General features: G+C 48.8%; 50 protein-coding genes, 2 pseudogenes and 1 riboswitch (2 of these 53 cut by a window edge). Of the genes and pseudogenes, 15 read left to right on the forward strand and 37 right to left on the reverse strand.

Annotated features, from left to right (window positions below; translation table 11 throughout):
* From PVOR_RS18215 to PVOR_RS18245, 7 genes and pseudogenes are all read right to left on the reverse strand, one after another.
* Nucleotides 1-544, reverse strand: a pseudogene (locus tag PVOR_RS18215) (glycoside hydrolase family 2 protein); it reaches 1,218 nt to the left of the window's first position.
* Nucleotides 545-605: 61 nt separating this feature from the next.
* On the reverse strand, nt 606-3,053 hold the full coding sequence (locus PVOR_RS18220) for a family 43 glycosylhydrolase (RefSeq protein ID WP_052649299.1): 2,448 nt from the start codon (nt 3,051-3,053) through the stop codon (nt 606-608).
* 3 nt (nt 3,054-3,056) lie between these two features.
* Entirely contained in the window at nt 3,057-3,896 is an 840-nt protein-coding gene (locus tag PVOR_RS18225) for a carbohydrate ABC transporter permease (RefSeq protein WP_006210908.1), read from the reverse strand.
* A 34-nt stretch (nt 3,897-3,930) separates the two neighbouring features.
* Nucleotides 3,931-4,824 carry a carbohydrate ABC transporter permease gene (locus tag PVOR_RS18230; protein ID WP_040680772.1) on the reverse strand — a complete coding sequence of 298 codons (894 nt, stop codon included), beginning with the start codon at nt 4,822-4,824 and terminating at the stop codon, nt 3,931-3,933.
* Nucleotides 4,825-4,923: 99 nt separating this feature from the next.
* Nucleotides 4,924-6,291 (reverse strand): ABC transporter substrate-binding protein, encoded by a 1,368-nt coding sequence (locus tag PVOR_RS18235; protein ID WP_006210910.1) that lies wholly within the window; start codon nt 6,289-6,291, stop codon nt 4,924-4,926.
* A gap of 289 nt (nt 6,292-6,580) precedes the next feature.
* Complete coding sequence (locus tag PVOR_RS18240) at nt 6,581-7,504, reverse strand: ArsR/SmtB family transcription factor (protein WP_006210911.1); 924 nt, start codon at nt 7,502-7,504, stop codon at nt 6,581-6,583.
* 305 nt (nt 7,505-7,809) lie between these two features.
* Nucleotides 7,810-9,675 carry a beta-L-arabinofuranosidase domain-containing protein gene (locus PVOR_RS18245; RefSeq protein ID WP_006210912.1) on the reverse strand — a complete coding sequence of 622 codons (1,866 nt, stop codon included), beginning with the start codon at nt 9,673-9,675 and terminating at the stop codon, nt 7,810-7,812.
* 194 nt (nt 9,676-9,869) lie between these two features.
* Between PVOR_RS18245 and PVOR_RS18250 the strand changes: the two genes are divergently transcribed.
* Nucleotides 9,870-10,736, forward strand: coding sequence for a helix-turn-helix transcriptional regulator (locus PVOR_RS18250; protein WP_006210913.1), 867 nt, complete (start codon nt 9,870-9,872; stop codon nt 10,734-10,736).
* 23 nt (nt 10,737-10,759) lie between these two features.
* On the opposite strand, the gene PVOR_RS18255 is transcribed toward PVOR_RS18250, so the two are convergent.
* From PVOR_RS18255 to PVOR_RS18265, 3 genes are all read right to left on the reverse strand, one after another.
* Nucleotides 10,760-11,554 (reverse strand): SDR family NAD(P)-dependent oxidoreductase, encoded by a 795-nt coding sequence (locus tag PVOR_RS18255; RefSeq protein WP_006210914.1) that lies wholly within the window; start codon nt 11,552-11,554, stop codon nt 10,760-10,762.
* A 121-nt stretch (nt 11,555-11,675) separates the two neighbouring features.
* Entirely contained in the window at nt 11,676-12,521 is an 846-nt protein-coding gene (locus tag PVOR_RS18260; RefSeq protein ID WP_006210915.1) for an aldo/keto reductase, read from the reverse strand.
* A gap of 67 nt (nt 12,522-12,588) precedes the next feature.
* The gene (locus PVOR_RS18265) at nt 12,589-13,794 is read right to left on the reverse strand and encodes an MFS transporter (protein WP_006210916.1); all 1,206 of its coding nucleotides are present in this window, start codon (nt 13,792-13,794) and stop codon (nt 12,589-12,591) included.
* 190 nt (nt 13,795-13,984) lie between these two features.
* Here PVOR_RS18265 and PVOR_RS18270 point away from each other — a divergent pair, with 190 nt between their 5' ends.
* Nucleotides 13,985-14,383 (forward strand): winged helix-turn-helix transcriptional regulator, encoded by a 399-nt coding sequence (locus tag PVOR_RS18270; protein WP_006210917.1) that lies wholly within the window; start codon nt 13,985-13,987, stop codon nt 14,381-14,383.
* A gap of 270 nt (nt 14,384-14,653) precedes the next feature.
* On the opposite strand, the gene PVOR_RS18275 is transcribed toward PVOR_RS18270, so the two are convergent.
* The 7 genes from PVOR_RS18275 to PVOR_RS18305 form a co-directional block, all read right to left on the reverse strand.
* Nucleotides 14,654-15,649 carry an ABC transporter substrate-binding protein gene (locus PVOR_RS18275; RefSeq protein ID WP_006210918.1) on the reverse strand — a complete coding sequence of 332 codons (996 nt, stop codon included), beginning with the start codon at nt 15,647-15,649 and terminating at the stop codon, nt 14,654-14,656.
* A gap of 34 nt (nt 15,650-15,683) precedes the next feature.
* Entirely contained in the window at nt 15,684-17,399 is a 1,716-nt protein-coding gene (locus PVOR_RS18280; protein WP_006210919.1) for an ABC transporter ATP-binding protein, read from the reverse strand.
* Between the two features lie 89 nt (nt 17,400-17,488).
* Entirely contained in the window at nt 17,489-18,523 is a 1,035-nt protein-coding gene (locus tag PVOR_RS18285; protein WP_006210920.1) for a FecCD family ABC transporter permease, read from the reverse strand.
* A complete protein-coding gene (locus tag PVOR_RS18290) occupies nt 18,524-19,579 on the reverse strand; it encodes a FecCD family ABC transporter permease (protein WP_006210921.1) in 1,056 nt (351 codons plus the stop codon).
* A 431-nt stretch (nt 19,580-20,010) separates the two neighbouring features.
* Entirely contained in the window at nt 20,011-20,805 is a 795-nt protein-coding gene (locus PVOR_RS18295) for a carbohydrate ABC transporter permease (RefSeq protein ID WP_040680773.1), read from the reverse strand.
* A gap of 124 nt (nt 20,806-20,929) precedes the next feature.
* Nucleotides 20,930-21,820, reverse strand: coding sequence for a carbohydrate ABC transporter permease (locus PVOR_RS18300; RefSeq protein ID WP_006210923.1), 891 nt, complete (start codon nt 21,818-21,820; stop codon nt 20,930-20,932).
* Nucleotides 21,821-21,960: 140 nt separating this feature from the next.
* Nucleotides 21,961-23,319, reverse strand: a complete 1,359-nt coding sequence (locus PVOR_RS18305; protein ID WP_006210924.1) for an ABC transporter substrate-binding protein — start codon at nt 23,317-23,319, stop codon at nt 21,961-21,963.
* Nucleotides 23,320-23,476: 157 nt separating this feature from the next.
* A riboswitch (Fluoride riboswitch) is annotated at nt 23,477-23,539 on the forward strand.
* 72 nt (nt 23,540-23,611) lie between these two features.
* Between PVOR_RS18305 and PVOR_RS18310 the strand changes: the two genes are divergently transcribed.
* On the forward strand, nt 23,612-24,943 hold the full coding sequence (locus PVOR_RS18310) for a voltage-gated chloride channel family protein (RefSeq protein ID WP_006210925.1): 1,332 nt from the start codon (nt 23,612-23,614) through the stop codon (nt 24,941-24,943).
* A gap of 30 nt (nt 24,944-24,973) precedes the next feature.
* Here PVOR_RS18310 and PVOR_RS18315 read toward each other — a convergent pair whose 3' ends face one another.
* From PVOR_RS18315 to PVOR_RS18325, 3 genes are read right to left on the reverse strand one after another with little or no spacing between them, the layout of a single operon-like run.
* Nucleotides 24,974-25,657, reverse strand: coding sequence for a hypothetical protein (locus PVOR_RS18315; RefSeq protein ID WP_006210926.1), 684 nt, complete (start codon nt 25,655-25,657; stop codon nt 24,974-24,976).
* The gene (locus tag PVOR_RS18320) at nt 25,657-26,544 is read right to left on the reverse strand and encodes an ABC transporter ATP-binding protein (RefSeq protein WP_006210927.1); all 888 of its coding nucleotides are present in this window, start codon (nt 26,542-26,544) and stop codon (nt 25,657-25,659) included. The genes PVOR_RS18315 and PVOR_RS18320 overlap by 1 nt, the downstream gene beginning before the upstream one ends.
* Nucleotides 26,544-26,912: a GntR family transcriptional regulator gene (locus PVOR_RS18325; RefSeq protein ID WP_006210928.1), complete on the reverse strand. Its 369-nt coding sequence runs from the start codon at nt 26,910-26,912 to the stop codon at nt 26,544-26,546. Before PVOR_RS18325 ends, PVOR_RS18320 begins: the two co-directional genes overlap by 1 nt.
* A 239-nt stretch (nt 26,913-27,151) precedes the next feature.
* On the opposite strand from PVOR_RS18325, the gene PVOR_RS18330 reads away from it, so the two are divergent.
* The 3 genes from PVOR_RS18330 to PVOR_RS18340 all read left to right on the forward strand — a co-directional run bounded on the left by PVOR_RS18330 (nt 27,152) and on the right by PVOR_RS18340 (nt 30,992).
* Nucleotides 27,152-28,285: a phosphodiester glycosidase family protein gene (locus PVOR_RS18330; RefSeq protein ID WP_006210929.1), complete on the forward strand. Its 1,134-nt coding sequence runs from the start codon at nt 27,152-27,154 to the stop codon at nt 28,283-28,285.
* A 357-nt stretch (nt 28,286-28,642) separates the two neighbouring features.
* Nucleotides 28,643-30,571: a restriction endonuclease fold toxin gene (locus PVOR_RS18335; RefSeq protein ID WP_234973018.1), complete on the forward strand. Its 1,929-nt coding sequence runs from the start codon at nt 28,643-28,645 to the stop codon at nt 30,569-30,571.
* A 19-nt stretch (nt 30,572-30,590) separates the two neighbouring features.
* Entirely contained in the window at nt 30,591-30,992 is a 402-nt protein-coding gene (locus PVOR_RS18340; protein ID WP_006210931.1) for an immunity 7 family protein, read from the forward strand.
* Nucleotides 30,993-31,089: 97 nt separating this feature from the next.
* Here PVOR_RS18340 and PVOR_RS18345 read toward each other — a convergent pair whose 3' ends face one another.
* The 4 genes from PVOR_RS18345 to pxpB all read right to left on the reverse strand — a co-directional run bounded on the left by PVOR_RS18345 (nt 31,090) and on the right by pxpB (nt 34,289).
* Nucleotides 31,090-31,740, reverse strand: a complete 651-nt coding sequence (locus tag PVOR_RS18345) for a pyroglutamyl-peptidase I (protein ID WP_006210932.1) — start codon at nt 31,738-31,740, stop codon at nt 31,090-31,092.
* A gap of 71 nt (nt 31,741-31,811) precedes the next feature.
* Complete coding sequence (locus PVOR_RS18350; RefSeq protein ID WP_006210933.1) at nt 31,812-32,567, reverse strand: LamB/YcsF family protein; 756 nt, start codon at nt 32,565-32,567, stop codon at nt 31,812-31,814.
* Nucleotides 32,503-33,573, reverse strand: coding sequence for a biotin-dependent carboxyltransferase family protein (locus tag PVOR_RS18355; RefSeq protein ID WP_006210934.1), 1,071 nt, complete (start codon nt 33,571-33,573; stop codon nt 32,503-32,505). Before PVOR_RS18355 ends, PVOR_RS18350 begins: the two co-directional genes overlap by 65 nt.
* Entirely contained in the window at nt 33,564-34,289 is a 726-nt protein-coding gene (pxpB, locus tag PVOR_RS18360) for a 5-oxoprolinase subunit PxpB (RefSeq protein ID WP_006210935.1), read from the reverse strand. Before pxpB ends, PVOR_RS18355 begins: the two co-directional genes overlap by 10 nt.
* 42 nt (nt 34,290-34,331) lie before the next feature.
* Here pxpB and PVOR_RS32610 point away from each other — a divergent pair, with 42 nt between their 5' ends.
* Together PVOR_RS32610 and PVOR_RS31060 are read left to right on the forward strand one after the other, a co-directional pair.
* The gene (locus PVOR_RS32610) at nt 34,332-34,466 is read left to right on the forward strand and encodes a hypothetical protein (protein WP_268741800.1); all 135 of its coding nucleotides are present in this window, start codon (nt 34,332-34,334) and stop codon (nt 34,464-34,466) included.
* A gap of 56 nt (nt 34,467-34,522) precedes the next feature.
* Entirely contained in the window at nt 34,523-34,699 is a 177-nt protein-coding gene (locus PVOR_RS31060) for a hypothetical protein (RefSeq protein ID WP_006210936.1), read from the forward strand.
* A 173-nt stretch (nt 34,700-34,872) separates the two neighbouring features.
* Here the strand turns inward: PVOR_RS31060 and PVOR_RS18365 are convergent, their stop codons facing one another.
* From PVOR_RS18365 to PVOR_RS18380, 4 genes are all read right to left on the reverse strand, one after another.
* A complete protein-coding gene (locus PVOR_RS18365; RefSeq protein ID WP_006210938.1) occupies nt 34,873-35,376 on the reverse strand; it encodes a hypothetical protein in 504 nt (167 codons plus the stop codon).
* 68 nt (nt 35,377-35,444) lie between these two features.
* On the reverse strand, nt 35,445-36,176 hold the full coding sequence (locus PVOR_RS18370) for a metallophosphoesterase family protein (RefSeq protein WP_006210939.1): 732 nt from the start codon (nt 36,174-36,176) through the stop codon (nt 35,445-35,447).
* Between the two features lie 31 nt (nt 36,177-36,207).
* Nucleotides 36,208-36,828, reverse strand: coding sequence for a bis(5'-nucleosyl)-tetraphosphatase (symmetrical) YqeK (gene yqeK, locus PVOR_RS18375; RefSeq protein WP_006210940.1), 621 nt, complete (start codon nt 36,826-36,828; stop codon nt 36,208-36,210).
* Between the two features lie 277 nt (nt 36,829-37,105).
* Nucleotides 37,106-37,528 (reverse strand): CBS domain-containing protein, encoded by a 423-nt coding sequence (locus tag PVOR_RS18380; protein WP_006210941.1) that lies wholly within the window; start codon nt 37,526-37,528, stop codon nt 37,106-37,108.
* A gap of 202 nt (nt 37,529-37,730) precedes the next feature.
* Between PVOR_RS18380 and PVOR_RS32615 the strand changes: the two genes are divergently transcribed.
* The 4 genes from PVOR_RS32615 to PVOR_RS18395 all read left to right on the forward strand — a co-directional run bounded on the left by PVOR_RS32615 (nt 37,731) and on the right by PVOR_RS18395 (nt 40,871).
* Entirely contained in the window at nt 37,731-38,285 is a 555-nt protein-coding gene (locus PVOR_RS32615; RefSeq protein ID WP_268741801.1) for an ABC transporter substrate-binding protein, read from the forward strand.
* Nucleotides 38,286-38,298: 13 nt separating this feature from the next.
* A complete protein-coding gene (locus PVOR_RS32620; RefSeq protein ID WP_268741802.1) occupies nt 38,299-38,988 on the forward strand; it encodes an extracellular solute-binding protein in 690 nt (229 codons plus the stop codon).
* Between the two features lie 84 nt (nt 38,989-39,072).
* Nucleotides 39,073-40,032: a carbohydrate ABC transporter permease gene (locus tag PVOR_RS18390; protein WP_006210942.1), complete on the forward strand. Its 960-nt coding sequence runs from the start codon at nt 39,073-39,075 to the stop codon at nt 40,030-40,032.
* Nucleotides 40,033-40,049: 17 nt separating this feature from the next.
* Nucleotides 40,050-40,871, forward strand: coding sequence for a carbohydrate ABC transporter permease (locus PVOR_RS18395; protein WP_006210943.1), 822 nt, complete (start codon nt 40,050-40,052; stop codon nt 40,869-40,871).
* 78 nt (nt 40,872-40,949) lie between these two features.
* On the opposite strand, the gene PVOR_RS18400 is transcribed toward PVOR_RS18395, so the two are convergent.
* Entirely contained in the window at nt 40,950-42,530 is a 1,581-nt protein-coding gene (locus PVOR_RS18400) for an MDR family MFS transporter (protein ID WP_006210944.1), read from the reverse strand.
* 349 nt (nt 42,531-42,879) lie between these two features.
* Between PVOR_RS18400 and PVOR_RS33060 the strand changes: the two genes are divergently transcribed.
* The 3 genes from PVOR_RS33060 to PVOR_RS18410 all read left to right on the forward strand — a co-directional run bounded on the left by PVOR_RS33060 (nt 42,880) and on the right by PVOR_RS18410 (nt 45,661).
* The gene (locus PVOR_RS33060) at nt 42,880-43,038 is read left to right on the forward strand and encodes a hypothetical protein (protein WP_419144517.1); all 159 of its coding nucleotides are present in this window, start codon (nt 42,880-42,882) and stop codon (nt 43,036-43,038) included.
* 142 nt (nt 43,039-43,180) lie between these two features.
* A complete protein-coding gene (locus PVOR_RS18405; protein WP_006210946.1) occupies nt 43,181-44,410 on the forward strand; it encodes an aminopeptidase in 1,230 nt (409 codons plus the stop codon).
* Between the two features lie 300 nt (nt 44,411-44,710).
* Nucleotides 44,711-45,661: a glycoside hydrolase family 43 protein gene (locus tag PVOR_RS18410; protein WP_006210947.1), complete on the forward strand. Its 951-nt coding sequence runs from the start codon at nt 44,711-44,713 to the stop codon at nt 45,659-45,661.
* Nucleotides 45,662-45,871: 210 nt separating this feature from the next.
* On the opposite strand, the gene PVOR_RS18415 is transcribed toward PVOR_RS18410, so the two are convergent.
* The 8 genes and pseudogenes from PVOR_RS18415 to PVOR_RS32020 form a co-directional block, all read right to left on the reverse strand.
* Nucleotides 45,872-51,085 carry an S-layer homology domain-containing protein gene (locus PVOR_RS18415; protein WP_006210948.1) on the reverse strand — a complete coding sequence of 1,738 codons (5,214 nt, stop codon included), beginning with the start codon at nt 51,083-51,085 and terminating at the stop codon, nt 45,872-45,874.
* Between the two features lie 650 nt (nt 51,086-51,735).
* Entirely contained in the window at nt 51,736-52,308 is a 573-nt protein-coding gene (locus PVOR_RS18420) for a DUF1697 domain-containing protein (protein WP_006210949.1), read from the reverse strand.
* Nucleotides 52,305-53,711: a protoporphyrinogen oxidase gene (locus PVOR_RS18425; protein WP_040680738.1), complete on the reverse strand. Its 1,407-nt coding sequence runs from the start codon at nt 53,709-53,711 to the stop codon at nt 52,305-52,307. Before PVOR_RS18425 ends, PVOR_RS18420 begins: the two co-directional genes overlap by 4 nt.
* A gap of 459 nt (nt 53,712-54,170) precedes the next feature.
* Nucleotides 54,171-54,914: a GTP pyrophosphokinase gene (locus tag PVOR_RS18430; RefSeq protein ID WP_006210951.1), complete on the reverse strand. Its 744-nt coding sequence runs from the start codon at nt 54,912-54,914 to the stop codon at nt 54,171-54,173.
* 362 nt (nt 54,915-55,276) lie between these two features.
* Nucleotides 55,277-55,594, reverse strand: a complete 318-nt coding sequence (locus PVOR_RS18435) for an ArsR/SmtB family transcription factor (protein WP_006210952.1) — start codon at nt 55,592-55,594, stop codon at nt 55,277-55,279.
* A 172-nt stretch (nt 55,595-55,766) separates the two neighbouring features.
* A pseudogene (locus tag PVOR_RS18440) lies at nt 55,767-56,717 on the reverse strand (acyltransferase domain-containing protein); the annotation flags it as partial.
* Nucleotides 56,718-56,765: 48 nt separating this feature from the next.
* A complete protein-coding gene (locus PVOR_RS18445; RefSeq protein ID WP_006210954.1) occupies nt 56,766-57,440 on the reverse strand; it encodes an MBL fold metallo-hydrolase in 675 nt (224 codons plus the stop codon).
* Nucleotides 57,441-57,512: 72 nt separating this feature from the next.
* Nucleotides 57,513-57,671, reverse strand: the end of a protein-coding gene (locus tag PVOR_RS32020; RefSeq protein WP_006210955.1) for a non-ribosomal peptide synthetase. It continues 1,518 nt past the right edge of the window; the window shows 159 of its 1,677 coding nt (coding positions 1,519-1,677); its start codon lies beyond the right edge, outside the window; it ends in the stop codon at nt 57,513-57,515.

Here is a 57,671-nt window from a genome sequence, read left to right on the forward strand (position 1 = left end):
TTCTACAACTTCCAGCCAGACCGACTGCCAAATCCCGGTTGTCTGGACGTAAAAACACTCGAAATTATGCTCAACCCACCTCTGCTTGCCTCGTGGCTGGGTTGCATCCATGCTGTCCTCCGCTTTCACCGTTAATTGATTGGCAGCACCAAAGGATATGTACGGGGTAATATCAAATGAAAATGCCGAGTATCCCCCTTGATGACTGCCAACGTAGGTACCGTTAATCCAGATTTTCGCCAAGTAATCTACTCCTTGAAAATGCAGGAGAACTCGCTTGCCCTCATCCTCCTGAGGGATATCAAGCGTTCGGTTATACCATATGAATGGATGGTGCTCCTCTCTGCCGATCCCGCTGGCCTTCGTCTCATAAGTAAAGGGCACCGTGATCTTCAATTCACCGACCAAAATCATCCTGCCACCGATCACGCTCACCTGTATTGTCATCGTCAAACCCGAAACTCCACTCCCCGTTCAGATTAACCCAATGTTCTCTCACGAATTGAGGTCGCGGATAATCTTTGCTATACATTTTTGTTGTCATGTTGTCTCCTGCTCCTTTGTCGCACGTTGGCTTGTGCTATGTTTATGTTGTTGGTATGCAGTTACTGCATTTCGATCGGTTCAACCGTTAGCGGCGAGAAGGTCCATCCCTTCGAGGAGGTACGTAGACCGACACGGCCGTTCAGGAAGGCGTTGGGGTCCAGCCAGCTCACAATCGGATCTTCACCGCCGTTGGCGTACACATGTATTGCGGCTCCTTCAAGTCTTACTTTAATCTCTGCTGGCTGATGTTCCTCCAGCTCAAGGAAGCCCGAAGCCATCTCCTCATTCACTTCATAGCTGATCCGCTTTAAGATCACCCTTCCATTACGAAAAGACAGCTCATAACCCATGAAGGAGTCCCTGACCTGGTCCGGAAAATCCGATTCGTTGGATGTTCTTAACAGCACGGACGCCTCCCCTGACGCTTCTTCAGTTGCGGTTAACTGAAAGCTCACTTCGTAATTGCTCCATCGCGGGTCCCCGCCGAACAACTTGCCCTCTTGGCCTTCCGACAGAAGCTCGGCCTGACCGTTTGCAAGGTTCCAGCTGCCGTATACGTCGGTGAATTCGACGTCATGACGTGGCGCTACTGGGGAAATTAAGCTGGACTCGATATAACGTATCGAGACATCTCCCTTTTTCCTCGTTAACGATAGCCATTGAGGCCCCTTACGCAGTTGAACCGACCCCAGGGGAATCTTCGTCCATTCGGAATCTTCGGAGAACCATGAAGGATCCAGCAGGATTTCCTTTCGTTCTCCCCCGGCATCTAGGACAAGCCTTGCACCGGCCGAAGCGTTCGATACCATCGCAGATAACAGATAACTGCCGTCTTCTTTTACATATACCGGAAACGTTAGTCCCTTGTGATCTTGAAGCACGGTTACCGCATAACTTCCGTCCGGTGTTTCCTTGTCACTGATTGCGTATTCGTTACGCTCAACTGAATCTTGGACACCATGTATGGCCTCCATCGTACCAGGCACCTGCTTCAGCACATCTTGGTCGCTGCTGCCGTTCGCTTCGTTTGAAAAGGCGGTATATCGCAGTTCCGGCTTCAGCGCGGGTGACCAGCTATATCCGATCCGTCCTGCCGTACCCTTCATTTCCTTATCGCTCAACAGAAGGATCCCATCCCAATAAACTCGGGTTCCATGGTCCCCTGATTCGATGCGCAGCGCGTGATGCTTGGTCATATCCATTCCGTTAGGGAGACTGACGGATTGAGTTATAACTTCTTGTCCCCCAGCTCTTTCAAACATTGACATGGACATATCCTTGCCATCCACGCGGATGCCTCGGTAATGATCTCCATCCTCATAGGAAAACAAAGCCTCGAAATCCGCATCTTCCGAACCGGCAGGGACGTTCTCATCCGTGAGCACAGCATTGAACTCGGCCGTAAACCTGTTGTCCGTGCTTAGGCTGCTGATCCATGCTGCTGATCCATTTACAAGCTTCTGATGTTCCCAGTGCTCGCCTTGCGGCTCCGGTCCTCCGAGCACATCATGAAAGACCGGAAGTGCTGGTGCTTGCACCGGTATCCCATGCGTAGGTCCTGCAACCGACATTTTGTCTCCATTAAAAATCAATCGGTCCATGTTTAACATCCGTACCGGCGGGCCTTCCGCCGAACGCCCCGCAAGATTGTGGTACACAATGTAGTAGGAATCCATGTCAGGTCCTAATACGGTTGCGCTGTGCCCCAGCCCGTTAAACTCATCGTTAGTCGAGATGATGATGGGGTTATTCTCCGGAATTGAGTAGATTCCGTTAGGCGAATCATGGGCAACCGCATAATTGACGCGGTATCCGCGGCTGAACACATGATTGCCTGTATACGTCATGTAATACCGGTCTTGACGCTTGATGATCATGGAGCCTTCCGTCCAGTGGCCTAAAGACGTATTCAGTTTAGAGCCAACGTCGATGGAATACGGGTCCTTCATGGTGCTTGCCATGATGCCGCCTGATGCGGCATAAGTGAAATACCACTTGGCATCATCGTCTATGAACACCGAGCCATCGATGCTCAGTCCCAAATTATCGGTTTCTATTTGGAATGGACCCGTCGGATTGTCGCTTCGCAGAACATAATGTCCCTTGCCACCAGGCGAGGTGTACATGTAGAATGATCCGTTCCAGTAGACTACCTCCGGTGCATAAGCTCCCTCGGTAAGCGGCTCTTCTGTAACAAGTCCTTCGTATTGCCAGCTCACAAGATCCTCGGAGCTCCATGCCTTAATGCCGACACGCCAGTCCTTTGTACTGCAATATAGATAATATCTTCCATTGAAACGCAGTACATAAGGGTCACCTATTCCATAATCCTCCCATTCCTGATCCAGCTTCATCGGGTTCAGATAGGTATGTTCCATTGTTATCTCCCCTCCGTATGCCTGCTTACCCTTGGTCGCATCCTGTATAACTGCAAGCGTAACGGCCACAGCCGCAACCGATGCCAACGAAATCCCTAACAGCCTCCACGGTTTCCGAAATCGTGTCATCGGTTATCCCTTAATGCCCGTAATGGCCAAGGATTCAATGAAGTAGCGCTGAGCCATGAAGAATACAATAACGACTGGCAGCAATGCCACGATGGAGGCAGCCATGAGCGACGGATAATTGGAGGTCGAGATGTAATTGGACTGCATACTTGCGATTAACACCTGAATAGTCTGCCTTTCCGGTGTGTGCAGATAAATCAAGGGGCCCATAAAATCGTTCCATATCCCCATAAATCCAAGGGCGGCCTGTGCAGCAATCGCCGGTTTCACGATGGGAAGCGCGACGGTCGTAAATGTCCGGAAATATCCGCAGCCATCTATTTTCGCCGCATCGATGAGGTCCGTCGGAATAGAGCCTTGCATAAATTGACGAAAGAAGAAGATCGTCACAATATTCCCGAAGAGACCAGGCACGATGAGCGGAAGCAGCGTATCCACCCACCCAAGCTCAGAGAAACCGATATATTGGGGGATCATGACCACGGAATATGGAATCATCATCGTGCCAAGCAGGGCCATGAAGATCCCTTCTTTGAAGGGAAAATCAAACTTGGAAAAGGCATAAGCCGCCATGGCTGCCACAAACAGACCTATTGTCAGTACCGTCACCACCACGATGGCACTGTTCATAAAACCATACAGGAGCGGGGCTTTGGCCCAGACATCCTTGTAATTCAGCCATGTCAGCGGATCGGGAATCCACTGCGGCGGTATATCAAAAACATGCTGCTGGCTCTTCAATGACGTTGACAACGTCCAGACTAGCGGTCCAAGCATGATGAAAGACCCCGCAAGCAGCAGGATATAGATCATCGAATGGATCAAACGGCGTTGTTTAACCATAATATCTAATTCCTCCTATATAAATGGCATGCGTCTATTCTTGGTAAACCCACCGCTTGGAGAAGCGGAACTGGAACAGCGTGATGATAAAAATGAGAATACCCAGCACCCATGCCACCGCGCTTGCGTAACCCATATTGAAATATTTAAAGGCTTCCTGGAAGATGTAATACACGATGGTCGCTCCGCTGTATTCAGGCCCTCCATCTGCTGCCAGAATGTACATCTGGCTGAAGGATTGGAAGGTGCCTATGATGCCCATCACAACGACATAGAAGTGAATCGGCGACAGCAGCGGAAGCGTAATATGCTTGAATTGGTGCCAGCGTGAAGCCCCATCAACCTGAGCCGCTTCATAATAACTTGAGGGTATCCCTTGCAATCCTGCAAGATACAGCACCATAGTGCCGCCAACGCCGCCCCATAAACCCATCAGGATGAATGACGGTTTTACCCAGTTCGGGTCTCCGAGCCAGTTCGGACCCTGCACCCCGAATACATTCCAGATAAACTCATTGATAATGCCGTAATCGTAATTAAGAAGCCACTGCCAGAGTAATGAAACGGCAATAATAGGGGATATCACCGGAATGTAATAAATGGTACGAAAGAATGAAATACCCTTTAGCGGCCGATTCATCATGATCGCCAGGATCAGAGCTATGATCATGCCGAGCGGAATACCGAGCAGCAGATAGAACGTGTTATAAAGCGACTTGTAGAATTTCTCGTCCGCAAACATGTACTGAAAATTGTCCGTACCCGTGAACTCGGCGGGCGTGAACATATCCCATGACATGAAGCTTAATCCAAACGATGTCAGAAGCGGTGCCAAGCCGAATATCAAGAAACCCAATATCGGCGGTGTGACAAACAGCAGTGACCATATGATTTCTTTGCGCCGATATCCCGGGGTTGTATTCTTCATCAATTTTTCCTCCCTGGCTGCAGCGGGAAAAAGCAAAGACGCTGCAAGCCGGGTTCCCCCGTCGTCTTCGCCTCTCCACCGCAGCATGTGCTGCCCTGCCTACTTATTGCTTTCGTCGTAAAGCTTCTGCAGCTTCGGCTGCTCCTCTTTGACAAATTCAGCTGCGGATTTCTTGCCTGTCCACACTTGACTGGCATCCTGCCAGAACGTATCCAGCCATTTGGTGTTTTTGGAGGTAACTTCAACTGGCGGACGTCCATAATCTTCAATGATATCGAGGAATACCTGACGAGTCTGCGGGGCCTTCTCCAAGTCCAGGAATTCGCCCTTTGCCATATCCATCAAATTCGGAACCGCCTGACCCAGCATGTAATTTTCTTTTTGCGATTCCGGATCCAGGCTTAAGTACGCTGCCAGGGCAAATGAATCTTCAGGATACTCCGTTTTCTTTGATACAACGAATCCAAGCGAGCCCAGCCACGTTGCGGTTTTGCCCGTATTTGGACTTGCCGGCCATGCGGCGATATCCCACTCAAACGGCAGATCCCAGAAACCAGGCTGATCCCACGGACCCATTGGGAACATCGCCACTTTACCGGCAACGAAGCGAGCATAGGCGTTCTGGGCCTTCTCATCGTCCGGTGACGGACTGACTTTATGTACCAGGCTCAAATCGGCTACAAATTGCATCGCTTCTGCGAATTCAGGCGTATCAATTGTAATCTTGCCGGTAGCGGGATCGAGCCAGTCGGCTCCATTGGCCCACACCGCGGATTCGGTGGAATAGCCCGCAACACCGAACGTATCGATCTTTCCGCGCTCATTCACAACGGTGATGGCTTTTGCATCTGCGACCATGTCATCCCATGTGTATTCGCCAGCCTTGGCGCTAGGGTATGGAAGGCCCGCTTTATCAAACAACGCTTTATTGTAAGCAAATGCCCACGGACCTACGTCTTTAGGCAATCCGAACAAATCTCCGGAACCCACATTGCTTCCATCGTAACGATAACGATCGAGTCCCTGCTTCCACACGTTGTCGGGGTTCACGTCGCTGCTGGAGTTAAGCTGGGATTCCAGATTTAACAGAACATCACTGGAGACCAGCTTATTGAAGTGGGCTCCTCCGGCATAAAAAACATCCGGTGTCTTGTTCGCCGCAATCAATGTATCCAGCTTCTGATAATATTCCGCAGGCGGAACGACGGTATATTTCACTTTCTTGTTCGGATTCTTTTTCATATAGGAGTCAATCAGCTTCTGGAATACGGCTTTCTCGGTATCGCCTCCCCATCCCATGAATTCAATCTGGGATTTTGCGTTTTCACTCGTTTCTCCCGTCCCACCATCCGATTTCGGGTCCTCTGGTGCAGCGGTATTATTGCTGGAACCACAACCTGATAGTACAAGCATGAAACTTAACACCATTGTCAATGAAAGCTGAACCCACTTTCCTTTCCAAACCATAATGGATGCTTCCCCCTTCGATTGATTTGTTGATAAACAAACTACTGCTCAAAACAGCGCTTCCATGAGTACATCTGGAGCCATGAACTAGTTTTCTCTGCCCATGTTCCCAACTCTTCAATACTCATTCGTTTGTTTTATTACAATTAATTTGTTTATAAACAGAATAATATATGGTTATTAAATGTTTTGTCAACGCTTTCTTTCGAAATTATTGTTTTATTCAATAAAAAAAGTTTCAGAATGTTTTGTATTACAAAACATCTGAAACCTTAAGGTTTAATATGGATCAATCATACTGCAGCTTCATCACAATGCCCTGCGCGTAATCGCCAAATCCTTTTCCGAACAAATTGATACCGCCCTGATGCTTCGCATCGGGCTTGATCCCGATCCGAAACGTAATAAACGGCTTTTCCTCCAGATGAAGGTCCCGAAGGGTAACATCCGAGCATTTCTCTTTATCCACCATGCTTCGGTTCAGATCGGTAGACCAGGTTTTCAGCAGACCGTGCTGTGTGCTGTTGTCATACCACCATGAAGGATTAAGCTTGCCGCGGTAATCGCCGAAATCTCCTGGCGAAATCCATGACCCCACCTCTATGTCGTTAATCCACACCGTAATTTCCGATGGCCAATCATTATTGAAGTTTGGCGCCTCGGAGCATATCTCGAGGGAGAATTCCAGTGACTGGATCTGTGCTCCTGCTGGAAGCTTTCGGGGAAACCGATATTCGATCCAGCCTTTACGGAACCATATGATCTCTGCGGTTCTGCTCTCTGGAAGATAGAAATTAACCGGATCGTCCTCTTGAAAAACCATCCCTGTCGCATTGGCCATTCCACAGGTAGGAACGATATCAAAATTAATGAAATGACCAATGGGCATTTCGATTTCCTCAACCTTGCTTGTATTTTGGTCATAGGCCTTGGGGTTCAAAATCATGCGTACATCGTCAAAATTTCGGCTGCACACCTTCATGGCCCCTCTTGTCGCAGGCTGAAGCTCTGTGACGATTAATTCGGCTTCTTCCAATACTTTGACGTTGTTTGCCGCTGTCGATACGGGAATATCAAGCTGTTCCGCGATTTCCAAGATATTAAGATTAGCTTTGGCCAGCAGCAGCTTAATAATGCCTATTCTGGTCTGCGTGCTGAGTGCATGAGCCACTTTTACCAATCGGTCAGAATCATTAATGGACAGTTCCAGCAATGTACAGTCACCTTCTCGTCATATTTCTTTATCTTACAATAATATAAACAACATCATGCGTATTTGTCCAGTTTTTTTGTAATAAAACAATGATACCATAATACTAGAACGCAAAAAGAAGCTTTCACTCCTCACCGTTTAGATTTCCATCTAAAACAAGAGAAATATGAAAGCTCCTATACATGCCAGTAACGTTGAACAGCTTGGTATGCAGTTCTAAGAAACGAAAATTCCGTCTGACTACGATACTCCTGCCCTGCTCAGCTTGCGTTAGCTTTTCAGTCCCCGTCATCCTTAGCTTAAGATCATTTCTTTCGCTTCCCGATCAGAGGAAATTCGCCAATTCGAAGCCTGGCGCTTCCATACGGAACTAACTCTAATTCCGTAATGGGCTGTCCATCCGTATTCGGATGCAGCGGTGGAGTTCCTGCGTTGTTGCCTTCCATTTTCCAATCCCGGATTAACTGTCCCTGCGCCTTCACCCTGATCGGTGACTCTGAAGCCAAGAACGGCTGCCGAGCCATATCCTGCTCCAGCACCTCGAATGACGTATCGGCAATCAAACCATATTTCCATGGCGATGCAGGATATATCTCCCAATCGTGAAACATATCCCGCTGCTGGATCATCTGCCAGTTCTCCTTCACAGGCAGCACATAAACCAGCGGCCCCCTTTCGATGCTTGCAGCGTACATGCTCCGCGACGAGGTTCTCACTTCCATCGGCAGGTGAATGTCCAGGCGGTCACCGCTCTGCCAGTTCTGAACGAGCCTTGCATAACCGGATGTAACCTGGAACTCCAATTTGTGCCCGTTCAGCGTAATGACGGGATGATCGCACCATGCCGGGATACGCAAGGAGAGAGGAAACGATTCCGGTCGTTCCAATGACAGCTTGATCTGGACGCGATCCTTAAACGGATATTCTCCCCTTACCTCTACAACTACGGCAACCCCTTGACCTACCGTTGTTCTCACGGTGCATGGCGCGTAGGATACGGCTGCAAGCCCCTCCTCCCGATCCTTCATCCAGAGATGTGAAGTCAGCTTGGGCCAGCCCTGGTGCATGTTGGCCGTGCAGCATCCGAAGTTCGGCTCCAATCCGAACAGGTTGGCATCCGGACCATTGCTCCATGGCCGCGGAGCGACGTTGCACACCATCTGATTGACCTGCTGGTCATACTGATGGGATGTCCAATCCGGAGAGATTGCGGCAGGCAGCGCATTAAAGGCAACCTTCTCCAGAATGTCCCCAAAGCGTCCGTCTCCGAAAATACGCGTCAACTGCTCCATAGAGAACATATACTCCACGACGGCACACAATTCCACGCCCTGACTCGGATGGGTACCGGACAACCATTCATCTCCCGAGAACATGCCGTGCGCTTGACCATGATAATTCATCAACGAGTCGATGCCTCGCAGCACGCTTTCCCGCTCTTTGACGTTGCCGTTTAATTCAAACAGCACGCCCGGCGTTTTGATTCCCATGGCTACGTTGACAACATGGGTCGTCCAATCCCACTCCTCAACCTTTCGCCAGAATGGGAAATCATGAAAGATATCGCTCCAGTCCGTCGTTTGTCCGGCAACGATATCGGCAAGCTCTAACAGGAAGGATAACGACGTGCGTTTATACAACCAGACAATGCACAGCAGCATTTCCGCGCCTCTTGTCTGAGCCCAGCCCCGAAGCGGCTGTTCCTTAATAACTGAATGGACATAAGCAAAAAATTTCGTGAGAAACGGGATGATTCGTTCATCCCCTGTTGCTTCTTCATGCTGCATCATCACTTTCAGCATAATCATGTAATGCCACCAGTCCTGCTCCTTGTCGATATCCTGATTTACCGATGTAATACGCGCCGGACCGAACATGCCATTCTCCTGCTGGCTGGCAAGCGACCACTCGACCCAGCGGTTCGATTTGGCAATTAACGACTCGTCTTCAAGCAAATAAGCTAAAGGAAGCAACCCATCCACATAATACGGTCCCCGTTCCCAGCTCTCCCCCTGTCCACCCAGCCAGCCATTGTCAGCCCCAACGTCCTTCCACTGTTCCTCCAAATGTCCGGTAAGCCCGTTTGCCTGAATCTCAAGCTGATCCTTAAGCCAGCCAGCCGGCTTTATGGCTCCTAATGGGAGGTTGCTAAACGCAGTCTCATGCAGCATTCACTTCCACGCTCCTTGTTTCTGTCTTGTAGGTGTACACTCTGATAGAAATATATCATGTCATCAGACGGTGCCCTATACACAGAAGCAACCTGTTTTTATCCAATTACAACATCATGCGTCTTATTGAATTCTGATCAGAAAAGAGTTTATTATGGAGAAAAAGTTTGTATGACAGGAGGTCAGACAAGCATATGCTCTTCCAATTCACGGCACCGCCGCTGCCTCACTATATTATTTGTGGAGAAGATACCTATCAGGAAGGAGACCAGCATCCGAATCGGTTTAATATCGGTGTCTTTGATCTGATTCTGGTTACAAGAGGCGTTTTATATCTGGAGGAGTCTGGCGCTCCGTATCGCGTTTCCGCAGGCTGTTACCTGATTCTGAGACCGGATGCCGCGCATCGCACCTTTTTGCCATGCCAAGAGGAGACGCATTTTTATTGGCTGCATTTCCAGACGCTCGGCCAGTGGATCGAAGCAGAGGAAATAACCCCATTTGCCTTATCGCAATCGGAGCAGCCATATGTACATATCGAGAACTTCACCTTCTATATACCGAAATACGGACAGTTATCATCGGGAGAGCAGGCCGAGCTGTTCATCGAACAATTGCAGCTGCTGGAGCAATCCCTTTCTTCCGCAGCGCGTTGGAAGCAGCAGCAGGTATTGCAGGAGCTTCTACTGCTGCTTCAAGCTGAAGAACAAGGAATTCAGAAGAGACAGAACCCTCATTATGTCATTGCCGAGAGAACGGCCAACTATCTCAGGAAACACTACAACGAACCCATGAGTTACGGGAGGTTATCTGATGCCATGCACTTTCACCAGAACTACCTTTCCATATGCATGAAAAAGACGTTTGGCTGCACTCCCCTGGAATTTCTTACACGGCATCGAATCGAACAAGCCAAACAAATGCTGATTCATACCAATGATCCCATTGGGCATATTGCCGAAGAATCCGGGTTCGGCTCGTTTCCTTATTTTATACGATGCTTTTCCCGTTATACTGGCCTCAAACCCAAATCCTTCAGGCAAAAATACCGTTCACCATGAGCTTATCGTTCCATTGCCCTGGCCTAGAACACACTACGGACCAAGCCCCCATCTACTCGGAGTGCTGAACCGTTGATGGCCGAGGACTTGGGGCTGCTGAGATAGGTAACAAAATCCGCAATCTCCTCGGGTCGAATCAATCGCTGAATAATGGACGTCGGCCGGTTTTCCTTCATAAATCGCAGCTCGGCTTCTTCGATGGTGAGCTTCTCATCAGGGTACAGAGTATTCAGCATCGTCTCCACACCTTCGGTCAGGGTGGATCCGGGCATGACGGTATTCACCGTTACGCGTGTGCCTGTTGTCAGCTCGGCCAAACTCCGGGAGAGGGACAGCTGCATCGTTTTGGTTGCACTGTAATGTGCCATCTCTTGCGATGGCATGACGGCAGCTTCACTTGCGATAAAGATGATTCGGCCTTCATTGCGACTTAGCATGTTTTTCAGATAATGCCGCGTTAACCGAACACCACTCATAATATTCGTCTCAAAGAACCTGAACCAATCCGCATCCGAAATATCAAAAAATTCAGCAGGCTCAAAGATCCCCAGATTGTTAACCAAAATATCAAGCACCGGAGCTGCTTCCCTAACTTGATGGCATCCCTCCTCCGTGCCAAGATCCGCAACGACAAAACGCACCTCGGCATCCGGGTGCTTCGAGTGAATATCATGGATCGTCTGTTTCACCTTATCCTCATGTCTGCCATTAATAATGACCGATGCTCCCTCAGCTGCAAGAGCCATGGCAATAGCTTTGCCAATGCCGGACGTCGAGCCTGTTACCAATGCGATTTTGCCTTGTAGATCCAGATTCATCATTTCTCGCTCCTTCTTAGGCTATGTAGAAAATGGACTCTCCTTGTTTCCGAAATGCAGTTGGAAATGAAGGAGAGCCGTAATATTTATTACACTTATATTGTTACCTCAAACGGATTTCTTAAAAGTCAAAATCGTCCGGGTCGGGACCAACTCTGAGGTCCTGATTCAAACTGTCGATACGCTGCATATCCTCATCAGACAACTTAAAATCGAAGATAGCCGCATTCTCTATAATCCGGTGTTCCTTGGTTGATTTTGGAATGGTAATCACGCCGTTCTGCAGATCCCAACGCAGAATAATCTGGGCAATGGATTTATGATGCTTCGCGGCAATGCCTTGAAGATCCTCCTGATCCAGCAGCTGGCCCTGCATCAAGGGGGACCAGGCCTCGAACTGAATTCCGTTCGCTTGGCAGTACTGCTGCAGCTCCTTTTGCGTCAACCGCGGGTGATATTCCACCTGGTTCACCATCGGTTTGATTTCAGTTTCCTTCATTAACTGCTCCAGATGATGGATGTGGAAATTGCTCACGCCAATGGCTTTTACCCGGCCTTGCTTGTACAGCGTTTCTAGCGCTGTCCACGCTTCTACATATTTCCCTTCAACCGGCCAATGTATGAGATACAGGTCCAAATATTCCAATCCCAGCTTCTGGATACTTGCTTCATAAGCCTTTAGTGTCGATTCATACCCCAGGTCAGCATTCCACACTTTAGATGTAACAAACAGATCTTCTCGCTGGATTCCCGCGGCTTCCAGACCCTCACGTATTCCCTGTCCAACGCCTTCTTCATTTTCGTATATGGCTGCCGTATCCACGCTGCGATAGCCGTGCTGGATTGCCTTGCGAACCGCATTTACCAATTCCGGTCCTTCTTCTACTTTAAATACACCAAGTCCAAACCATGGCATATTAACGCCATTAGATAAAGTGGTTGTATCCTGCAAGTTTTTTGCTGTCATGTTGGTAAAACCTCCGATTATTTGTGAGAATGTTAGAAAGCTTCCCTTCTTACTTACAATTAAATGATCAAGCTGCTTGGTCTAGATGCCCTCGCTGATCCTTCCGTTCCAGCTTCAAACTCCAACCGGTGAGCACAACAGCGCCCAGCACCATCAATGCGCCGATCCAGGCTGTATGAATCATGCCAAGTGAATCCGTAATCAAGCCGCCCATAAAAGCACCGATTGCAATACCAGCATTAAAGGCGGCAATATTCATCGCGGAAGCCATATCGACAGCCCGGGGAGCAAACCGCTCAGCCAACATCACGACATAAACCTGAAGCCCTGGCACATTCATAAATGCAAGAAAGCCCATGAGAATGATCGTGATTAGACCGGCGACTTTGAATGGTGCAGTAAACAGCAGAATGAACAGCACCACCGCTTGAGCGATAAACATATAGAGCAGGGCTTTAAGCGGGTTTCGGTTTGCTGCCTTCCCGCCGATAACATTACCAATTGCAATGGCAATTCCGTATACAAGCAGGATGACCGCCACCGTGCTTTCCTTGAACCCTGTTACATCCTGAAGTAATGGAGACAAATAAGTGAAGACAACGAAAGTACCCCCATAACCCAATGCAGTGATCAAGAGCATAAGAAGCAGTCTGCCGTTTGTCAACAATTTAGCCTGATCACGGAATGTAGTGCGCTCTCCCTTGGGCAAATCCGCAGGGACTAGAATGCTGTTGGCAATGAAGGCGATAACACCAACTACAATAATTGCCACAAAAGCAAGCCTCCAGCCCAACTGCTGACCGATAAATGTTCCAAGCGGAACACCCGTAACCGTAGCTACCGTAAGCCCCGTAAACATAATGGAGATGGCGGAGGCTCTGCGATTCTCAGGTACGACGCTTGCTGCAATGATCGAGCCGATGGACATAAATACGCCATGCGAAAAGGCCGAAAGCACGCGGGCGGCAAGTAGAATGCCAATCGAAGTTGCACTGGCAGCCACGCTATTACCGATGATAAAAATAATCATAATCCAGAGCAGCAGCGCTTTTCTGGGCATCCTGGATGTAAGTGACGTAAGAATCGGTGCGCCGAAGGTAACGCCCAGCGCGTACATCGAAACGGTTAAACCGGCGGTTGTCACCGAAATATTCATATCCTCTGCAATAAGAGGAAGCAGTCCCACGCTTATAAACTCTGTAGTGCCGATAGCAAAAGCACTGACCGCAAGGGCCAACAGTGCAAACAAACTTCTCTTTTTGTTAACGAGCATGATGTTAATAGTTCCCCCTATCAAGTGTATAACTTGTATTTTGTGAAAATATTCTGTATGGTGTAATCCAGCTGGCAAATGCTATTATGATTGATATCATCTTTTGTGTGAAGAACGTACTTTTTAGTAAGGTAGGTACCACAGAGTACCCTAGGTACTTATTGGTGCCTATAAATTAAGGAGGATGTATATGCAAGCAAAGAAATACAACATAGCAGTAGAGGCAACCTTGGAGGTTATCGGAGGTAAGTGGAAATGCGTGATCCTGTGTCATCTGACCCACGGCCGCAAACGAACGAACGAATTGAAGCGGCTCATGCCTCATATCACGCAGAAAATGCTCACTCAGCAGCTGCGGGAGCTTGAAGATGACGGCGTGATCAATCGGATTATCCATAACCAGGTACCACCGAAAGTGGAATATGAGCTGAGTGAGTACGGTATGAGTCTGTGCGGAATTCTGGACATGCTCTGTGCATGGGGGGAAAGGCATATTACGAAAGTATACGGAGACAAGTTCAGTGTGCTTGAGGATAGCATACTGAACGACAAACTGAAGACAGGCGATGCACCATTAGATGTACTTTAGACTTAAATCAAGCGGACCTGCTCCCTTCTGTAGTCCAGGATTAGGATTCAGATGATGCTATGGACGCGATCCAATGCCAAAAGGGCGAAGTCAGATATCACTGACTTTGCCCTTTTTTAAGTTACTCTATATGTTCACCGCGGTCAAAGACGGTATCTTGTCCATTCACCAAATGTTGAATTCGTCAGCACTACTGCCATTAAATCTCCAGATGTACCCATCCCAAATTTCATCTCATTCGTCACGCGAATCATTCATACGCCACGTTTTTTATTTCGCGTTTTCCTTCTCTTTTTTGGCAACGATCATATCCGTCACTTCTTGTGCTTGAGCCAGGACAGCTATGGGGTCATACGGCCAGAATCGTTTGGCGTCCAAATAGAACACGCGATCTTGCTTGACAGCCTCAAGGGAGCTCCATACCTTGTCATCCTTGTCTAAAGTACCACCTTTCGACTCATCCAGGAATATGTAATCGCCAGCATAATCTTTAAGGACTTCCATAGAAACCTCCTTAAAGGTTTCCCCTGTGTCGATTAATTCCGTTTTAATGCGTTCGGGCGGGGTTAATTTCAGCTCCTTGTAAATCGCCAAACCTCCACGATAGATGCCGTCACCATACAGATAAAACCCTTTTCCGAAGGCACCGAAAATCGATACCGTTTCTCCCTCTGCCATAACAGCGTTCATGCGGATCCGAAGCTCCCCGATCTTCTCATCAAAGCTGGCGAGCCATTTCGTTGCTTCTTCTTCCTTGCCCAGCATGGCCCCAAAGCCCTCGACTTCCTCATGTACGCTTCGGTAGGTCTCATATGGAATAATAACCGTTGGCGCAATTTTGGATAACTGCTCGTATATTTCGGGTTCCGAGTTAGCGCTTATGATTAAATCCGGGCTTAATTCCAGAATCTTCTCCGTCGCGCTCTCTCCTGTGCTCTCAATTCCTTCAATCAAATCTTGAATATGCACGTTGCCGAGATCTCTTTCGGTCGCACCTACCGGCTTCTCACCAAGCAGCAGTAACGTAGGCAAGTAAGCATCGACCACAATTCGCTTAGGTTCCGGGATCTCTATTTCTCCATGAATCGTCTCTATTACTCTAGTTGCTGGTGCTGAAGCTTCGCTCTTCTGATTTTCCGCGCCGACCGCAGTTTCCCCGGCAAATCCGGCACTGCTCGTGGTATTCTCTGTCCCGCTACAAGCTGTAATCCATAAAGAACATAGTACGAACATATATAAAAGCACTCGGAATTTCGTCTTGTACATAATATGAATCCTCCAGAATGGTTAATGAGTTCTATTAAGCGCCAAACTGTGCACGATGCAATCGGCTGTATAGGCCACGGGCCTCGAGCAGTTCCTCATGCATGCCTTGTTCTGCAATCCCCTGATCTGCCACTACTACAATCCGGTCTGCATTCTTGATGGTTGCCAGCCTGTGAGCGATCACCAGCGTTGTGCGGCCCTCGGAGAGCTCGGCCAGTGATTGCTGAATCGCAGCTTCGGTCTCCGCATCCAGGGCGGACGTTGCTTCATCCAGGATCAGAATCGGCGGGTTCTTCAAGAACATCCGCGCAATCGACAGACGCTGCTTCTGTCCACCGGACAGTTTAACGCCTCTCTCGCCTATCAACGTATCAAGCCCCTCCGGAAGCGACGCGACCAAATCCTCAAGCTGAGCACGACGGACGGCTTGCATGATTTCGCTATCTGCAGCGCCCAGTTTGCCATAGGCAATATTTTCACGGATGCTGCCATCGAACAGGAACACATCCTGCTGCACAATGCCGATATGGGAACGAAGGGATTGCAGCGTCATTTTTCGTATATCCATCCCGTCAATCGTAATCCGGCCCGCCTCTGTATCATAGAAGCGAGGCAGCAAGGAACACAGCGTCGTTTTGCCTGCTCCAGACGGACCCACAAGGGCAACCGTTTCTCCTGCTCGAATGGACAGATTCACATCCTGAAGCACTTTATCCTTGTTCTCATACCCGAATGAAACCTCGTGGAATGCAATATCTCCCCGCAGATGCTGGACCGGCTTCGCATCCGGCGAATCCGCAACATCCGGCTCGGTCTCAAGCAGCTCCAAATATCGCTTGAAGCCGGCAATTCCTTTTGGATACATCTCAATGACCGCATTGATCTGTTTGATCGGACCTAAGAATACGTTGGACAGCATCACAAACGCAATAAATTCTCCGTTGGTCATCCGTCCTTGGATCACGAACCAGGTACCGCACACCAGAACGAACAAGGAAATGAATTTCATCAGGATAAAACTGATCGAAGAGTTCCAAGCCATAATGCGATAGGCAATCAGCTTGGTCACACGGAAGCGGTTGTTGTTTTCAGCGAAACGTGCGATTTCATGATTCTCATTCGAGAAAGCTTGAACCACGCGAATGCCACTGACATTGTTCTCCACCCGCGCATTATAATCGGCGATATCTGAGAACATCCGCTTGAACGCTGCCGACATTTTGCTGCTGAAATACAGGGATAAATAAATCATCAATGGCACAATGACAAACGTCATCACCGCCAGCTGCCAGTTAATACTGAGCATGATGCCCAGCGCTCCGGCAAGCGTCATAACGGCTATAAACAGGTCCTCTGGACCGTGGTGAGCGATTTCCCCGATATCCATCAGGTCATTGGTCATTCGCGAAACCAGATGCCCTGTTTTGTTGTTGTCAAAAAAACGAAAAGATTGCTTCTGAACGCGGTCAAACAGCTTCTTGCGCATGTCCGTCTCAATGTTGATCCCCAGCTTATGCCCCCAATAGGTAACTACATAATGCAAGAAAGAGCTGATGACATAAATGCCCAGAAGACCCAGGCAAGCATATAGAATCCACTTCCAATTACCGCTCGGGAGCAAATCGTCGATGACCCGGTTCACGGCAAGAGGGAATATCAATTCCAACAATGCTGCAAAAATGGCACAGCAAAAATCAAGGATAAACAGGCCCTTGTAGGGCTTGTAATAAGAAAAAAATTGGCGCAGCATAAGGACCTCCTTAATCCGTATTTCCGTTCATTGTGAGCAAGTCCATTTTTTTAGCAAAACGCACTTGGTCCTGCAGCACACCTCGGTTTTTAGCCTTTCGACCTGGACAACAGGTACAGGAAATAGGGAGCTCCGATCACCGCAACAACGATCCCCGTCGGAATCTCTGACGGTTGAATGATCCAGCGGCCCAGGGTATCCGCCGTTATGACGAGCAATGCCCCCACCAATGCCGTTATCGGCAGCAGCATCTGATGTTTTGCACCCACCAGTTTCCTTGCTAAATGGGGTGCTATGAGCCCGACAAATCCGATCCCTCCACTTACAGCGACACAAGAGGCCGCCAAACCAACTGCCGCAGCCAGCAGCTTCAGCTGCTCCCTGGTTACGGAAGCACCGAGTCCGGTCGCCATCGACTCCCCGAGATTAAGAACATTCATCACCTGTGCTTTGTACATGACATAAGGCAAAAGCACAACAATCCATGGAAGCAGGGCAAACACAAACTTCCAGCTTGACCCCCAGATGCTTCCGGCAAGCCAAGTTGCAACAAATTGATATTTTTCCGGACTTAGCTTGAGGGTCAACACGATCATCGCCGCACTGATCCCTGCCGCCACAGCAATTCCCGTCAACAGAAGTCCGGTTGGCTTGAAACCCTCATTCTTTTTGTAAGCCAGCACGCAGATTATAGCAGCGGTTAAGCCAGCACCTATCAGCGCCAGAACCGGCAGCAGATATATCGGGGCCGATGTCGTGCTTGGGAAGAATGAAATGAACAGCATCACCATCAAGCCGGCACCCGCATTGATGCCTAAGATCCCGGGATCAGCCAGCTCATTTCGGGATATTCCCTGCATAATGCAGCCAGAAATCGCTAACCCTGCACCAATGAGCAGAGAAATCACAATGCGCGGCAAGCGGAATTCGAATAGAACCAGATTCTGCTTGTCTGTGCCGCTGCCAAACAATGTTTTTATTACCTCAAGGGGGGATAGACGGATAACTCCCGTGTTCATACTGATGAGAAAAACGAGAACGATGAATATCCCAAGTACAGACAGGACCACCATCTTGCGCTTCCTGTCTTTTCGCTCGTGGATGTCATTTGTTATTGCCTCCATTTACAGTCCCCTCCTTTCTTTACGCGCCAGGTAGAGGAAGAAAGGTACCCCGATCAGCGCAACAACCGCGCCCACAGGTGTCTCATAAGGAGGATTCACCATTCTTGCTGCAAGGTCCGCAAGGACAACAAGCAAACTTCCCAGTACTGCCGAGCAAGGGATGATCAGACGATAATCCACACCTACCAGCTTGCGGGTTACGTGTGGAATAATAAGACCGACAAACCCTACCGCACCAACGACCGAGACCGCAGCCCCTGCCAGCACAAGGACAATGACCGTCCCCGCTAATTTCACCAGACCCGTTCGTTGTCCGAGTCCTTTCGCAATGTCATCTCCAAGACTGAGCATTGTAATGGAACGCGACAAGGCAATCGCGCCCAGAATAGCAGCTCCGATCCACGGCAGCATAATCTTCAGGTGAATCCACTTAATTCCCGCCGCACCGCCGGCATACCAGAAGGCCATATCCTGTCCGACCTGAAAATATAATGCTATGCCTTCACTGAGCGCACTTAACAAAGCGCTTAGCGCAGCACCTGCCAGTACGAGGCGAACCGGTGTCAAACCCCCTTTTGCCATGGAGCTAACCCCATACACAAGTACTGCCCCGAGCCCAGCGCCAAGGAATGAGAACAGAATCAGATACATGTACGGTAAGCCCGGGAAAAATGAAAAACAGATGGCAATGACAAAGCCCGCTCCCGCATTTAATCCGAGCAAACCCGAATCGGCGAGCGGATTCCGGGTCATCCCCTGCATGATCGCGCCAGATACCGCGAAACAGGCACCAACCATCGCCCCGCCGAGCACCCTCGGCAGACGCAGCTCCTGTATAATCTGATGCTCAGTCACAGACGGATTAAAGAAGAACACCGCTTCCCATACGCTCCTCAAATCTATCTCGGCTGCGCCCAGCGATATGGATACGGCGATCCCAAGAACAAGTGCTGCCACACCACCAATAAGAATAAAGGTTGCTGCCCATGGCCGCCTTTGGAGGTTGACGCTGGTCTTGGAATCTGTAAGACTTGTATTCGAAGTGTTTGCTGACATCGTTTACCCCTCAATATTTTGATATTGATTATCATTATCATCTGTAACTATAAAATAGAGCCTGTTCTTTCGTCCATGGACATCTTGAATTTCTCACCTGAAAAAAGTCCATGCCCAAGTCAAGCATTTTCTTCCAAAAAAAGCCCGCTTTCCGGATCATCGGAAAGCGGGCTTTTAAATGAGTTTCAGCGCGATTTGCGCCGAGTTATACAATTTACATCCAATCTTGTAAGTACTCCAGCAGAATCGTTCTGGAGAAGCGCAGCGGTCGCCTTTGCCATCGGATTTCACCCCTATTCATATCCATTCATAGAAATCCGGGGACAACAGCGATCGGAAGAACGATCTGCATGCGCAGCGACGCCGCCTTTATTCAATAACTCCCTTGCTGCTTAAAAGCATACGCTCAAAACATGAACCCTGATTGTTCCTCACTTTATTCCCGCATGCATAAAACTATTGATGAACCGCCGCTGGAAAATCATGAACAAAACAAGCAGCGGAGCAATAACCAGCAAGGTCGCCGCGCTGACATCAGCCCATTGGGCGCCCGTCTCGAAGGATTGAGCGAAGATGGCAAGACCAACCGTGAGCGGACGGTTCTCCACTGAGTTCGTAATGATCAGCGGCCACAAGAAATTGTTCCATTGATGACTGATGGATACAACGGCAAACGAGACGTAAACCGGAATCGACAAGGGTACATAAATGCGCGCTAGCAGACCAATCTTGGAGCAGCCCTCCATCACTGCCGCCTCTTCCAGTTCAGCTGGAAGCTGCTTAAACATTTGACGAAACAGAAAGACGCCAAATGCCGAGACAAAGAAAGGAGCCATGATACCAAGCTTGGTGTCGAGCAAATTCAATTCCTTGATCACATGATAATTGGGGAAAATCAATACATCGGCTGGAATCATAAGCTGGACAAGAAACAGGACAAAGATGATGTCCCTGCCCCAGAAATTCAACCGGGCAAAAGCAAACGAAGCCAAGGTGACCGTCACGAGCTGTACAGCCAGCACACCTCCAGCAATCAACAGCGTATTGAGATAATATTGGGCAAACGGCGCGGCCTGCCACACATGAGCAAAATTCTCCAGCGTAAAATTCCAGCTCCAGCCGTTTAAAGTTTCGCTTTTGGGCATAAAGGCCGCCCAAACCATCCATAACAATGGAATGACCCACAGCGCGGCCAGCAGATACATAACGCCATAACCGATCAGCATCGCTGGACTTTCCCGGCGCAGCCTTCCGGCGAAACGGAACCCTTGTCGAGACGAAACGGAGGACTCAGCCGCTCCCACGGTGATAGGCAAACTTTGATCTTTCATCGATGTTCCTCCATTTCTTTTAACGATAATGAATCCGCTTATCCAAGCCAAAGAACTGTGCGCAGGAGAGGATCAGCAGAATGCCTATCATAACGACGGTCAGCGCGCCGGCCATCCCTTGATCGTAGAAAGAAAATGCCGTCTCGAAAATATAAAACAACAGCAGGCTGCTAGAGTTGTCGGGCCCGCCCTTGGTCATTATCCACAGATGATCTACCAGCTTGAAGGAATTCGTCAGCGCTATGATCATCACGAACAGTGTCGTGGGCATCAGGAGCGGAAAGGTAATCCGCCGGAAAACAACAAAGCGACTGACACCGTCAACATTCGCCGATTCATACAGATCCTTCGGAATGTTTTGCAGGCCGGCCAGATAAAAGATCATGAAGTACCCTGCTTCCTTCCAAATCATCATGAAGGCCAGCGCACCCATCACCGTATCCGGATTTCCGAGTAAATTCATGCCCTCGGCATTGAACCAGACCGTAATCCGGCTTAGCAGCCCATATTGCGGTGTGTAAATAAACAACCATACGTTCGCCGCCGCTATCATCGGTATCAGGTTCGGGTAGAAAAATGATACCCGCACCCACGACTTGGCGTGGATAGCCTTATCCGCAAATATAGCCATGACCATCCCAAGCAGTATGGAGGCAGGCACCGTTGCCAAGGCAAACCACAGGTTGTTGCCAATCACCTGCCGGAATACGGAATCGTCCAGCATGCGGGAATAATTATCCCATCCGGTAAACGTCGGAATCGGTGTGGCCAGATCCGATTGATAGAAGCTGATCTTCCCCGTCTTCCACATGGGATAAAGCGTAAAAAGCGCGAGAAACACCAGAGACGGCAAGAGCAGCAGCCAAGCAAAGCCATTCTCCTTTAAAGTAGAACGTACAGATGAAGACATCCTAATCTCTCCCTACTTATCGTTAAGGCTATTAGTCAGCGATCACTTTAACTTTCGCTTCACTTATCACCCGCGTAACATGTGAAAAGCAGACCGCCCGATAAGCGACCTGCCCCTTTCATATGGAATGAACATGAAGGTTACTTATTGAATGGCTCCAATGCTTTGTTTGCTTCTTCCTGCGCTTTTTTCAGTGCACCTGCCGGATCGATCGTACCCGTTAACGCAGCCTGAACCTGATCAGACAGAGCCTTGGACACGCGTCCATTGTTATGTGTGGACAATTCGGCATGCGCATGCTCAAGCTGATCCCGGGCAACAACAGCGAGTGGGAAATCCTGCGTATACTGCTTCATTACATCGGTTTCATAGGCAGACTTTCTTACCGCTACATACCCTGTATCAATGCTCCACTGCGCAGCGCGCTCGGGCTCTGTCATGAACTTGATGAATTTCCATGCGGCTTCCTGTTTCTTCGGTTCAATATCTTTGAATACATAGAAATTGCCGCCGCCTGTCGGGCTTCCGTACTGCTTGTTCATCGGCAGGAAAGCTACCCCGAAATCAAATGCAGCCGAATTCTTGATATTGGTCAGGTTTCCGGTCGTATGTATGATCATCGCTGTCTTCTCGGCCAAAAAGTCCGAGGGTACCGTTGCCCAATCCAGTATGCCTTCCGGCATGACTTTGTGTTTTTTCGTCAGGTCTACCCAGTACTGCAAGGCTTCCACATTCTCAGGCGTATCGAAGAATACCTTCTTGCCATCCGGTGACATCAAATTTCCGCCGTCCGGACTGTTCTGCAGAGACAACAGCTGGAACATCCAATAAGCAAAACCGCTGCCCGGAATCTCGATCCCGGATTGACCGTTCTGGTTCAACTGCTTCGCGGCACTAACCAGCTCATCCCAGTTCGCAGGAGGCTTCTCCGGATCCAGCCCCGCCTTCTTGAAGGCGTCCTTGTTGTAGTACAGCACAATGGTGCTGCGCTGGAACGGAATGCTGTAGGTTTTGCCTTCGCTCTGCGCATTGGACATGAAGGCAGGATAGAAATCTTCAATATAAGACGGATCTTCTTTGGCAATAAAATCATCCAGCGGAATAACGGCATTGCTGTCAATCATGCTGTATAGCTCCGTTGTCAGCAGAACGGCCACATCCGGCGGCTGTTTAGCCTGCACACCAGCCTGCACTTTGGTGGTGGTATCCGCGTAACTCCCGGTATAAATCGGCTTCACCTTGATATCCGGGTTCTCTTTTGTGAACTCCTCCGTCATTTTCTCAATAACGGACGTTAACGGACCGCCCACAGCAATCGGGTAATAAAATGAAAGCTCCGTCTGCTCACCCTCGGAAGCCACCTGTTCGGTGTTAGCCCCCGACTCCAGTTTCGGCTGCTGTGTATCCCCTTGTCCTGTCTTTGACCCCGATGTTCCGCAACCAGCCACGAACAGTACGCACATGCATAGTACCAACATTAATTTCGCTCTGAATTTCATTCCCCTTCATCCTCCATCTATGGGCTTGTCTGTCACCTTCTACAAATTACCATAGGAAAATACAGGGAATTACACGATCTATGTAAATCGATTGTTAAATTTATTGCAGGGAATGTGCTATTGACGGCAAACCTGTATTCCATTACAATAAATGCTAATTAAATGAGGCGATGGAGTTCGCCATAACCGCTTGCAAAAAGCTAATGACTCCTACCAGTGGTCGCTTCCCTGGTAGGAGTCTGTTTGTGTATTGAGGGGTTAGCGGCGAATATTAAGAAACGGGTGAACGGGAATGACTAAGAAATGGATCGAATCAAATCAAAAGTGGCCCTTAGCATCGCTGTTCGGGTACGTAATCAAATGGATCGTACTGGGTAGTATTGTGGGATTCATGACGGGCAGCACTTCTGCCTTCTTCCTCTACAGTCTGGATTATGTAACCCAGCTGCGTATGGAAAGTCCTTGGCTGTTATACTTCCTTCCTCTGGGGGGCGCAGCTGTCAGTTTCCTCTATTATAAGTTTGGCAAGAGTTGCTCCAAGGGAAATAATCTCATCATTGAACAAATTCATGGTAGTGGCGGTACGGAATCCGTTCCCTTACGAATGGCGCCATTGGTCTTAATCGGGACACTGATCACACACCTGTTTGGAGGATCTGCGGGACGGGAAGGGACAGCCGTGCAGATGGGGGGGAGTTTGTCCGAGTGGTTGGGGAAGCTGCTTCACGTGAATCGGTTGGATCGAAAAATACTGCTTATCTGCGGGATAAGCGGCGGTTTTGGATCGATTTTCGGCACGCCGCTGGCGGGGACGCTGTTCGGACTTGAGGTCCTTGCGATCGGACTCATCTCGCATCAGGCGCTATGGCCTGCATTCGCGGCCAGCTTGATCGGGAATATAACCGCCACATCCCTATGGGGGGTGAGCCACCTGCACTATCCGATCGGCGAGATTCCCGTTCTGAGCTTCGTGGTGGTCCTTAAAGTCATCGTGGTGTCCATACTCTTTGGACTGACAAGCCGGTTCTTCAGTGAACTTACCCATGCGCTGAAGCGGTGGTACAGTTATGGGTTCAACAATCCGATGGTCAGAAGCGCAGTCGGCGGCGTGATCATCATTGGGCTGGTCTTTTTACTCGGAACACGGGATTACTTGGGGCTGGGCATCCCGCTCATCGAGGAATCATTCGCCGGGGAAGTTTCACCGTTCGCTTTTCTCGGCAAACTGATTTTTACCTCGCTGACGTTAGGCGCAGGCTTTCAAGGCGGCGAAGTAACTCCGCTGTTTGCCATCGGGGCTACGCTGGGCAACGCGTTATCGGGATGGATCGGATTGCATGCCCCTTTTCTCGCCGCGTTAGGTTTTATCGCTGTTTTTTGCGGTGCCACAAACACTCCGCTTGCATGCTTCATTATGGGAATCGAACTGTTCGGTGGCGAGGGCGCGGTGTATATGTTTATGGCCTGCGTCATCAGCTATCTGTTTTCGGGTCACTCCGGCATATACACATCGCAGCAAATCGGCACATCCAAGCACCCGCTGCTCTCATTTCCACAGGGAACAACGCTTGCGGAGGCCAAAACTTTATACAAACAGAAGAACAGACGAAAAGACGTCCGATGATTAGTCGGACGTCTTATAATTTGATCGGAATTACACAGTAGATTGGCGCAGACACTGACGGGAACACAGCGCAATGATCAGAACGACCGGAATGAACCACAGTGACAAACCGAGTGCAGTATGCCCGGCAAACCATTTAATGATCGGCCCCCACCACTCGTATCGGGTAGCGACCAAACTCATCCCCGAGAGAAATATCATAACGGCCGCAAGCATAACAAAAGTTCTAATTCCCCTGAATCTTAGGAAGAAGGCTCCGATTCCATAACCGAGCATCGAAAACGTAATAACCAGTACCAAATTCACAACGAACTGGGCCAGCAAGGATCCGTCATTCAAGTAAGGCAGATGAAAGAAATGCACCGTATTTCCCCAGGATCCCGTCCATACTTCCAGATACGAGAGAAGAACAAGCAACGCAGATGTAATGATACTGATAAATAGGATAAATAAGAAGGAGCCTGAGAAAAAGTCCGTTCTGCGTATGCTAAAGCCCATGGCGAAAGAGAACAGCTGTATCGTTGTGGTTAAAGCGGTGACAAACATGAACACAAAGATCGTCGCAAGCCCCCCTGTATAAAAGGCATCGCCTCCCACCAATACACTGACAAGTATATTTACCAGAAAACTGAATCCCATAATGGCCCAAGGCAGGTAAAACCATGTGAGCTTCTGTCTTAGCTGCATTTTAAAGACACTGTTCATTCCATTCATCAGCGGCTCGCCACCTTTCCGTTCTTCGTTAAATGAACAATTAATTGCTGCAGCGAGACTGGCGCCGTTTCCAATCCGGCTTGCTCTGCTGCCTGTTTCACTTCGGTTTCCGTTCTCCCCATAACCGTGGCTGACAGCGTCGATCCCAAGGATTCCAAATGAATAACATCCCTGCCCTTAATGAAGGATTCCACTGCAGATTGATGTCCGATGACGTTATGCGTGCGTCCGCGCAGTTCATCCGTATCCGTGTCGAGCAGTATTTTTCCGTTGTCGATGACAATGATATGCTCAAGCAAGCGGCTGACCTCGTCGATAAGATGAGTCGACAAAATAATCGTTCGAGGATTCTCAGTGTAATCCTCTATCAGATGATCGTAGAACAGCTCTCTTGCCACCGCGTCCAGACCGAGATAAGGCTCGTCGAAGATGGTGATCGGCGCGCGGCTGGCAAGCCCGACTATGATGCCTACAGAAGACAGCATCCCTCTGGATAACCTCTTGATGAGGCGTTTCATGGGCAGGCGGAATACCTCGATCAAGGCTTTGGCATATTCCGCATCCCAATTCGGATATACACTTGCTGCGGTAACCATAACGTCCTTAACCGTAAACAGATCCGGATATTTCTGTCCTTCCTTAATGAAGCAAATCTGCTGGATCACTTTTTTATTTTCATAGGGGTGTTCCCCAAATACACGAACCTCGCCGCTGGTCGAAAATAGCTGTGCCGTAATCATCTGCATGATAGTGGTTTTACCTGCACCGTTTCTTCCCAGCAATCCGTAAATCTTGTTCTCTTCGATTCGGAAGCTAACATGGTCGACAGCTGTAGTATCCTTATATTCCTTCGTCAAATTCCTGACTTCGATCACCGTTTGGCTCATCAGTCATTCTCCCCTCTGCGGATCATCTCCGATAATTGATCTTTGCTAATGCCCAGCTTTGCCGCTTCCTTAACCATGGCAACAACATACTGCTCATAAAACTCTGTCTTACGTTTCTCAATCAGCCGTTCACGAGCTCCCGAAGCTACAAACATGCCAATCCCCCGTTTCTTGTATAGAATTCCTTGATCCACCAGCAGATTGACGCCCTTGGCAGCTGTAGCCGGATTGATCTGGTAAAAGGCTGCAAACTGATTCGTTGATGGAACCTGTGTCTCTTCAGGCAGTCGTGCTTCTATGATGTCGTCTTCTATTTTGTCTGCGATTTGCATGAATATCGGTCTGCTGTCATCAATCTGAAATGCCATTCCCTCACCACTTTCGTTTATGACCTAGGTTGCATCATTAGTTAGTTACTCATGTAATTAACCATATAAGAGAAGAAGCATTCTGTCAATGGGCGAATGGGGATCATTTACAAAAATCAAGAAAAAATTGGACTTTTGTCCTAAATAAATAGTCCCTGTCGTCCGATATAGTATAGGCACAAATTTTGTGTCACCTGAACCAACTACAGACAAAGAGAAAAAGGAGTTTGAGGGGAAACATGAAGAGAATAATTGCAATCGTAGTGCTTGCTATGCTTACAGTAATGACGCCGCTGTATGCCGCATCCACTCCAAAAAACTTGGCCTATGTGGACAAGAACAGCCAGTCGTATGTTCCGGTCGGGGTACTCAAGACCTATGAAGACATACAGGTGACGTGTACAGCTGCGGAAAAGAAACTCAACATCAGTCGTGGTGATAAAGCTCTGACACTATACCTGGGCAGCCGAAATGCCTATGTAAACGGCAAAAAAGTTCAAATGAAGGCAGCACCGTTCTCTGAGAACGGGTCCACCTATGTGCCGCTGCAATTCGTCAGCCAACATCTGGGCCTGGATCTATCGTGGAGCAACAACCGATCGACTCTTAAAATTACGGATGGAAACATGGTAAACACCCTGCCTGTTCTATCAGGAAATCTCATATCCAGCCAGTCCAAGCCCGTTACCACGGCTAGAAAAAGCTTCAAGGTTGGTTCAAGATCCTTTAGCGCGCAGGTTGTTACGGTTTCGCTTCTCCATCCGAAGGTAGAACTGGATGTCGTTCTTGCAGGCAATAAGGCAGGTAAAGTCGAGGATCTGCGCAGTATAGCCAAACGAAGCCATGCCGTGGCGGCCATTAACGGGACGTTCTTCGATGCCTACACTTCAGGTGCCTACAAGGCGCCGTATGGCTATCTTGTCAGCAACGGCAATATTTTTCACAAGGCCTCGGGAGATAATCGGACCATCTTCACATATGACAGCAACAATCTGGCCTCGATGATTCCCGGGCTTGATTTCAAATCCGTATACGATACCGGACATATGGACGGCGCACTTCAAGCTGGCCCGCGTCTATTGACGGATGGCAAGGTGACCCTCGACGTGAAGAAGGAAGGATTCAAAGATCCGAAGATTCTTACGGGCGGCGGTGCGCGAAGTGCACTTGGTATCACGAAGGATCACAAGCTGATTTTGCTTACGACAGGCGGAGCAACCATTCCTCAACTCGCTGAAATCATGAAGCAGGCAGGTGCATACCAAGCGATGAATTTGGATGGTGGCGCCTCAAGCGGCTTGTACTACAACGGCTCTTACTTGACAACCCCGGGCCGTCAGATCAGTAATGCCATTGTCGTGAAATATAAATAATGGGTTGGGACTTCTCTCCTCTGGTTATTCGGATTACTTCTTCCGGGTACCTGGGGGAGTTTTCTTTTTATTCAGCAATACCTCCGCTTCGAGGTGCATATGCTGGTCAAAGAAATGTTTCACTATGAAGACCAGATGTGTAAATATATAGAAAACTTGTTTATCGTGTGAGTACCGGAATTCAATGGTTGAAGGATTATACTGCGGGGGGTGAATTCCATTACAGCTTCTATAGCGACTATCCGGACGAGAATTAGGGATATGGTCGAGGGTATTATGGGTGCGTGGCGGGAATGGATAAGAAAACACCCTATGATAGCAAAGGTATATCACTTATTTACCTGGCTTTCCCTGCTAGTGCTCGTTATAAGCCTGATTCTGATCGAAGAGTCTCGTACCATGCTTGTCCAATATTTGTGGTCATTCTATGTGCTGGTGCAGTTTTGGCTGTTATGCCGGAGTAAAACGTTGGCCTGGAAACAGGTCAGCTTGTTTGTTCTTTCAGGTGTTCTTCTGGTCATTCCTTTGACCAATTGGACCATGCAGGGTCTTCATTTGATTTTTGGAGGACGGACAACCGACACATGGTCCTTCGCCATAATGACACCTGTCATTGAAGAAGTTTACAAGCTGCTGCCGCTGGCATTGTTCCTGTTCTTCTCAAGAAGAGCCACCTCCCTTAGCCTGAGTGATTACGTACTTTTGGGCGCTGCCCCGGGTATTGGGTTTCAATTCATGGAGGAGTTATCAAGACGCCTGGTCCAGAACAATTATGGCGTCACTTGGCTCGGTGGAAAAACACTTCATTGGGAGTTCTTCGATCTATTCCCCGGATACTTCGAGGAAAGCTTTCTTCCTACCATGATGAATGTTACACATCCTGTACAAAGCGCCATGACTGCGCTTGGCATCGGAATCGCTATCCGGTACTCCAAACAACTGACGCGCTGGGTCTATGTTTTTCCTGTGCTGCTGCTGCTCTGGACAATCCTGAATCATGCAGCCTGGAACGGTCAAAATCGGCTGCCTGACTGGCTTCTTGCCATTCATGATTGGACCGGGGAGGGTTACCGAACCGAGGGCTTCTTCCTGCTCCTGCTGGCAGCGGGATTGTTCATCGACTATTTGGATTTGCACCGAATTCGCGAGCGGCTGCCTGTCCTGAAGGGTGAAACCCTCATCAATCCTTTTACGGAGCTTTGGCAGATGTCGACGGCTCTTTTTACAGACCGGAAACGTCTTGGCTATCTGATCGGATTCTATCGTGATCGACGGGAACTCGGATTCTCGCTGCTGTATGGTAACGATGAAGCAGCTGGCCAAAGGGATCAGGTTCAGGAAAATGTACAGAGATACGCTGCCGTACTGGGAGCAATCGGACTCATTATTGTTGCTGCGGGGATCTTCTCCAATATGGGCATTCCAGCTCTCGCAAGTGAGTCCTCGTGTTTTGCATGCCTGTTTGACTCGCTTCAGAATTGGTGGGATGGGCTCAGCGGCTGGGAGCAAGCGGCTATTATACTGGGCGCCTTCGCCCTTTCCATGCTGTTTGTCAGCTTCTGGCCGGCCCTTGGCATCGCCATGACCGGTGCAGGCATTGCAGGTGGAGGACATGAAATTGCCGGATACATCCGCGATCCGAAGAAGCTGTTATCCCCTCAAAATGCTGCAGCTGCCGTATTAGCCGTTGTTCTCAGCCGAATACCGTTCGGTAAAGGTTTGTCTTGGTTGTCCAGGAAGCTGGGTCCCCGTGCGAGAAAGTGGCTGGATAACCTCGCCGAGAAAGTCGGGTCGAAGCCGCGCCAAGAACCGGATGACCCATCTGGAGGAAGTCGTGATCACCCCCCTGACCACGAGCGCCCGCCTGAGAAGAAACCGGAACCAAACAAATCCGATGATGAAAAACCGGACGAAGCCGGCAACACTCCACAAGATGTGCCACGATATTCCGGTGGGCTGCAGAAGGTTAACAAGCCGGATGCAGCCGCAGATTCGCTTGCCGAGCGACTTGGCGGCGAATCCAGAATGAAATTTGATAGCGATCCGATCGGCCGCGAATTCGATGCCATCAGCGATGAATACATTGCCCAGACAAAGCCTGCGCTGCAGCAGGTCAACAAAAAGGTGCGTGACCAAATGAAGGCCACCTTTGAAGCTGCCGAGCAGACTGGCAGAAAAGTATATTATCATTTTGAAGGAGAGCCTGCCCAATCGGTTATTGACAAATTACATGAATACAGCCAAAGATATGGAATAGAGGTCCACATTGATACCGATCCATTATAACGACAAGGAGTGATCATTCATGTATGAATTTCACGGCTGGGCTACCATCCAGGAGAATCCTGCCGAAATAGATGCTGGGCAGCTGGATGCAATCATTCAGAAAATACAGCTTAAGATTACCGAGTTTGCTTGGGGCAGCGGCCTGCTGTCCTTAAATGCAGCAAACGGTTCATATTACCTTCATGTCGGAGGTTTTACCAACCGCAAGGGCGTCGAAGCAGAGGAGGTTGTCTCGCTGTACCAATTAATCGGTGAGATCGCTCCCGGATCGTACGGCCTTCTGTATACCCGGGATGATGAGAATACAGAGGGCTTTGATAACGAGTTTCGGGTGTCGGTGCTGGCACGCGGCCGATTACAGGAGCAGCATGATCCCTTCCTCTCCCCATGCATCCCTGTTATCGAGGATGAGCTCGATTAAACTGGACAAAAAATCCCGCAAACCCGACCATGAGAACATTGCATGGTTTGGATTTGCGGGATTTTTCAGCTGAGTCGCTGTTTGTCAGTTTAGCTGGTTAGCTGGTTTGTGAAAACTGATTACCGTATTCATCAATCGTCGATTGTACAATAACCCTCAGGGCGTCCAGCATGGTTTCATGTGACAACGTCGGCAAACCCGGCTTCTCCACCGCCATCTCCGTTGAAGCCGGAAAATGCACAAACCCGCCAATCGCAGTTAGCTGCTGAATCCGTATCTCGTTCAGAATGGCGTACATTGTGTTATTGCATATATACGTTCCCGCGGTATTGGACACCGAGGCAGGGATCCCCGCTTCCTTCAGCCGGTTGACCATCAATCGAATCGGAAGCGACGAGAACAATCCGTCTGGTCCGTCAGGATCGATGAGCTCGTCCTGCGGCCTCGCTCCCCGATTATCCGAAATCGTGGATTCGGGCGGGATGTCTTTAATGTTAACGGCAATTCGTTCAGGCGTAATGGCGGTCCGGCCGCCGGCTACACCGCAGGCGATTACGGCATCGGGTCCGTACGCCCTCATCTCTTGCAGCAGAATTTCTGCACATTCATCGTAATGTACCGGAAGAAGAATCGTTCTGATCTCAGCGCCCTGGAAGGAATCATGCCTGATTTCCTCTACCAGTCTTTCTGTCGGATTGATGGAGCTGCCGCCAAATGGTTCAAAGCCAGAAATTAATATTTTTATCATATCTCATGTCTCCTGTGCTTGATTTATGTATGCTTGCTTGATCATTTTCCCAACAAGTTGATTGAAGTATATCATATGGATTGCACGCTTATACCCTCGGCTTCAAGCCGTGATCGCAAAGTCCTCGCGAACAGGGATGAATGTGCGCCGTCTCCGTGAATGCAGATCGTATCTGCGGAGATCGGGATAACCTTGCCCGTCTGGCTTATAACCTCTTTATCTTTGACCATCCGAATCACATGTGAGACTGAAGCTTCCGCATCGGTAATTATGGCTTCCGGCCAATTTCTCGGCGTGAGCGTGCCATCATCCTGATAGGTCCGATCTGCAAATACTTCACTTGCCGTGCGAAGTCCGGCAGCAGCCCCTGCCGCGACCAGCTCGCTGCCTGCCAATCCGTACAGGATAAGAGACGAATCAATCCGGTGGATAGCGGATGCAATAGCATCAGCAAGGGGTCTTGAGGCCGCTGCCATATTATAGAGAGCGCCGTGAGGCTTCACATGCTTCAGTTGACCGCCCTCCTGTATCGTAAAAGCCATCAGCGCTCCAACCTGGTAGGTCACCATATCATAGGCTTCGGCAGGAGAAATCTCCATTCTCCTTCTTCCGAAGCCGACCAGATCAGGCAAGCCTGGATGCGCTCCGATCGCGATACCGCCCGCGATGGCCTGACGCACCGTTGCCCGCATCACGGATGGATCGCCTGCATGAAATCCGCAGGCGATATTAACCGAAGTAATGCTGCCAAGCAGCTCGGAATCATTGCCAATTCGGTAAGCGCCGAAGCTCTCTCCCATATCGCAGTTCAGATCCACACGAACCAATGTTAGCACGCTCCTTTAATTTAAGCTTAATCATAGCTTCCGTCATCCGAAGCTCACGAATGTAATCCGTATAGAGCCGTTCTGCTTCTGCTAAGGTAATTTCCTTAAAGCGGATCATGCCGCCAGGCGGCAGCTGGGCAATTAACGGAACATCCACAGAAGCAACCTGGGCGATCTTAGGATAGCCTCCAAGCGTTTGGCGATCCGCCATCAGAACAATCGGCTGACCATCCGCAGGCACCTGCACCGTGCCTATGGATACCGGTTCGGATACATACTCCTTCTCTTGACTTAACCGCAGCAGCGGACCGGACAACCGGTAGCCCATGCGGTCCGATTGCGGAGTTATGCGGAAGGAATTCTGGAACAAAGCCAGCTTGCTGCTGCTGTCAAAATCATCATACTGGCGACCTCTCAGCACACGCACTACAGTCTCTTGATCGTTGATTGAATACAAGTCCGCAGAGACGGACCATTTTACAGTGAGAAAGGTGCCTGCCTCATCATAAGGAAACCCTGATGAGACCCGAGGTAGACGCGAGGGATGGGCATTCAGCACATCCCCCCTCTGCAGCGGTCTTCCCTCAAAGCCGCCAATTTCGGCTCGCAAATATGTACTGTAGCTGTCCATTACCATGGGAACCTCGAACCCGCCAGAAACGGCCAAATAGGCGCGGCAGCCGGATAATCGCTGTTGAAAGCTCAGGACACTGCCCGCTTTGATGTATACGGGACGCCACATAGGCACCCTCGTACCCTGGATCGCTGGCGACATATCTCCGCCAGTAATTGCAACCCACATATCGCTTTGGAATTCTACCGCAAATCCAGACCATGTAATCTCAAGAACTGCGGCTCCATCCTCATTACCAACGAGTACATTGGCGACCCGATAGGCGAAGCCATCCATGACTCCTCCCGCGCTGATGCCGTATCTTCCATAACCGTATCTTCCGGCATCCTGAAGCGTAACGAGCAATCCCGGCTTAATTACCGTCAAACCCATAAGCTCACTTCCCTTATCCGTTCATATTCCTCTGTTTCAATGGGCCTAAACCGGATATATTGTCCAGCCTTCAACAAGCTTGGCGGCTGTGCTCCCGGACGAAACAACGCAAGCGGTGTCCTGCCGATCAGCTGCCATCCACCGGGCGTCTCGATCGGGTATATCCCGGTTTGATTGCCTGCAATGCCCACAGATCCAGGCGGAATTCGCAGCCGGGGTGTCTTTTTGCGCGGCGTTGCGATAGTGTCCGGTATTCCTCCGACATAGGGGAAGCCTGGCGCAAATCCGATTGCATAGATCAGATAATCCTGGCCGGAATGAATCCGGATAACCTCCTCGGGTGTGAGCCGATTCTTATCAGCCACAAGCTCCAGATCCGGACCGTGTTTACCCCCATAGCAAACCGGAATTTCAACAACGTCAGGCACCGCACTTGCCTTCTCTGCTTCGTCAGCCACCATCCTTTGCTCCAGCATCGAGCAGATATACGCATATACGGTATCAAACTCGTCAGGTTTGTTAATTCTATGGAATTCATAGTAAATCGCAACACTGGTAAACGATGGAATGCACTCGACGAATCCCGGGAACGGATTCTCTTCGATACATCTCGCCGCAGCTGTGACCTCCCGATGTATGTTCTCGCTCACCCAGCTTTCGAATTGGATAAGGACTGCCGAATCTCCCAAAGGGAAGAACGAATAAGACCTGCTCATCATGACATTCTCCGTTCCGAATATACTGCCTGATACAGATAAATGAATCGAATGATTACTCCTATGATAGCAGAGAAACGAGCATTCTTTGAACATGAAATAAATAAAATCGCAGCTGGTTATAAAAAAGCACGTAACGCAGCTAAACGCCAGGAAAAGATGCTGTTTTCTGTATAAAATTAGGACATTGTTGGCAGAATACAGAAGTCATTCTCGATAAAGGAGGTGCCAAGATGAGCGAAACCAACCATAACGGTAACCAACCAACAAAAGCCGAAGTGCAAACCACGAAATTGAACAAAATGCCGGTTCCAGGTGAATTCGACACCGAGTTTTCTGCTGAAGAAGCTGCAGAAGTGTTTGAACAGCAGCAGCCACACGCTGAGAACAACTCCGAGAACCAACAATAATACATGTCGAAGACCTCACGGGCGATCCAATGGTCGTTGTGAGGTCTTTTTTTTTATATTCGCCCATCGTTAACGATCAAATGATATATGTATCCATTTCCTGAAGCTTTTTTTGGACAAGCTTGATCCATTGACCTTCCGGATCTGCCAGAACCGTGCTCCAGGACAACTCCTCAGCAGACCTCTAAATTTTTTGCCTGGTCATCAACATAGATAGTGGATTTGCCTTCATCCAGTTTGGATGCAACGATATGATAGATCGGAAGATCCGGCTTGCAGCATCCCTCATCGCTAGAAATCGTCACGCTGGCAAGATAAGGCCTAATGGGATCAAGCAGCATCTGGAGCCATTCTGACCTGTGATTGCTGAGGAGATGAATATCGGTTTGCACAGACCACTCAGGGACTAGATCAAATGCCGGCATTGTGTGCAGATTATTAAATAATATCGTCTTCAATTCCTTCGGTTCCACAGGACAATACCCAGCTAGCCAATTCCAGAAAGCTTCTTCACTCATTTGACCTGTCCATAACGGTTTACGTATCTCGGTTGCAAACAACAACTTCAATTCGCCAAACGTAATTCCATCCTCACGGGTCGTATCATGCCAGAATGCGGGTGAGAAATTGGTGATTAATACCCCAGCAACATCCAGTACCAGCTGCGTCTTCTTCATTTTCCATCCCCTTGGAATCTATTCGTATGGATTTCTATCGTAGACTTCTTCAATCAATTCCCTCTAATTCATAACCGCTTGACTTGATATCGACCTGTTCGAATCTCAAGAATATAATCTTCAGGAGAGGGCATTCCCGATTGAATGGCATCCTGCACGGCCTGCTCAATATTGTAGGGAACACGTATAAATTGAATGTTCAAGGGTGCCGGGATACCACTCTCATAGCTTCCATCCAGAATAACATACGAGGCTTCCGGCATTTCAAGGGGATTGCCTACGCTGCCGGTATTAAACAGCGTTCTGCCTTCCAGATGCTGGTGGAACGCATTGTGGATATCCCCGTAACCGGCGACATCTGCTATTCTAGCGCTCCCACATAACGCGGAGCTGTGAAAAAGGGTGGCCCGCTTCTCCTGTTCGTGCCACGGCTGTATCCGCTCATACACACTGCGGGGAGACGCATGAAATAATCGGATCCATTTGCCGCTCATCATGAACTCGATAGTATAAGGCAGACTGGAAAGATACTGCAGCCTCTCTGTTCCAAGTTTATGCTGCTGCCATTGCAGGGCCGGATCATCGGTTTCCTTGCCAATAAAATCATCCCAGTTGCCCTTGATCACCTGCTGGCAATGGGTTCTTATCATATCAACTGCGGTATCTCCGTCCGGGCCTTTACCAATCAAGTCACCCAAGCAATAGATGGCATCTACTCTACGCTGCTGAATATCCTCCAGAACGGCCTCCAGTGCAGGAATGTTGCCATGAATGTCGGAGATCAATGCAATCTGCGTCATGAACCCGCCTCCAAACTTCATTTATTTCCGATTACTTTAAACGAATAGCATCCCTTAAATCATAATATGCGTCTTGCAGCCACGGATGGACTACCGCAAGCGATTCACGCTGATTCCATAAGTGCTGAATATATTGAAATGCTGCATGATCAAGCGAAATATGTAATTGCTCGGTTATATCCCTTAAGTACGGAGGACTCCCCGTCTGGTCCCATTCAATCTTATCAGCGACAAACAGCACCTTGTCTAGCAGTGAAGCCTCAGCTTTCAAGGTAGTATGACAGCCGACTGCACTCCATATTTCAGGATCGGTCATTCCAAACAGATCCCTGGCCATGTAAGACGAAATTTTCTGATGAATGATCATGGGAAATTGCTGTTCTTCAGGCAATACATCCAGCCCGACCTCGCGGGATACCTGAATGCGGACATGGTTCGGGAAAATGGCGCTGATATCATGCAGATACCCGGCATATTCAGCAGCGACCGGATCTGCGTCATAAAGAACGGCAATTCTGCGGGCTTCATCCCCCACCTTCAGCACATGCTCCGCCGTTTTTGGACAATGATGCTCCCGCAGAAAGCGATACACATCATCTCTCAGGTTTCCGGTCAATTCGTGCACCCGAAGCTCATCGTAGCTGTTGATCATCAAAAACACTCCTTTTCCATACCCTATCATTTTATAATGAGAATGGTTTGAAGCCATTATACAAGAAAGTCAAAGAAAGGGGGAATATCCATTCCATGCATCGTCTTCCAATCTTCTCGGGGTTACCGCTGCAGGTATAAATTGTTATTCTAAGAATTACAAATCCGCACATTGGAAAGGAGGCCATTATACATTAGAGGGCAGCTCGCTGTATTCGCCACAAAAAAAAGCAGCCCGTGGGCTGCTATATTCCGAGATGACGTTGATTTAACAAGGCTTAATGCGTCTGCTCTGAAATTTGGCTGAGTGCATCGCCTGCTTCATTTACAAAGATATTCACTTTTGCCAAATCGCCAATAGCAACCATACCCACCAATTCCCCTTGATCCACGATGGGAATCCGGCGGATCTGATGTTCTGCCATCGTTCGGGACAGCTCGTGCACATCCGTATCCGGAGAGGCACTCACAACATTCGTTGTCATACAGTGCTGACACGTCACGGTGTTGATATCCTTGGAATCAGCCACCGATTTAATGACGATATCCCGGTCCGTAATCATCCCCACAACATTCTTTCCTTCACAGACGGGCACAGAACCACAGTTGATGTCTCGCATAATTTGGGCTGCTGTGGATACAGAATCCTGAGGCGTGCATACTTTTACATTCGAGCTCATAATATCTCTTGCCGTTGTCATCTTGTCCTTCACTTCCTACTCCATATTTTTGGTCAATCTTTGATATTGTCTCCATGCGCTATGCAATTATTCCTTTATATGGAATGTTTCAATTTTTAGTCTATTGTTTATTATCTTAATCATATATTTTTACTCACGCGAGCTTGGTAACTGAATAAGATTTAAGCATGACTGATTTCACCACGTTAGGAGGCTGACGATAGTGAACACACGCAGGATGGTTAGCTTAGGGTTACTTATTCTTATCTTGTTAATCAGCGGTTGCGCGGGAACAACTTCAAGCGAAAAAACGAAAACGCTTACACTCTGGTATTGGAACCGAAGCCTGGACGACGAGCTGATCAAATCCGTCGAGCAAAAGTTTCCGGGTATCCGTATCAATGCCCAAAAAATCGGAGGCGATTTCAAATCCAAGCTCAAAACAACGCTGGCTGCCGGTTCCGGAGGACCGGACATCGTTGCTTTTAACGACTGGGTGGCAGAGCTGTTTACCAGCTCGGATCGCTTCTATGATCTGTATGAGCTTGGTGCCAAGGAAATCGAGCCCGATTTCCTCGATTGGAAATGGAAGCTTGGCGTTACCCCGGAAGGTTCCATGATAGCGCTTCCGATCGATACGGGGCCAACTGCCCTCTATTATCGGGCGGATTTGTTCGAGGAAGCCGGTCTGCCGTCCGAACCTGATGATGTGTATGCACAGCTAAACACCTGGGATCAATATTTCGAGGCAGGGCTGAAACTGCAAGAGCTATTTTGACAATAAAGTAAAAATGCTCGACAACATCACCAACATCTACACTCAGATTAATGCCCAGTCTGACCATATATATTTTGCCGAGGATGGGTCATTTATCGGTGAGTCACCTGAGTCCTCGATGAAGACGGCTTGGGATACAGCAGTTACAGCATCACAGATGAAACTGAGTGCCAATACCACCACCTCCTCCTCTGAATGGAATGCCGCCATGAACAATGGACGAATCGCTTCCTTTGTCGGTGCGGTATGGATGAAGGAGATTCTAATGCAGGCAGCACCGGATACAAGCGGCAAATGGAAGGTAGCACGCGCACCGGGTGGAGACGGCAACAATGGCGGTTCCTTCCTGGCCATCATGAAGACCAGTAAATATCCGCAAGAGGCGTTTGATGTCATGAAGTATATTCAGAATCCGGAGAATCAGGTTCAATCCTTCAAGAAAATCAATCTCTTTCCTTCCGCCACGGAAGCACTGGACGCCCCTGTGATGAAGGAAACCGAAGAATTTTTCGGAAATCAGGCCACAGGTGAAGTATTCTCGGAATCTGCACGCAACGTCAAACCTGCTTACTTCGGCGGGAAATACGCAAATTTAAACGGCATTGTCAATCGAGAGCTTTCTTCCGTTGCACTTGAGGGCAAAAATCCCGATAAAGCATGGAAGGATGCGCTGGCAAGGGTCAAAAAAGAATTGCTGCGCTGAATCTTCGTGCCGGTGTTCAACCCATTGCAACCCTCGATTGCTATGAGTACTTAAATACCAACCGCTACAGGAGGTTACAGTACGATGGACAATCCACTGCTGAATCATACACCCGTGGAACACAAACCTGTTCCGAAGAAATCAAAGTCACAGGACCGGTTATCTGCTCAAATATGGAAACATCGCAAGGAATATCTGGCGATCTCCCCTTTTTACATCTTGTTTGCCATTTTCGGATTGTTCCCGATCGCCTTCTCCATGTTTCTGTCCTTTCAAAAGTGGGATGGCATCGGTGAGATGACCTTTAACGGCCTCAATAACTATCAATTCATGTTAACCGATCCTGAATTCTGGAGAGCTGTGGGCAACACGCTGCTCATCTGGATCTACTCCACGATACCGATGCTATTTATTGCGTTAGTTGTTGCTTTCCTTCTCAATGCATCGTATGTGCGGTTCCGCACATTTTTCCGGATCGGGTATTTCCTGCCGAACGTCACGTCTCTCGTCGCTGTTGCCATTGTATTCGGCACGGTATTCTCCAACAACTACGGTCTGCTCAACTATATACTGTCTCTGTTCGGCCTGGACTCCGTGGAGTGGCTGAACAAAACATGGGGCATCCAGCTTGCCATTTCGGTGATGGTCATCTGGAGATGGGCGGGGTATAACGCCATTATTTATCTCGCCGGATTGCAGAGCATTCCCACGGTTCTGTACGAGGCAGCCAAGATCGACGGAGCTTCAGGCATACAATCCTTTTTCAAAATCACCATTCCGAATTTAAGACCGATCATTCTCTTTACGGTTATTACATCAACGATCGGCGGCATGCAGATTTTTACCGAACCACAAGTGCTTGTCGGGAATGACGGCGGCGTAAGCGGCGGCGGTTTGACAATCGTTCTGTATTTATACCGTGAAGCCTTCGTCAATAACTATTTCGGATATGGCGCTGCTGTCGGCTGGGGTATGTTCGTGCTCATTGCCCTCTTTTCCATCGTGAACTGGAAAATGGTGCAGGGCAATCCTTCCAATGACTGATAATGGGGGTGAATCGTATGTTCAAATGGAAATCCATTCTGCTGCATCTCGGATTAATCGCCGGACTGCTCTTGTCAATCTTTCCCTTCTACTGGCTGCTTGTTATGGCGACACGCACCACTTCGGATATTTACAGCTTTCCTCCTAAATTATGGTTCGGTCCCCACTTGTTAGATAACGTGTCCAGGGTACTCAGCAGCATCGACTTTTTCGGGGCCTTCTGGAACACCCTGTTCGTAGCTGCTGCGTGCACACTTCTGGTGTTGTTCTTTGATTCCCTGGCTGGTTTTACGTTTGCTAAATTCCAATTTCCGGGCAAAAAATGGCTGTTCGTCCTGCTGCTCGCCACCATGATGGCCCCGGCCCAGCTATCTCTGGTGCCATCGTTTGTTATCATGGCCGAGTTTGGATGGGTGGGCTCTTACAAAGCTTTGATTATTCCGGGAATGGTAAACGCTTTCGGGATCTTCTGGATCAGACAGTATGCGCAGGAGTCGGTTCCATCGGAGCTGCTGGATGCCGGTAAAATCGATGGCTGCGGATTCTTCCGCCTGTACTGGAATATATCGCTGCCTATTCTGCGGCCTGCTCTTTCATTCCTGGCCGCCTTCACGTTTATCGGCGTGTGGAATGATTATCTCTGGCCACTCATCATTCTGAACGATGAGAGTAAATTCACTTTACAGGTTGCACTCTCCTCATTGAACGGAATCTACACCACCGACTACTCGATGGTTATTGCCGGCACCCTTCTCGCCGTCATTCCGCTGATCGTCATGTTCCTGTTTATCAGCAAGCAATTCATTTCAGATATTGCGGCAGGCGCCATTAAGAGCTAATAGCAACAGAGCTGCCTGATCGGCTGAACACCGGCAGGCAGCTCTTATCATATGATGAACTACGGCGAAGCTATCTTGTTATGGAACCAAGACCAGCTTCTCCCGATCCTGGGATTCTTCGACTTCCTCTGCCGAATCAACGACAGCCTCCTTCACCTCTGCGGATTCATCCAGCTTCTTGCGTCCCATAAACGTTGCGGCAAGAAGCGCTAACGCGGCAGGAGCAATAGCCCAGGCGAACGTTGCAGCTATGGAGGATGCCAGTGAGTCCGATATCGGTTTTAACAGCTCCGCCGGAATCAGCGCACGAGTCTCCGGTGCCAACAGCGCGTGGGGATCCTGCAGATTAAATCCCTCAGGAAGGTGACCGTTGTTCGCTCCGCCCGATGTTAAGGAACCCGCAAAAGAGCGGCTCTGTATCAACCCAAACACCGTTATCCCAATCGTCATACCGAGCGACCGCGTGAAATTGAAGGTCGAGGTGGCCATGCCGCGCTGTTTATAAGACAAGCCATGCATCACAGCGGTTCCCAGCACAGAGAACGAGCCCCCGATGCCAAGCCCAATTAGCACCATGTATAAGGTGACGATCAGCCGGCTTGATTCCGCCGTCAGCGTCGAGGCGAGCACCATGCCCCCCGTGAACAGGACCAGTGTTGGAATCATGATGTTTCGATAAGATATTCTGCTCATCAGAAAACCGCTCACCGTAGCTGTTATGACGGAGCCCAGCATCATCGGCAGCAGAACGAGACCCGAGTTGGTTGCGCTTCCCCCAAGTACGCCTTGGATAAAGATCGGTATATATACGGAAGCCACGATAAACGATCCGCCACTGAATAAACCGCATAACACACTGGACGTATAGAGTTTATTCTTAAACAGGCTGAATGATATGATTGGCTCCCTTGCCCTTCTCTCGGCTAGAACAAAAACAACCAGCATAACGGCAGCAGCAGCGAGCAAGGAAATCAAAATCCAGGAATCCCATGCCAATTGCTTGCCGCCAAGCTCCAGTGCAAACATGAAGCAAATAACGCCTGTCAGGAGAGTGGTTGCTCCCATCCAATCAATTGGTTGTTTGGAACGCTCATGCGACTCCTTGTAGAACAGCGTGACCATCATGAAAGCCACGATTCCAATGGGCAAATTGATATAGAACACCCACTGCCAGGTGATGTGATCCGTAATGTATGCCCCTGCCAGCGGGCCAAATATACTCGATAACCCGAACACAGCTCCGAACAAACCTGTAAGCTTGCCGCGCTTCTCAAGCGGAACCGTATCAAACATAATGGCGAATGCAATCGGAATGAGTGCCCCGCCGCCGATTCCTTGCACCGCACGATACAGCGCCAGTTCCGTAATGGAGCTTGCCGTTCCGCACAGCACGGAGCCCAGCATAAATACAATCATCCCGAATACAAAAAACTTTTTGCGCCCATACATATCGGACAGCTTTCCGAAGATCGGCATTCCTGCCAGTTCAGCGACCATATAAGCGGAGGTCACCCATACGAAATGATCGAGTCCGCCGAGCTCTCCCACGATATTTCCCATGGCCGTCGCTACAATCGTATTGTCCATGGAAGCCATCAGGATGGCGAGCAGCAGCCCGGCAAGCACGATGGGCAGTTTGTTAACTTGATTCGTTTTCACGTTTCTCAAACACTCCTTCTCAGTACGTTTCCTTATTTACTAAAGTCAGTGTAATCCAGAATGTATGACAGCTGATTGTCACACTTTTGCACGGGAATTCTATTTATATAAATTGTTCAGAGAACCCCCTATCCTTAAAGCACAGGCAGCTCGTAGCGATAATCTGGTTATCTAATTTAAGTAGGGAGATACACATGGAATGAAGATCAGCGAATTATCACAACACAGTCATGTCCATGCGCTCCATCCGGCACTATGAGCAAAAAAGACTGCTGGAAGCCGACAGACTGGACAATGATTACCGCGATTTTAACGCGCATCCGCGATCGAACGGGTCAAGATGATTCCATTGTACTTGAAGCTCGGTCTGACCACAGATCAAATACGGGTATTACTCCGCGGTGAGGTGGCTTCGCCCGATGCTTACGAATACTGCGAGGAAATGCTCTCCTTCTACGAGGCAAAGTTAAACAATGTGGACAGTCAGATTGCTCACTGCATGAATTGAAACATCTGCTTCGGAGACAAATCTCCCTTACTCTGGACAAGAAAAAGAGGCAATTGCCGATAATCGCCATCATCCATTTGTTTAGTGTCTACTGTTAACGTGATAGAATAAAGTGTACATCTGAAATGGAGGACATCTACATATGGACAATTTCGAGAAAAATCTGGAGAAATACGCGGAGCTGGTCATTAAAGTGGGCGTAAACGTTCAGCCAGGTCAAGTTCTAATCGTCAATGCGCCCATTGAAACCGTAGATTTGACCCGCCACATCGTAGCCAAGGCATATGATGCGGGCGCCAAATATGTGCAAGTCGATTGGGAAGACGAGAAAATCACCCGAATTCGTTATGAGAAGGCACCTGACGATTCCTTCGGGTATTATCCACAGTGGCAGGCAGATGCCATGCAGCAGCTTGCCGAAGGCGGAGGTGCCATTCTGCGCATTAAGGTACCGGATCCTGAGCTGTTCCGTGGAATTGACTCAGCCAAAGTATCTACGGCTGTAAAAGCTGCCGCTGTAGCCAGCGAGAAATACCAGGATTATGTGCGCAACAACAAAATCAGCTGGTCGCTCATTAAGGCGCCTACGCGTGCATGGGCTAATAAAGTGTTTGCAGACCTCCCTGAAGAAGAGCGGGTTCCAGCCATGTGGGAGGCCGTATTCCAGATGACCCGTGTCGGAAACGACGATCCGGTAGCAGCCTGGCGCGATCATATAGCTCAACTGAAGCTGCGACAAAATCACATGAACGCAAAGCGCTACAAGAGCTTTCACTACCGCGCACCGGGAACCGATTTGCGTGTTGATATGCCGGAGAGATATCTATGGCTCGGCGGCGGCGATGAGAACGAAGTCGGCGTATATTTTGTTGCCAATATGCCAACAGAAGAGATCTATACGATGCCGCACCGTACAGGCGTGAACGGTACCGTAACCAGTACGCTTCCACTCAATCTGAATGGCCGATTGGTTGAAGGCATCAAGCTTACCTTCAAGGACGGCAAGGTAGTCGAGTATGAAGCCGAATCCGGACGGGAGCATCTCACAACACTGCTCGACACGGACGAGGGTGCATCCTATCTCGGGGAAATGGCGCTCGTTCCGCATGACTCGCCGATCTCTCAACTGAATCGGGTGTTCTATAACACCGGGATTGATGAGAATGCCTCCTGTCACTTTGCACTTGGCAGCGCCTATCCGGTCAATATAGAGGGCGGTACCAAGCTGAGCAAGGAGGAACTGCTGGCTCGTGGAGCCAATGTCAGCTTGACGCATGTCGATTTCATGATCGGGTCTGCTGAGCTCGACATTGATGGCGAGCTGGCGGACGGCACGGTTGAGCCAGTATTCCGCGGCGGACGCTGGGTCTGATTACGATTGGAATACAAACACGAAACAAAGCCCTGCGAGGTTCGCGGGGCTTTGTTTGTATATAGAAGACTAGACCTGAATCTTCTGTATTCCACAGCCAATATTCAGTTGAACAGGCGGGTCGATCTTGTCATAGAATTTGTACTTTACTTATACTGGAAGCGCTTTTATAATTTATAATAACATAAATCGATTTATACTAACATGAAATAAATTTCAAACAAATCGGAGGTGATTTATTCTAGAAGTGTTTCACGGATTCGTTCTCTCTAATTCAGATTGAAAGGAAGGATATAACGAATGAACAAGAAGAGAAAATGGCTTACTTCGCTTGTGCTTGCCATTGGGTTGTGCGTCACGGGCGCACAGTCGGCATTCGGCGCTTTCTGGAACCTTAGCGGTGATATTGTCGTTCACGATCCAACGATCATCAAGGAAGGGAATACATGGTACACCTTCTCAACAGGACAGGGCATTCAGCTGCTGAAATCCAGCAACGGCACGAACTGGACCAGGGCCAATCAGGTATTTTCCTCTCCGCTTTCCTGGTGGAAGACCTATGTACCGAATCAGAGCACGAATGATCTCTGGGCACCCGATATTGAATATTTCAACGGTCGTTACTGGCTCTATTATTCGATCTCGTCCTTCGGGTCCAACACATCCGCCATCGGCTTGACTTCGACAACCAGCATCACCTCAGGCAATTGGCGCGACGACGGTCTGGTTACACGGACGACATCATCTAACAACTATAATGCAATCGATCCCACCCTGACGATTGACAAGGACGGTAACCCTTGGCTCGCCTACGGTTCGTTCTGGAGCGGACTGAAGCTGACACGCGTGGATGCAAGCACGATGAAACCGACAGGCACGCTTTATTCCATTGCCTCACGTCCTAACAACGGCGGTGCCGTAGAAGCGCCAACGATCATCTACCGAAACGGTTACTATTATCTGTTTGCCTCCTTTGATTCCTGCTGTCAGGGCGTGAACAGCACTTATAAAATCGCTTATGGCCGTTCTGCCAATATCACGGGCCCTTACGTAGACAAGAACGGAACCAGCATGATGAACGGCGGCGGCACGATCATGGACAGCGGCAATGCCGTCTGGAAGGGGCCCGGACACCAAGATGTGTATAACAACATCATCATTAGACATGCTTATGACGCAACGGACAACGGTACGCCGAAGCTGCTCATCAATGACCTGAACTGGGACGCCCAGGGCTGGCCTACTTATTGAAGGTAAAGGGACAGAGCGTTTAATCATTGGATAAAAAAATAACCTGCAAGAGCGCACGTTTGTTCAAGCGTCCACTCTTGCAGGTTACGATTCTCCTATCGCTTTATCGGCTTCGATAGTGGAATGAATATCGATGAATCTCCTCATGTAAAAGAGGCCTTCACCCATGAATATGCTTGGGCGAAAGCCTCTTGTTCATTGAATAACTCGTTATTTCTCCACTTTCTCGAGCATGCGAAGAATCATCATAACCGCTTCCGCGCGAGTCGCGGATTCAAGTGGAGCAAATCGGTTACCCGAGCGGCCATTCACGATACCGGCATCAACAGCAGCGGATATCTCCTTCTCTGCCCAGGCAGGAATGTTGCTATGATCTCGGAAGGAAGATTCCGCATCCCCCAAGCTCAGTCCCAGGTATCTCACAAGTATGACCGCCATCTCTGCACGGTTAACGGTTTGATTCGGACGGAATGAACGATCTTCGTATCCCTTCACGATACCTTCGGATACGGCCCATTGAACGGCTTCAAGCGCCCAAGGTCCGATGAGGGAACTATCTTTGAAGTTCAGCGTCGCGGAATTCCCGTGGCCCTCCATGGCTTTTGCCAGCATCACCATAAATTCAGCACGGGTTACCTGACGGTCCGGTCTGAAGGTCTGGTCCGGGTAACCTCCAACAATCTCAAGCTGAACGGCTTGTTCAATGGCTGACGCGGCCCAGTGTTCACCGATGTCCGTTAACCCTGCCGGCTTGGGATCGGGCTTCGTTGCTTCTGTCTCTTGCTTAGCTTTACGATGAATGTTCAACTGATAGACCTTTGTCGCGCCATTCTCGGCTTGAACTACCAACCTCAGAATGTTATCCCCTTCCGTTAAGGGGATCAGCTGATCCGGCTTCACGGCTTCATCACCCAGAAGCACCTTGGCTCCGCTGTGCGCAGCGCCAACACGGAGCTGTACCGATTCGGCTTCCGTTTCAAGCCGATACTCCGTTGTATTCTGGTTGAACGCAGGAGATAGTTCTACCGCCTTGCCGCCAATGATCACTTCAAGGCCTTTCAGGTTTGTGTTGCCTGACCGTACGATACCTCCGGAAGAATCGGAACCAGAAGATGGAGGATTCTCCGATGAAGGAACAACCGAAACGTTATAGGCACGGATTGCAGCTTGCAATACTATCACTGCATCCTCTACATCCTTGGCTGTGGCTTGATCCTGTTCCGCTACGACACTGGCACTCGCAATGGCAGTCCGTAAAGCGGATCGTGCCGCTGCCGGGTACTGGCCCGGCGATGAGCCTTCTTGGGTTTCATCGAGCCTTTGCTGTGCCAAAGCAATCCACCTTTTCAGCTCTCTTTTGTCTACAGCTGCCGCCGGAGTTGTAACCGATTGATGAAGTCCATGGCTCTCTCCAGCCGCATTATAGGCTTTTACCGTAAAGTGATACAACGTATCCGGCTCCAGGCTGGAGACGGTATGTGAATACACGTCGTTCGTCACGTTAACCACCGGTTCACTCCGACCATTCTGATAGACGCGATAGCCATCCACGCCATCAGGTGCATTCGCCTCCGGCCAGCCCAAGGTTACACTTATTGGCGTAATGTCCGTAACCTTCAACTCTCCGGATGACCATACAGGCGCACCCGAAATGACCTCAGCATTCGTTGTAATCGTTAACCTGTCGCTTCGATCCGATTCGTTCCCTTGTTCATCCAGGGTAGTTACCTGGAATTCGTATACCGTGTCTGCCATCAGCCCTGTCGCTTCATACACACTCTCCGTTACAGTCGCTGTCTGCTGACCATTCTGATAGATATTGTAGCCCGCGACCTGCTGGTCCGGATGGTTCACAGAATCCCAGCCCAACTGAACCGAGGAGGATGTCACTCGCAGTGCCTTCAGATTCGTCGGAGCAGGAAGCTCCCCGCCTTCGGTTGTGAATGACCAAACATCCGATACGGTTCTCCCGCCGAATTCATCCTGTGCAAGAACATACCAGGAATACGTCGTCCCGTTCGATTGAAGCCCCGTCCATGGCTGCGTCACCACTGCACCGCTGGCAACTTTCTGCGGTGCACCCAAAGCCGCTCCTTTCAGATGATTCACTTGAATCGAATCCGTTGCCACCCTTTTCAGCTTCGGCTCAAGATCCAGATTCATCGTAAACTCGTCCACTCCTGGATTTGTATAATAATTGTACTTATCCAGGTATGGAGAATACGTATTCACGTAAATTTGATTGCTTTCCTTATCAAAATGCAGCAAGCGCAGATAGCCGCTGCCACCATCGGCATGTCCCTGGTAGTCCGCAAGCATCTGATAGACGGTTCTGTCCGGCGTACCGTCACCGTCATCATCCAGCTCATTCTTGAGCAGACTGGCTCCCGTGTAATGCCCGCTCAGAACAGCAACTACATTCGGGTTCGGGACGACCACTTCTTTGTATAACTTGTTTCCTACACCGGAACGCGTTCCATTGGCAAGCATGTAATCATGGAAATTCAGAAACGCGATTCGGTCCGGGTACTCAGCCAGAACCTCATTCATCCACTTTATGTCCTCGTCTTCGACTCCCCATCCCATATACATCATGATGTAGTCGTTGCCTTCGGCGGAGATGAGGTCGTAATGACCGCGATTATCCTTGTAGGAGCCACCGTAGTAGGGCTGATTCTTATAGCGGTCCTCTCCAAAATATTGACTGTAGGTCGTGTAATCCCAATCATAACTACCCACGTCATGATTACCGGCAAGCACGCCATGAGGCAAGTTTGCACTCTCCAGCATGTTCATATATCTGTCGGCTCGTTCCCACTGATATTGCGCCGTCGGATCATTTACGATGTCACCGGTATGGAACAAATATTTAATATTCATATCATCCATGGAATCGACGATCCAGTCGAATTGTTTCTGTTGAATGTGCGGGTACAGCTCTGTCAAGAACTGGGTATCCGATACCCAGACAAAGGTATAGTCATAATCACCTCGGGTGGGAATTTCATCCTGTACGATGACATCCACTTGGTTGCTCCGCACGTAGTCAGCTGCGGCCAATTCTCCACGAAGCGTAAAATCATCTTCGGACTGGGCGATATGTTTCGTGATTTCCGTCCACTTGCTTGTATTGTAATTCCACGCGTACATCGTGACCTTGCGACCAGAAACGGTATGTCCTTCCCAGCCCACTTCGACGACGTCGCCTGGTTCGGCGGCTTGCTCCAGGTCAACCTCGAAGCGGATGTAAGGGAACTGGGATGTAGAATCCACGGTAACATATTGATCGTTGGACTCGGAGATGAGTTTCAATTCCTCTTCTGTCAATACGGTTTCGCCAGCCGGAAGCTTGACCTTGGGCGGTTCTTCATCCGAAGCGTTCTTGGACAACTTCACTCGATCACCGCTTAACGAGTGATACGTATGCGCCTGATGGAAGGAAACCTCAAGCTCGTCATTCGATGGATCACTGACTTGAACCTTCAGCTCTGGCGAAAGCCCTGTTCCTGTCTCCTTATCCGCTGGTGACACCAAGACCGGTGCATTCGGATGCTCCTGAGCAGTGTTAAACGTAACGGAGCGTTCCGAACTGTTGCCGATCTTATCCACTGCGCGAATCTCCAGCTTATGATCACCAGGTGCAAGCTCCGATGATGAAGTCGCGTATGGCACCTCGATTAATCGACCGTCCAGTGTGACCTCCATACGATCCACGCCGGATACGTTATCCACAGCGGACACTTCGATCGGGATGTTCCCCTTATAAGACTTTCCCTCTTCCACACTCACATCGATTTCCGGCCCATGATTATCGGACTGAACGGTGGCAGATACTCCAGACTGGCCCTTTATGTTCAGTTGGACCGTATGCTGCCCGTCCGTAACTTGCGAGGTATCCCACGCATACGACAAAGCTTTTAGCTTATCCGCCGGAATGTCAAAATAAAATTCAACCAGCGGCAGAAACCGTCCGTCATCACCCAGATCATGAATCAGCGCAGGGTCGCTGTATCGCGGATCCCGTATCTCCGTTCCGTCTCCTAACAGAAGTCGTACATTTCGGACATTGAAGTCATCCATGTTCCCAGCAGGCTTGTTATCCTCGAAGTAGGTTCGCTCATTGTCGCCTGCCCGGAGCGTTATTTCGTTAATGCCGCTTGTCAGCCACTCGGGTTCAATCGGGACAGCGATCGTTCGATAACCATCTATATTAGCCTCGGTCTTGTAGAGAACGTCCTTGCCGATGGTTACCGTGTTGATCCCATCATCGATACCATCCGCTTCAAATACAAAGTAGGCTGAGTGCTCCATGACAGGCACACCTTGAACCCTCTGTCCATCTATAAAAAGCTCCAGGTCGTTGGATTCCGCACCATTTGCGGCGCCCCGGATGTACGTTGTGCCGGTTACCGTTTGTTGATGATCCAGGTTCAATCTGGCGCTTGCTCCATTCCCTGTCAGATCGACCTCATACTTGGGGCTCTCCACTTCTTTAAACGTATTGGACACCGTGAAGAAATACTCCAGTTTACGGTGTCCCAGCAGTTCAAGATAAGAGATCGTATGCCGGAAATCTTGCTTTCCTTCCTGGAGCTGAACGACCGTGTAATCATTTTGATCATCGACACGATAAGATAATGCCACAGAAGTGACCATTCGCGCATCATGAGCCTCGGCAATTATCTCCAGATTATCTCCCGGCTCTACGTCCATGGCTGTCGTGCGGTTCGTCACGGTCGGTTCCTTCGTTATATCGATATGTACCGGCTCCGACGGCACCTCAGAATGCTGTAATGAACCCGGCGTTGCCAGATGCTCCAGTTGGGAGGTCCGCTGCATTTTCTGGCTGCCGTCCTCAGGATATTTATAGAAGATCCCCAGATCAGGACCGTTATGGACTTCTCCGTCATTATAGAATGCAGACACGATCGGTCGCCCGGTGTTGGTCACTACCATGAGCTCCCGCATGCGCGAATTGGACATACCGCCTGAGAATATTTTTACCACATCGGTGTTCTCAGTCAGCTGGGTGCCATAGTTATTATTAAAATCGCCAATCGTTGATTTATTGTTCTGACCGTTAATAATCCAGAACACCAGCGTACCGCCGGCTGGAATGGTCACCTCATCAGGGACGTGCGCCCAGAGTGTGTCACTCTCCAAATAACGGTAGCGTATTTTGTAATTGCTGAAATCGATGGCCTGATCGGTATTGTTATACACTTCAATAAATTCGTATCCATCTGCAGTTCCAACATTTGTAGAATCAGGTACAAGTTCAGTAATTAACAGCTCCGGAACGGTATTGCCTGTAGCCAGCTGCTCGGCTGAAGCTTGTCCGATGCCAACGGTGAACGAGGCTGATAAGACGATACAGAGAATCAAGAAGCAGGAAATACATCGATTAAGGACGATCTTAGACATGGAAAACCTCCTAGAAATGATTTGTTGAGCAATCAATTCAGTTTCCCAATTCTCCAGGTCTCCATGGGATCTCCAAATTTAAAATTAAAGCGTTTTCATCACAAGCTCCTTCACAACGTTCGATTCAGGTTGTCCCCTCGAGGAGTTGCGTACCCCATCACCTCCTGAAATCAATAATTGCATATTCTGCCCGGTTTTTAAACCACTTTATGTAAAATTTGATAAATGATATATTAGTCCCGGTAGTCCCTTCCACCTCTAGTCACAGGGAACCATTTGTCAGGCATTCTTTACTATTAGATATGGACTTGGGCTCCATTTACTGCACAAAAAAAAGACCCCGCGAATGATATCGCAGGATCCTTATGAGTGGGAAGCGATTTGAAGTTCGTTATGCAGCAATTTTCCAATTGCTAGGGTGCCTTACCTGAAAAGAATCGAAGAAATCTCGCTCTTCTTCTCCTTTTGCGAGTGTTCATGGCGAATCAACTGCCTTTCGGAATGACATCAAGTTCTTCCGTCCGTCGATTGACAATACCACTTCCCACTTATTCTATATTTACCCGCTCCTCAATAAACGAAACAACTCTCTTTCAAAACCATCTTTTCAGAACGTCGATTGCTCATCGATGCGAGTTCGCCCCATTCAACTATTGAGGCGGCTCATTCTGCATCTCCATGGCCAGCTGTGCCAGCTTGTTCATCGTTTTCCAATTCCGCATCGTGACGGGTAGACTGAGCTTGGACAATTGCCCTGCCAGCTTGGAATTCCGGACGCTTTCCTTAAATAATAAATAGACCTCTTCACCTATCGCTTCAAAGGCTTCCTTGTCGTTCGCATAGTTCTTCAACTTCTCAACCTCTTCAGCTGCAAGAGCCGCAGGCAGCATGGCAACATACAGGCTTTCAAACTCTGAGGCTTCCTCGGCAAGGCGAATACGTTCTTCTGAGAAAGGACAATTCCGAATAATCCCTTCGATTTCCGAGGAGGTTCTGAGCAGCACCGGCACTGGGAAGCCGAACACTTCAAGTATGCCCTGCTCCATCTTTGCACGCAGAGCTGCTTTGGATTCCGCGGATTGAAACAGTACGTTTCCGCTCTGAATGTAGGTTTGTACATGGGTTAGCCCCATGCCCTCCAGCATCTTCCTTAAATCGGCCATTTTTATTTTATGGTGGCCCCCGACATTGATCCCTCGAAGCAGTGCAATGTAGATGGTCATGTGTTTGCCTCCTGATTACGTTCCATAATCTGACCAGCCGTATTCTCACCATTCGCAATACAATCCGGGATGCCTACCCCATAGTAAGAACATCCCGCAAGAATCACGTTAGGATACGAGTCTTTTAGTTTGCGCTCCAATGATTCTACAACCTGTCTGTGCTTCAAATGGTAATTCGGCATGTCGTCATGCCACTTCGTAACTTCACAGGAGACCGGCTCTGCCGTAATACCCAAGCTGCGGTTGATGTCCTCCATCCCGACCTGCTTCAATTCATCGTCCGTTAACCGGATTAACTCCTCATAATGCGGATTGGAGCTCTTGTAGAACAATCTCATCAATAATCGCTTGTTCTCGGAGGTATGCTCCCATTTCCGACTGGTCCAGGTGCAGGCATCACACTTCAAATGTGTGCCTTTGCCCGTAATGAATCCTGTGCCATCATAAGGAAGTTCTTCATCTTGTATATCAAAAGCAAGATACACACTGATGAGGGATTTGGTATACAGCTGATCGAAGTCTTCGTTAAGGTGTGGATCTTGCAGCAATTCCTTCGCAGATGAAGCCAGCGTGCTCAGCACAACATAATCGGCTTCAAGCTTCTCTCCGTTGGAGAGTGCAATTTCATAGCCATCAGCTACTTTCTTCAGCTTCGCTGCTGCTGTTCCTTTGTAAATCTCTGCTCCTGCTTGAGAAACCGTATCTTCCAGGGCATCAATCAAAGCCGAGACGCCGCCTTTGAAGGAGATGAATTTCTTGTTTCCCGCACCCAGATACTTCTGCTTATTCTCTGCGAGGCCGCCCATGATGCTGCCATATGTATTTTTGTAATCAAGCAAATAGGGGAAGGTGGAGGCAATGGTCAAGTCATGAAGATCTCCGGAATACACCCCTGATATGACCGGAGCGATCTGCTTCTGCACAATCTCCTTGCCAAGAAATGCTTCAAGAAACTCCCCCAGCGAATCATCCCTGGTGAATGTCTCATTGGGCGTGTAATAATCTTTGAGCGCCACTACCTTCCCCTCCGCGGATACGAGCTCACTTTCGGCCAGCGACCTCAGGCTAAGCGGTATGCCAAACACACTCTCGTCCGGAATTTTCTTCAGTCCCTCGCTTGTGTAAATAAAAGAGGTTCCCGTGGCATTATACACAACCTGATCCGTTAGCTGAAGCTCCTCCAAGAGCGGTGCCACATTCGTTTTTCGGGACACGATGGAATCCGCGCCGGTTTCCATAATAAACTCGCCATTCTGAACGGTTCGAATTTTCCCTCCAAGCGTTTCGCTTGCCTCAATAAGCACCAGATTCATCTCCTGATGACGAAGCTTTAACTCTTTTTGCAGGTAGTATAAGGTTGTAAGTCCGGTAATGCCGCCGCCGATCACTACTATAGTTGTCACTATATACACCTCAATTATGTAGGTTCTTTACAATCTCATCCATGTTACTTACCATTGTATCCAATTCATAAGTATATCATAGAAGCAGTCCATCGAATGCCGCCATTCCCTCAATATTGTGAACAGTCTTTTCAGCAAAAGATCAGCATATCCAGCCGGGATGCAACGAAAAAAACTCCACGAGATGCCTCGCAGAGTTTTTTAAAGTGGGAAGCGGTTATTACCGTTCACAAACCATCATTACATTACTTAGGATGTCTTCGGAATAATTCAGGCGGTGCCTTCCTTATTCCTCGTTATATGCTTCATGGGTATCAAGTCCTTTCGGTAATTCCGACTTTAACAGTCTTGTTATCCGTCTGGTGTTGATGTGACTCTCACTTCCCACTTAGGATATATATACCCGTACCACTGCCGATGAAACATGTTGCACTTGATATCTTCGAAACAGACTTAACCTTATTTCTCCTCCGTGAATACCTCAAGCAAGCCCGCTGGAAGCTCATACTTGCGATTGTTAATCTGAATGCTCTTCAGCTCCTCCAGCAATGAATCCTCACTCTCTGAATCTTTGATTGCTTGTACCTCATGATGCAATTGTTCCATTTGACGGTCCAGCGCATTGGCGGTATCCGCTGCATTCTTCAGCTCCTCCAGCAGCTGCTGAGGAACCGACTTATTATATTTGTAGAAGATCTTGTGCTCCAGACTTGCCCAGAAATCCATGGCAATGGTTCGAATCTGAACTTCAACGCATACCTTTTCAACCCTGTCGGAGAAGTACACCGGTACTTCTACTAGAAGATGCAGGCTTTGGTATCCGTTCGGCTTCGGATTCTTGATATAATCCTTCACATTAAGAACCGTTAAGTCGCTTTGCTGCTGCAGCATATCGCTGATTTTGTAAATGTCGGAAATAAAAGAACAGGTGATTCTTAAACCTGCGATATCCTTAATGTTATCCTCAATCGAGCTTAGGGATATGTTTCCGCCTTTACGAAGCAGTTTCTTCATGATGCTTTCCGGTGACTTCAGGCGGGATTTCGTATGTTCAATCGGGCTATAATCATGAAGAGCCTGGAACTCCTCTTTCAATATTTCCATTTTGGTTTCAATCTCATCTAATGCGAATTTGTATTTCATCATGAAACGGGTAATTTCATTCCGAATGATTTTGAGCTGTTCGATTTGCAAAGAATTCATGGGATACTTCCTTTCGATTGTGTGATTCAGAGTCGTTTTTGACTCGATCGTAATTAAATATCGCTTGCTGATTACATACTAGAAGTTCCGTTCCCTCTCTAAATATTAGTTGAAAAGGAGGGGTGCCTGCAACTTTAGTGCAATAACGCAAAAAAGACGCCGCAACCATTTCAAGTTGCCCCGTCTTCATCCTATGCCGATATGCTGCTGTTTGACTTACTTTACGCCGCTGTTCGCGCGGACTTTCAAGACTTCTTTTCAACAAAAGGTTACAACGAAACACACATCATAATATAACTATATGATTATATTTAGAATAAAAAAAGCCTGGCAATTGAACAATGTGACCATCGTTAATCACATTAATATTTCATATCACTTTTGTTCAGCTGCTTAAGCATATCTTGTGGAGACGGCATCTCATTCAATACGGCCTGAATGTATGGCTTGTCTGCAACATTGAGCGAGTAATGTACCCATTGTCCGCGCCTTTCTTCATTCACGATTCCCAGAGATTTCAGTTTTCTTAAATGTTGGCTGACACCTGGTTGTGACATATGCAGCACGTGAACGAACTCGCACACACACCATTCCCTCTCTGTTAGCAAGATCAGCATCGTCAGTCTTGTCTTATCTCCCAGCAGCTTTAGCTTATCTGAGATGATCTCCAAACGTTCCATTCTCTGAACCTCCAATACCATCTTGAGCCAGATTCCATCCACCGTTGATATATAATCATATAGTTATCATTCAATCGCAATAAAATTACTATTACTATCATGAAGCGCAGGTTTTATTTCTCGGGCAATCGCAAAATAATCTTGGTTTCGACAACCGAATCTCACTTTGCCATCATGTCGTTACCCGTTCCCATTTTATTTTGGACAGTACCTGCTCCAGCCTGTTCATATCCTTGTGAAAAGGACTAAGAACCGAATGTAAACTCTGGACTCCGTCCGGGCCAAATAACGAATGATTGTGCTTTATGAAGGTTGTAAGTGTTCCCCCTGGCCCCAAATCCACAAAAATCTTATCCTCCATGGGCAGCAAAGTTATCAAGGCATCGCGAAAGCGGATCGGTTCCCGCACCGTGTTCCATAAATATTCGGGTTCAAAAGAAGCACAGGCCCCGCCAGCTAGAGCTGATATGACTCCTGCTTGAGGAGACTTTAAAGAATATGAGGTTGCATAACGCTTATATAGCGCTCCGGCAGGATCTATCCACTTAGAGTGAAAACCATAATGAATAGGTAATCGCTGATACATCACTTTGCGGTCTTTTATATAGGACTCCACTTCAGAGAGGCCTGCTGCTCCACCTGAAACGACAAAATGATTGTCAAAATTAACCGAGGCAATCTCACAGTTCCGATAAAGCTCCGGTTCGCTATGGAACAGCGATACTTTTTCAAGAATAGCGATCATCCCTCCCGGTTCGCAATGATTCTGTACGATGTCCGCTTGAACGACCAAACTCTCCAATGCTGAAGTGTAATCCAGCGCTCCGGCAACGGTGCATGACGCAAATTCCCCCAGACTAGTACCAAACACATAATCAGGGTAGATCTGCTGCTCCATAAATACCTGGGCTAAGGCATATTCGATCATGAATATGGCGGGATGTGTGAGCGGCAATGAGTCAAATGGTTGACTTATTGGATAATCCTTATCGTACAACTCGTCGATGACCGAATTTCCGGTTATTCCGTAATAATATTGATCCAGATGCCGCATCCAGTGGCGGAACACCGGTTGATCTCGATATAATTCCCTGCCCATTTGGTAGTATTGCGAGCCTTGCCCGGAAAATAAAAATAACGATGGATTTCCCCACCTTTGTTCACTCCCCTATCATCGAAAATTAAATACGCTTTTCTGATTCGGCCTCATTCTGAAATCGACAAAATGCTTGCGCGAATCCAATTGAAAGTAAATATTCTGATCGTACAACCTTCTTATGGTTTGGCCTGGCTCGGCCCCGTAGGAATGACCGGGATACACACGCAAGTCCGGGGCAGCCAAAGCCTTGATCTTTTGGATACTCTCAAACATCGCCTCAGCCGAACCGCCTGGATAATGGCATCCCCCACAGCCCTCTATGAATAAAGTGTCTCCAGTAAATACGCAGTCCTCCAGCAAAAAACACATGCTTCCCGAGGTATGTCCGGGTGTCCACAAGCAGGTGACCTTCGTTCTCCCAATCGAGATGACTTCTTGATCCGAGACACTTATCAGGTTTCTGCAATGGAATCCGTAGTCTTCAATTTCCACATTCGACATGAATACGTCACATTCAAAAATCTCCGTCAGCACCAAGGTCAAATTCACGTGATCATAATGGGAGTGAGTCAACATAATCCCCTTCACGTCTGCATTCAAATCGTTCAGCTTGCCGAGGATGGCATCGAGTTCCCATGAAGGATCGATTAACAAGGCAGAACGACTGCTTTTGTCCAAAACAATATAGCAATAATTAATGTAAGGAAGCGAGACCGTTCGTAGTGCAAACACTTCGTAATTAACCATTGTCCTCCCTTTCGCATTGGTATGACAAAATCCCGACTAAGCGCCTTGTACCGCAGCTTAGTCGGGATTCGTTCACACCTTGCTTCCGTGTAATTCTTTCGTTTGGTCTTTAAACATCTGGAGGAACTCCTTGGTTATGCCTTCTCCAGAATATAACGCTTCGCAAAATGCAAAAATCGTTTCGTACGATTTAGCTTCCGACAACAGCACCATATGATTCGAAGGATCGAT

The sequence above is a fragment of the Paenibacillus vortex V453 genome (assembly GCF_000193415.1).
Lineage (GTDB): Bacteria > Bacillota > Bacilli > Paenibacillales > Paenibacillaceae > Paenibacillus_AQ > Paenibacillus_AQ glucanolyticus.

Coding starts and splice junctions, on each gene's coding strand:
- PVOR_RS18435 (WP_006210952.1), bottom strand. CDS start 55,594: ATGGAACGTTTGGAGATCATCTCAGATAAGCTAAAGCTGCTGGGAGAT.
- PVOR_RS18355 (WP_006210934.1), bottom strand. CDS start 33,573: ATGGGTTTGACGGTAATTAAGCCGGGATTGCTCGTTACGCTTCAGGAT.
- PVOR_RS18395 (WP_006210943.1), top strand. CDS start 40,050: ATGTTCAAATGGAAATCCATTCTGCTGCATCTCGGATTAATCGCCGGA.
- yqeK (WP_006210940.1), bottom strand. CDS start 36,828: ATGATCAACAGCTACGATGAGCTTCGGGTGCACGAATTGACCGGAAAC.
- PVOR_RS18410 (WP_006210947.1), top strand. CDS start 44,711: ATGAACAAGAAGAGAAAATGGCTTACTTCGCTTGTGCTTGCCATTGGG.
- PVOR_RS18390 (WP_006210942.1), top strand. CDS start 39,073: ATGGACAATCCACTGCTGAATCATACACCCGTGGAACACAAACCTGTT.
- PVOR_RS18245 (WP_006210912.1), bottom strand. CDS start 9,675: ATGCTGCATGAGACTGCGTTTAGCAACCTCCCATTAGGAGCCATAAAG.
- PVOR_RS18285 (WP_006210920.1), bottom strand. CDS start 18,523: ATGGAGGCAATAACAAATGACATCCACGAGCGAAAAGACAGGAAGCGC.
- PVOR_RS18380 (WP_006210941.1), bottom strand. CDS start 37,528: ATGACAACGGCAAGAGATATTATGAGCTCGAATGTAAAAGTATGCACG.
- PVOR_RS32610 (WP_268741800.1), top strand. CDS start 34,332: ATGAATCGAATGATTACTCCTATGATAGCAGAGAAACGAGCATTCTTT.
- PVOR_RS18235 (WP_006210910.1), bottom strand. CDS start 6,291: ATGGTTTGGAAAGGAAAGTGGGTTCAGCTTTCATTGACAATGGTGTTA.
- PVOR_RS18415 (WP_006210948.1), bottom strand. CDS start 51,085: ATGTCTAAGATCGTCCTTAATCGATGTATTTCCTGCTTCTTGATTCTC.
- pxpB (WP_006210935.1), bottom strand. CDS start 34,289: ATGAGCAGGTCTTATTCGTTCTTCCCTTTGGGAGATTCGGCAGTCCTT.
- PVOR_RS18430 (WP_006210951.1), bottom strand. CDS start 54,914: ATGAATTCTTTGCAAATCGAACAGCTCAAAATCATTCGGAATGAAATT.
- PVOR_RS18325 (WP_006210928.1), bottom strand. CDS start 26,912: ATGGCATTTCAGATTGATGACAGCAGACCGATATTCATGCAAATCGCA.
- PVOR_RS18405 (WP_006210946.1), top strand. CDS start 43,181: ATGGACAATTTCGAGAAAAATCTGGAGAAATACGCGGAGCTGGTCATT.
- PVOR_RS18275 (WP_006210918.1), bottom strand. CDS start 15,649: ATGTACAAGACGAAATTCCGAGTGCTTTTATATATGTTCGTACTATGT.
- PVOR_RS32620 (WP_268741802.1), top strand. CDS start 38,299: ATGCTCGACAACATCACCAACATCTACACTCAGATTAATGCCCAGTCT.
- PVOR_RS18300 (WP_006210923.1), bottom strand. CDS start 21,820: ATGTCTTCATCTGTACGTTCTACTTTAAAGGAGAATGGCTTTGCTTGG.
- PVOR_RS18370 (WP_006210939.1), bottom strand. CDS start 36,176: ATGACGCAGATTGCATTGATCTCCGACATTCATGGCAACATTCCTGCA.
- PVOR_RS18225 (WP_006210908.1), bottom strand. CDS start 3,896: ATGGTTAAACAACGCCGTTTGATCCATTCGATGATCTATATCCTGCTG.
- PVOR_RS18260 (WP_006210915.1), bottom strand. CDS start 12,521: ATGACAGCAAAAAACTTGCAGGATACAACCACTTTATCTAATGGCGTT.
- PVOR_RS18250 (WP_006210913.1), top strand. CDS start 9,870: ATGCTCTTCCAATTCACGGCACCGCCGCTGCCTCACTATATTATTTGT.
- PVOR_RS18315 (WP_006210926.1), bottom strand. CDS start 25,657: ATGAATGGAATGAACAGTGTCTTTAAAATGCAGCTAAGACAGAAGCTC.
- PVOR_RS18290 (WP_006210921.1), bottom strand. CDS start 19,579: ATGTCAGCAAACACTTCGAATACAAGTCTTACAGATTCCAAGACCAGC.
- PVOR_RS18365 (WP_006210938.1), bottom strand. CDS start 35,376: ATGAAGAAGACGCAGCTGGTACTGGATGTTGCTGGGGTATTAATCACC.
- PVOR_RS31060 (WP_006210936.1), top strand. CDS start 34,523: ATGAGCGAAACCAACCATAACGGTAACCAACCAACAAAAGCCGAAGTG.
- PVOR_RS18330 (WP_006210929.1), top strand. CDS start 27,152: ATGAAGAGAATAATTGCAATCGTAGTGCTTGCTATGCTTACAGTAATG.
- PVOR_RS18280 (WP_006210919.1), bottom strand. CDS start 17,399: ATGCTGCGCCAATTTTTTTCTTATTACAAGCCCTACAAGGGCCTGTTT.
- PVOR_RS18295 (WP_040680773.1), bottom strand. CDS start 20,805: ATGCTGATCGGTTATGGCGTTATGTATCTGCTGGCCGCGCTGTGGGTC.
- PVOR_RS18255 (WP_006210914.1), bottom strand. CDS start 11,554: ATGAATCTGGATCTACAAGGCAAAATCGCATTGGTAACAGGCTCGACG.
- PVOR_RS18320 (WP_006210927.1), bottom strand. CDS start 26,544: ATGAGCCAAACGGTGATCGAAGTCAGGAATTTGACGAAGGAATATAAG.
- PVOR_RS18445 (WP_006210954.1), bottom strand. CDS start 57,440: ATGGTTAATTACGAAGTGTTTGCACTACGAACGGTCTCGCTTCCTTAC.
- PVOR_RS18220 (WP_052649299.1), bottom strand. CDS start 3,053: ATGACACGATTTCGGAAACCGTGGAGGCTGTTAGGGATTTCGTTGGCA.
- PVOR_RS18420 (WP_006210949.1), bottom strand. CDS start 52,308: ATGACCATCTACATTGCACTGCTTCGAGGGATCAATGTCGGGGGCCAC.
- PVOR_RS18310 (WP_006210925.1), top strand. CDS start 23,612: ATGACTAAGAAATGGATCGAATCAAATCAAAAGTGGCCCTTAGCATCG.
- PVOR_RS18270 (WP_006210917.1), top strand. CDS start 13,985: ATGCAAGCAAAGAAATACAACATAGCAGTAGAGGCAACCTTGGAGGTT.
- PVOR_RS18305 (WP_006210924.1), bottom strand. CDS start 23,319: ATGAAATTCAGAGCGAAATTAATGTTGGTACTATGCATGTGCGTACTG.
- PVOR_RS18340 (WP_006210931.1), top strand. CDS start 30,591: ATGTATGAATTTCACGGCTGGGCTACCATCCAGGAGAATCCTGCCGAA.
- PVOR_RS18265 (WP_006210916.1), bottom strand. CDS start 13,794: ATGCTCGTTAACAAAAAGAGAAGTTTGTTTGCACTGTTGGCCCTTGCG.
- PVOR_RS18345 (WP_006210932.1), bottom strand. CDS start 31,740: ATGATAAAAATATTAATTTCTGGCTTTGAACCATTTGGCGGCAGCTCC.
- PVOR_RS18230 (WP_040680772.1), bottom strand. CDS start 4,824: ATGAAGAATACAACCCCGGGATATCGGCGCAAAGAAATCATATGGTCA.